Source organism: Polaribacter staleyi, assembly GCF_038024045.1.
GTDB classification, from domain to species: Bacteria; Bacteroidota; Bacteroidia; order Flavobacteriales; family Flavobacteriaceae; genus Polaribacter; species Polaribacter butkevichii.
The window spans coordinates 2,710,562-2,768,232 of sequence record NZ_CP150665.1 but is presented as its reverse complement, the minus strand read 5'-3'; the positions used below and the strand labels follow the sequence as shown (position 1 = coordinate 2,768,232).

At 31.7% G+C, this 57,671-nt stretch carries 40 protein-coding genes (2 of these 40 running past the window's edge); 10 read left to right on the top strand and 30 right to left on the bottom strand.

The window, feature by feature from the left end:
* The 8 genes from WHD07_RS11870 to WHD07_RS11835 all read right to left on the bottom strand — a co-directional run.
* Positions 1-712, bottom strand: the start of a protein-coding gene (locus tag WHD07_RS11870) for a glycoside hydrolase family 2 TIM barrel-domain containing protein (protein WP_343328565.1). The gene continues 1,790 nt to the left of window position 1, outside the view; 712 of the gene's 2,502 nt are visible here — the first part of the coding sequence; it begins with the start codon at positions 710-712; the stop codon falls past the left edge of the window.
* 46 nt (positions 713-758) lie between these two features.
* On the bottom strand, positions 759-2,042 hold the full coding sequence (locus WHD07_RS11865; RefSeq protein ID WP_343328564.1) for a beta-porphyranase D: 1,284 nt from the start codon (positions 2,040-2,042) through the stop codon (positions 759-761).
* A gap of 252 nt (positions 2,043-2,294) precedes the next feature.
* On the bottom strand, positions 2,295-3,857 hold the full coding sequence (locus WHD07_RS11860) for an alpha-L-fucosidase (protein WP_343328563.1): 1,563 nt from the start codon (positions 3,855-3,857) through the stop codon (positions 2,295-2,297).
* A gap of 152 nt (positions 3,858-4,009) precedes the next feature.
* A complete protein-coding gene (locus tag WHD07_RS11855) occupies positions 4,010-5,305 on the bottom strand; it encodes a glycoside hydrolase family 117 protein (RefSeq protein ID WP_422897638.1) in 1,296 nt (431 codons plus the stop codon).
* A gap of 385 nt (positions 5,306-5,690) precedes the next feature.
* On the bottom strand, positions 5,691-7,226 hold the full coding sequence (locus tag WHD07_RS11850; protein ID WP_343328562.1) for a glycoside hydrolase family 28 protein: 1,536 nt from the start codon (positions 7,224-7,226) through the stop codon (positions 5,691-5,693).
* A gap of 104 nt (positions 7,227-7,330) precedes the next feature.
* A complete protein-coding gene (locus WHD07_RS11845; protein WP_343328561.1) occupies positions 7,331-7,879 on the bottom strand; it encodes a family 16 glycosylhydrolase in 549 nt (182 codons plus the stop codon).
* A 66-nt stretch (positions 7,880-7,945) separates the two neighbouring features.
* On the bottom strand, positions 7,946-8,914 hold the full coding sequence (locus WHD07_RS11840) for an IS110 family transposase (RefSeq protein ID WP_343328560.1): 969 nt from the start codon (positions 8,912-8,914) through the stop codon (positions 7,946-7,948).
* Between the two features lie 212 nt (positions 8,915-9,126).
* Entirely contained in the window at positions 9,127-9,504 is a 378-nt protein-coding gene (locus WHD07_RS11835; RefSeq protein WP_343328559.1) for a hypothetical protein, read from the bottom strand.
* Between the two features lie 467 nt (positions 9,505-9,971).
* Between WHD07_RS11835 and WHD07_RS11830 the strand changes: the two genes are divergently transcribed.
* The 8 genes from WHD07_RS11830 to WHD07_RS11795 all read left to right on the top strand — a co-directional run bounded on the left by WHD07_RS11830 (position 9,972) and on the right by WHD07_RS11795 (position 23,889).
* Complete coding sequence (locus WHD07_RS11830) at positions 9,972-11,273, top strand: sulfatase-like hydrolase/transferase (protein WP_343328558.1); 1,302 nt, start codon at positions 9,972-9,974, stop codon at positions 11,271-11,273.
* 3 nt (positions 11,274-11,276) lie between these two features.
* Positions 11,277-12,662 carry a glycoside hydrolase family 28 protein gene (locus WHD07_RS11825; protein ID WP_343328557.1) on the top strand — a complete coding sequence of 462 codons (1,386 nt, stop codon included), beginning with the start codon at positions 11,277-11,279 and terminating at the stop codon, positions 12,660-12,662.
* An 11-nt stretch (positions 12,663-12,673) separates the two neighbouring features.
* Positions 12,674-14,509, top strand: coding sequence for a sulfatase (locus WHD07_RS11820; protein WP_343328556.1), 1,836 nt, complete (start codon positions 12,674-12,676; stop codon positions 14,507-14,509).
* A gap of 400 nt (positions 14,510-14,909) precedes the next feature.
* Positions 14,910-18,056, top strand: coding sequence for a TonB-dependent receptor (locus tag WHD07_RS11815; RefSeq protein WP_343328555.1), 3,147 nt, complete (start codon positions 14,910-14,912; stop codon positions 18,054-18,056).
* A gap of 17 nt (positions 18,057-18,073) precedes the next feature.
* The gene (locus WHD07_RS11810; protein WP_343328554.1) at positions 18,074-19,852 is read left to right on the top strand and encodes a RagB/SusD family nutrient uptake outer membrane protein; all 1,779 of its coding nucleotides are present in this window, start codon (positions 18,074-18,076) and stop codon (positions 19,850-19,852) included.
* Positions 19,853-20,223: 371 nt separating this feature from the next.
* A complete protein-coding gene (locus tag WHD07_RS11805; protein ID WP_343328553.1) occupies positions 20,224-21,096 on the top strand; it encodes a family 16 glycosylhydrolase in 873 nt (290 codons plus the stop codon).
* 7 nt (positions 21,097-21,103) lie between these two features.
* Positions 21,104-22,471: a glycoside hydrolase family 28 protein gene (locus WHD07_RS11800; RefSeq protein ID WP_343328552.1), complete on the top strand. Its 1,368-nt coding sequence runs from the start codon at positions 21,104-21,106 to the stop codon at positions 22,469-22,471.
* A 206-nt stretch (positions 22,472-22,677) separates the two neighbouring features.
* The gene (locus tag WHD07_RS11795; protein ID WP_343328551.1) at positions 22,678-23,889 is read left to right on the top strand and encodes a carboxypeptidase-like regulatory domain-containing protein; all 1,212 of its coding nucleotides are present in this window, start codon (positions 22,678-22,680) and stop codon (positions 23,887-23,889) included.
* Positions 23,890-24,136: 247 nt separating this feature from the next.
* Here the strand turns inward: WHD07_RS11795 and WHD07_RS11790 are convergent, their stop codons facing one another.
* The 11 genes from WHD07_RS11790 to WHD07_RS11740 form a co-directional block, all read right to left on the bottom strand.
* Complete coding sequence (locus WHD07_RS11790; protein ID WP_343328550.1) at positions 24,137-25,573, bottom strand: sulfatase family protein; 1,437 nt, start codon at positions 25,571-25,573, stop codon at positions 24,137-24,139.
* Positions 25,574-25,631: 58 nt separating this feature from the next.
* Positions 25,632-25,988, bottom strand: coding sequence for a hypothetical protein (locus WHD07_RS11785; protein WP_343328549.1), 357 nt, complete (start codon positions 25,986-25,988; stop codon positions 25,632-25,634).
* A 160-nt stretch (positions 25,989-26,148) separates the two neighbouring features.
* Positions 26,149-27,732, bottom strand: coding sequence for a sulfatase (locus WHD07_RS11780; RefSeq protein WP_343328548.1), 1,584 nt, complete (start codon positions 27,730-27,732; stop codon positions 26,149-26,151).
* A gap of 67 nt (positions 27,733-27,799) precedes the next feature.
* The gene (locus tag WHD07_RS11775) at positions 27,800-29,365 is read right to left on the bottom strand and encodes an alpha-L-fucosidase (RefSeq protein ID WP_343328547.1); all 1,566 of its coding nucleotides are present in this window, start codon (positions 29,363-29,365) and stop codon (positions 27,800-27,802) included.
* Between the two features lie 5 nt (positions 29,366-29,370).
* On the bottom strand, positions 29,371-29,814 hold the full coding sequence (locus tag WHD07_RS11770) for a MaoC family dehydratase (RefSeq protein ID WP_343328546.1): 444 nt from the start codon (positions 29,812-29,814) through the stop codon (positions 29,371-29,373).
* 11 nt (positions 29,815-29,825) lie between these two features.
* Positions 29,826-30,896, bottom strand: coding sequence for a Gfo/Idh/MocA family oxidoreductase (locus WHD07_RS11765; protein WP_343328545.1), 1,071 nt, complete (start codon positions 30,894-30,896; stop codon positions 29,826-29,828).
* Positions 30,897-30,898: 2 nt separating this feature from the next.
* Positions 30,899-32,134, bottom strand: a complete 1,236-nt coding sequence (locus WHD07_RS11760; RefSeq protein WP_343328544.1) for a sugar ABC transporter substrate-binding protein — start codon at positions 32,132-32,134, stop codon at positions 30,899-30,901.
* A gap of 1 nt (position 32,135) precedes the next feature.
* Positions 32,136-33,281: a CaiB/BaiF CoA-transferase family protein gene (locus WHD07_RS11755; protein ID WP_343328543.1), complete on the bottom strand. Its 1,146-nt coding sequence runs from the start codon at positions 33,279-33,281 to the stop codon at positions 32,136-32,138.
* Positions 33,282-33,299: 18 nt separating this feature from the next.
* Positions 33,300-34,442 carry a CoA transferase gene (locus tag WHD07_RS11750; protein WP_343328542.1) on the bottom strand — a complete coding sequence of 381 codons (1,143 nt, stop codon included), beginning with the start codon at positions 34,440-34,442 and terminating at the stop codon, positions 33,300-33,302.
* A 5-nt stretch (positions 34,443-34,447) separates the two neighbouring features.
* Positions 34,448-35,602 (bottom strand): ABC transporter substrate-binding protein, encoded by a 1,155-nt coding sequence (locus WHD07_RS11745; protein WP_343328541.1) that lies wholly within the window; start codon positions 35,600-35,602, stop codon positions 34,448-34,450.
* Between the two features lie 34 nt (positions 35,603-35,636).
* Complete coding sequence (locus tag WHD07_RS11740) at positions 35,637-36,707, bottom strand: L-rhamnose/proton symporter RhaT (protein ID WP_343328540.1); 1,071 nt, start codon at positions 36,705-36,707, stop codon at positions 35,637-35,639.
* 112 nt (positions 36,708-36,819) lie between these two features.
* Between WHD07_RS11740 and WHD07_RS11735 the strand changes: the two genes are divergently transcribed.
* Together WHD07_RS11735 and WHD07_RS11730 are read left to right on the top strand one after the other, a co-directional pair.
* Positions 36,820-37,584, top strand: coding sequence for an IclR family transcriptional regulator (locus WHD07_RS11735; RefSeq protein WP_343328539.1), 765 nt, complete (start codon positions 36,820-36,822; stop codon positions 37,582-37,584).
* Positions 37,585-37,795: 211 nt separating this feature from the next.
* On the top strand, positions 37,796-39,955 hold the full coding sequence (locus WHD07_RS11730; protein WP_343328538.1) for a T9SS type A sorting domain-containing protein: 2,160 nt from the start codon (positions 37,796-37,798) through the stop codon (positions 39,953-39,955).
* A gap of 191 nt (positions 39,956-40,146) precedes the next feature.
* On the opposite strand, the gene WHD07_RS11725 is transcribed toward WHD07_RS11730, so the two are convergent.
* The 11 genes from WHD07_RS11725 to WHD07_RS11675 form a co-directional block, all read right to left on the bottom strand.
* A complete protein-coding gene (locus WHD07_RS11725; protein ID WP_343328537.1) occupies positions 40,147-41,661 on the bottom strand; it encodes an arylsulfatase in 1,515 nt (504 codons plus the stop codon).
* 54 nt (positions 41,662-41,715) lie between these two features.
* Positions 41,716-43,365 carry a glycoside hydrolase family 43 protein gene (locus tag WHD07_RS11720; protein ID WP_343328536.1) on the bottom strand — a complete coding sequence of 550 codons (1,650 nt, stop codon included), beginning with the start codon at positions 43,363-43,365 and terminating at the stop codon, positions 41,716-41,718.
* A 62-nt stretch (positions 43,366-43,427) separates the two neighbouring features.
* Entirely contained in the window at positions 43,428-44,774 is a 1,347-nt protein-coding gene (locus WHD07_RS11715) for a family 43 glycosylhydrolase (protein WP_343328535.1), read from the bottom strand.
* 4 nt (positions 44,775-44,778) lie between these two features.
* Positions 44,779-47,091 carry a glycoside hydrolase family 3 N-terminal domain-containing protein gene (locus tag WHD07_RS11710; RefSeq protein WP_343328534.1) on the bottom strand — a complete coding sequence of 771 codons (2,313 nt, stop codon included), beginning with the start codon at positions 47,089-47,091 and terminating at the stop codon, positions 44,779-44,781.
* Between the two features lie 139 nt (positions 47,092-47,230).
* Complete coding sequence (locus tag WHD07_RS11705; RefSeq protein WP_343328533.1) at positions 47,231-48,838, bottom strand: ThuA domain-containing protein; 1,608 nt, start codon at positions 48,836-48,838, stop codon at positions 47,231-47,233.
* A 144-nt stretch (positions 48,839-48,982) separates the two neighbouring features.
* Positions 48,983-50,530, bottom strand: coding sequence for an alpha-L-fucosidase (locus WHD07_RS11700; RefSeq protein ID WP_343328532.1), 1,548 nt, complete (start codon positions 50,528-50,530; stop codon positions 48,983-48,985).
* A gap of 122 nt (positions 50,531-50,652) precedes the next feature.
* Complete coding sequence (locus tag WHD07_RS11695) at positions 50,653-52,272, bottom strand: DUF5060 domain-containing protein (protein WP_343328531.1); 1,620 nt, start codon at positions 52,270-52,272, stop codon at positions 50,653-50,655.
* 12 nt (positions 52,273-52,284) lie between these two features.
* Positions 52,285-53,955 (bottom strand): sulfatase, encoded by a 1,671-nt coding sequence (locus tag WHD07_RS11690; RefSeq protein ID WP_343328530.1) that lies wholly within the window; start codon positions 53,953-53,955, stop codon positions 52,285-52,287.
* Between the two features lie 189 nt (positions 53,956-54,144).
* Entirely contained in the window at positions 54,145-55,746 is a 1,602-nt protein-coding gene (locus WHD07_RS11685; protein WP_343328529.1) for a hypothetical protein, read from the bottom strand.
* Positions 55,747-55,802: 56 nt separating this feature from the next.
* Positions 55,803-57,581: a RagB/SusD family nutrient uptake outer membrane protein gene (locus tag WHD07_RS11680; protein ID WP_343328528.1), complete on the bottom strand. Its 1,779-nt coding sequence runs from the start codon at positions 57,579-57,581 to the stop codon at positions 55,803-55,805.
* Between the two features lie 57 nt (positions 57,582-57,638).
* Positions 57,639-57,671 carry the 3' portion of a TonB-dependent receptor gene (locus WHD07_RS11675; RefSeq protein WP_343328527.1) on the bottom strand. It continues 3,102 nt past the right edge of the window, so 33 of the gene's 3,135 nt are visible here — the last part of the coding sequence; its start codon lies beyond the right edge, outside the window — the gene reads right to left on this strand; the stop codon is at positions 57,639-57,641.

Genomic DNA, 57,671 nt, shown 5'->3' with positions numbered 1-57,671 from the left:
TTTTTGATTCTGATATGCTTGCAACTTGATTCCCTTCTGAATCTATAATTGTTGTTGTCAAATCAAAATACATTGTTTTTTTATATTGATTTTCTATCGTCAATTCAATGTTAGTAGTTGCTTTTTCTTTTGTAATAACTGGTGTTGTTACAAAACTACCCCAAATAGGAATGTGTAATTTATCTACGGTAATTACTTTTACATTTCTGTAAATTCCACTTCCAGAATACCAACGACTGTCTATATAACGTGAGTGATCTACATGCACTGTAATAATATTATCTGAACCATCCGTTTTTAATTTGTTGGTCATATCAAAATACGTTGGCGAATATCCGTAAGGGTTTTCTCCTAATAATTTTCCGTTTAAGAAAAAAGTAGCGTTGTTATAAACTCCATCAAAAAGTATAAAACTACTCTTTAATTTTGGGTTGATAGCTGTTTTAAAGTGTTTCTGATAAATACCTACTCCACCAGGTAAATAACCTGTAGCACCATCCATTTTCTCATCAAAGGGAGCTTCTATACTCCAATCATGTGGTAATCTAATTGCTTTCCAATCGGTATCTTTTAAAGGAATTTCTGATGGAATTTTAGTTTCTTTTACTAAGGTAAATTTCCAATCAAAATTAAAATCAGTTTCTCTATTTTGAGCAGTCGTTACCTGAGCAATTATTAATAATAAAAAGAGGTTAAAAAATTTTCTATTCATTGTATTTATTTTAGTAGTATTTAATATTGATAGTTAATCGTTTAATTTAAAATTCGATAAACATGGTACTAACATCTATTGCTTCTTGTGGGTTGTTATTGCCATTTACATCTCTTAATATAACTTCTACTTTATAAGAATTATTTTTAGTAATATATTTTTCTAAATTTAAAACATGTTCCATTTTTCCATAACCAGGTTGCACATCTACAGTAATTTCCGCAACCTTTTTATCCCATTTTATTTTCATTCCATCTTTAATTTCAGAAACCCTAAAACAGATTGTTCTTTTTGCATTTGCCTTATAACTTAATGGTATTTTTATTGATTTAGGAGTATCCGCAGTAATAGTTAGTATTGGTAGAATGACACTTTCTTGATAAAGCTTTAAAGTAGATTCGTGCTTTTGGCTAATGCTTGTATCATTTAAATCGACCAATTGATAACCTCTTACCCAATCATAATACACGGTATTTTTGGTTGGATTTGCTAGTTCTTCATCTGTTGGTAACTCTATCCAAGGAAAAGGATATGTTTCTGATACCAAACGCATACGCATAGGTTGATTAAAAGGTTTTGGAAGAATTTTATCGTAGAACTTAATTTGTTTTGGCGCTCTTTTATCGTAATAAGAAATTGCTGTATTTTCATCTTTCCACCAACCTCCATACACATGAAAATCTTTAGAAGCAACCTCTTTATTTGTAAACTTTACACTTGGCGCTCTTAAATCGTGCTTTTTACCATCGCAATCGGTATACCAAAAATGTCCGTTAGAATTCATTCCGTTTGCAAAGAAGTTTCCTTTAAAATCACCACCTCTTCCTATAGATTCATGAATATCCCACTCCAAACCATAACTATCACATCCGTTAGGTCCTTTTGTAGAACTTACTGTAGAAAACCAAAATGTAGTAGACATTGTTGTAGCAGCAGCTTTTGCACGCGTTTCATAATATCCTAAAAAAGCTAATTTTTTTGAAATTACAGCACCACCTGCAATGTTAAATTTTAACTCTCTTTTATATCTATTAACAATAGTATCTTTTTTTAACTTTTCTCCTTTTATCTGAAGAAAACCATCTTTAACAGATATTTGAGAAGGTAAAAATATACCGGGTTCTCTACCCGACCATTTAGGATGATGATCTAACCATTTATCAGAATCTAATGTGGTTCCATTAAATTCATCAGAAAAATCTTCATTTAAAATCCATCTTTGTCCCACAGGAGGTTCTGGTGGTCCATAAGTTACTTGTGCAATTAATTTATTAAAAGTACCTGCACAACAAAGTAGTATTAAAAGGAATATATGGTTGTATTTTTTCATTTCATTGATTTTTTAATTAACAAAAACTATAGTTTAACCAATATCCATAATGGTCGCTATGATTGTAAGATTGATCTCTAACAAAAAATAACATCTCTGGTTTTAGTTTTTTTAAGTCACTTAAAATATCACCATGACTGCTATTTTTTTTAAGGATTATCATCGTAAGATTCTTTTTCCTTTAAAAAATCATTGTTGTCTCAAAAAAAAGCTTTTATGAAACAACAATGATTAATTTAAAATGATAATATTTTAGTCTTCGTGAGCATTCACATCTCCACCAATATTATTTTCTGTATAACCTTCTAAGACTATTTTAAAAGCATGTGCGTACTCTGTAGGAAATGTTTTAGGAGACTGAATAACAAGTCCTCTTTCATTTCTTTCCCATTTAATAATTTCTTTACTACCTAGTAATTCAACTTTTAAAATTTTAGAATTTAAAGCACCTATTTGTGTACTTAAAGATTTTATTACAAGCTCATTTTCTGGTGTATCCATTACAATAGCAAAAAATTCTTTGTCTGATTTTTTTGTAAATCGGATGTCTGTATTTTTATATTCAATTTTTACTTTCTCTTCTACTTTATGTCCACCTTCTGGTAAACGTGTTGGACCTTCTCCAAAAACAACCCAAGGTCTTGTACCATAAATAGCCTCTCCGTTTACATTTAACCAAGCCCCAATATTTATAAGTAAATCTTCCATAACCTTAGGAATAGAACCATCTGGATTTGGTGGTACATTTAACAACATTAAGCCATTTTTAGAAACAATATCTACCAATACATCTACTAACTCATTTGGAGTTTTAAACTGAGCTCCAGGACGATAAAACCAAGCTCCAGGAGACGTATCTGTTAACCAAGGATTTGCTTTAGGTTGGTTTGGACGTCCACGTTCGTAATCTTTTATAGCTGTAGCTTCTGTAAACGTAGTTTCTTTATAACACACAGCAACATCCTTATTCCACTCTAAACCTTTGTTATAATAATACGTTAAGAATTTTAAACGAGCTTCTTCTGTCATATTTTCTAACCACCAATCAAACCAAATTAAATCTGGCTGATAAACATCTATAAACTCTTTTAATTTTGCCCACCAATCTTTATAAAATTGTTTATCCGGAGTATCAGAATCTAGCGAATGTGGGTTTGTGTATAAATCATAATCTTTGGGGTTAATACCACCATGCGCATGTGCAGGCGCAAAGTATTTCCAAGTAAAAGCATGATGAAAAGAACCCATAAACTTTAAGCCTTTAGCTTCAATTTCTTTTTTAAGAGCTGCAGAAGGATCAATGCCTCCGTAGTTCATAGAATTCCATCGTGTTACTTTACTGTCCCACATAGCAAAATTATCATGATGCATGGCTACTGGACCTGCAAATTTAGCGCCTGACTTTGCAAATAAATCTGCCCATTTCTTAGCATCAAAACCAGTTGTTTTAAATTGCTCTATAATGTATTTATAACCAAACTCTTTTGGATCTCCATATTTATCTACATGCATTACATAGTTACTAGAAGGTTTTCCGTTTGGTGTAGGTACAATTTTTCCATCAACATACATTTTCATTCCATGCCAACCTGCATACCATTTTGTTGGGTCTGTACCTTCAAAAGCAGACGATACAGGTCCCCAATGTGCATAAATTCCAAATTTAGCATCTTGAAACCAATCTGGTGCTGGATTTACATTTTCTATTGATTTCCAATTTTCTTTAAAACGTTTTTTATTCTGACTATTTATGTTCTTTGATATAAAGAAGACTAGAATAAATAAAAATGAGGAAGATACCTTAATGAGTCTCATGTATTTAATTTAAGATTATAACTAATTTTTGTAATGACAAATATTGTAAGAAACTACTTTTTTTATTTGTACAATTGTATCATAGACCACAACAAATGACCAATTTTATAATCTTTTTATAAAATACAGTTATTAACAAGTCTAATTAAAAATTACTTATTCAATTTTTGGTTTTCTGCAGCAATTCTTTCTTTTTGAGCTTTACTTAAACCTTGTTTATAATAATGCTCTGGCTTATAATAAATATGATTCTTTTTCATTCCTGGATCATTTACATCCTGACTTAAATCACAATCAAAACGTGCCAATACTGCATGATTAGTAGACCAACCATTTACTGCGGTAAAATGAGAAATTCCCCAAGTGATACCTCTACCATCTTTTGTATCAGTAAAAGCATCTGGTATAAATGGTCCTCCTGCATTTGGTAGCATATTACTAATAGCAGCAATGTCAAAATTCTTTCCATCTTCTGCAAATTGTATGGTATTGTGTTCGTTACCATCACGAATAACCAAAGCTGCTATCCCGTTTTTAAATGGAAACATAGTCGTTTCATGTCCAGAATTCATAATTGGGTTTAAAGGATACTTTGTAAAAGGACCTAAAGGATTGTCTGCCGTTGCCAACCCTTGCATTCTAATTAAATTTGGTTGTCCGTTAAAGTCTGATTTATAGTATAAATAAATTTTACCTTTATACACAAGTGGATACGGATCGTGAATAGAAAATTGATCCCATTCTCCTTCTCCTCCATTAGGTATTACAACTTTATTATATGCCGTCCACGGACCATCTGGTGAATCTGCATAAGAAACTGCCACAGGACAATCATCTCCACGCTTACCACTAACTTCCATAAAACCTTGATAATACAAGTAGTATTTTCCTTTCCATTCTAAAATATCTGTAGTTGTTACAGAACGCCAACCAACATTTGGTTTTGGTGGTCTTGGCACTGCAACCCCTTCCTCTTTCCATGTAAAACCATCTTTAGAAGTAGCATACCAAATTTCTGATAAATCCCAATCTGCAGATGGAATAACATCTGTTGCTTTATCTGCATTAGCAGTACCAACTGGTGCTGTTTTTGTATTTCTATAAGTATACCAAACATAATATTTTCCATCATGAAAGATTACTTTTGATGGGTCTCTTCTAGAAATTGTTCCATCATGATTATTATAATCAAAACCTTTTAACTCTGTATATTTAAATTGCGAATACAGTTCGTTATCTTGAGGTGTTGCTCCCATATAAGCATCGTAATTTCTTTCTAATGCTTTACTTAATGGAATATTTGGTTTCGTTTTTGGAAGTTTAAAAGGAAACTTTGAGTTTTGTGAAACTTTCGTTGAAACGTCTGTTGAAACCTCAACTTCTTTTTTACACCCCATAAATAGTACTCCATTTAAAAGTAGTACTAATGCTATTTTTTTTAAAGTCATTTTTATAAATTAATCAGATTAAGTTGCTTTTTATACAAAAAAATAAAACTAATTTAATTCACGTTTTTTAAAGAGCAATTATGGTTTTATTTCAAGAACAAATCGTTATTTAATAATTTATTTTTATTCTAACCCACTTTGTTTAAAGCACGTATAACAAGCATAGAAAAGATTTTTAAAAGAGTAAAATATAGTTCTTAATCAGAAAATTAGAAATAAGCTGACTTTAATTTTAATTGTTCTATCTCTATCTCAAAGGATCATTTTTGTTGCAGAAGCCTCTTAAAGGACAATTACCATAACCCTTTAATTTTTGAAACATAACCTAAAAATAAAGGGGTAATTTTGTACTTATAATTTTATAAAGAAGTAAAAGGTACTTTTATCAATTCTTATTTACTTTAATAGCTTTCTTACCGATTTTATCAGAATTAAAAGACTTAAAAGAACGCTCTAATTCCTTGTTCATATCTGTAGTAACATTCTTAAATGTCATGTTCTTTACATCATTAAAATAAAATGGAGGTCGAGCATCATTTCCTCTAAAAGTTACGTTTACATTTTTCATGAATAACCCTTTAATATGTCTTAAAAAAAATGCAGAAGATGGTAATTCATTAAAAAAATGTTGTTCTGGATATACTGCTTCAGCTTCTGGTACTTCTTTATCTAAAAAAGCAGTCATATTATCAACTCCGGCAAAAGACAGGTCAATATTTTCTAATCTTATGTTTTCTATATAATGCCCTGGAATCCCTGTAATCATTACAGCATCTTGATCTCGTTCAAGCGAGTTCATTTCTGCTTTTATATCATGAATATATATATTTTTAATACTCCCTACTGGGGCACCTTCTGGCTTACTTTTATCGGTATATGTTTGAGGTATAGATTTATCATAAAAACGCCCTCTGTTTCCTAATCTTATAAAAATAGGTCCAGTACATTGATACATTTGTATATGGGAAATTTCCACATCCTCCATAATACCACCATCTACAATCATTAATTTTATTGCACCATCCTTATTACCAAAAAACTGGCTATTAGAAATCTTGATATCTTTGAACCCAACAGCAGAAGATGTACCTAATTTAAATGCAGCACCTGCCATACTACTTACCACGCAATTAGTTACTCGTACTTTTTCGCATATTCTGCCTGAAGTACTTTTTAGGCAAATAGAATCATCAATAGTTTGAAAATTACAAGAATCTACTTCAACATTATAACAGCCATCAAAATCTACACCATCATTGTTTCCGTTTGCGTAATTGTAGATAGAAACATATTTTAAACTAACGTTTTCACAACCGCTAAATGTTGTACACCATGAGCCCGAATTCTTTATAATAATTGAATGAACAGTTACGTTTTTACAATTTTCAATTCTAATTATCTTTGGACGACGCCATTTATAAGAAAAATTAAACCCTCTACCATTTATAAAGGCATTTCTTCCCCCTCCTATAATTGCTACATTTTCTGCTCCATCTGCATAAATTAAACACTCAGAAAAATGTGGTTCTTCTAAACTCTCAGGCAATTTTTTATAATCTTTAATATTATCACTCCCTTCTAAAGCAGACATTTCATCTACATATAAGGTAACGTTATCTTTCAGTACAATAGTTCCAATAACAAATCTACCTGGTGGCACCAAAACGGTGCCTCCGCCATCTGCACTACATTTATCAATGGCATTTTGAATACCTTTTGTACTTAATTTTGAATCGTCTGATTTCTTTCCACGACCTGCATCTACAGCACCAAAATCTAAAATATTATAAATTTTAGATTTATTTCTTGCTTTATCATTTACCTCTGTATAATAGGTAGAATCAAATAAATGTTTCTTTTTTTTCTGAGCAAAACTAACTATTGAACATAGTAGCAATATTATAACTATACTTTTTTTCATCATTTTTTGTTTATCCTTATGGTTTAAAAATTCACTTTATTACTTTATTTAAATCTTAGTATTTTACTATTTCATATACAAAGATTAGTCTACACTTCCTTTACCTATTTCTTTTTCCAAACCCTTACATAATCAATATTGTAAGTTTCATCAAGCCTTTTATCATCAGGAAAAGCCAATAACCACTTATTAGATTCGCTATTAAAATTAATATACAAATCTTGATGCCAATATAAATTTGGTGATTCTCTAAAAAGAACTCCATCAATATACCATCTAATAAAATCTTTGTCCCACTCTAGTCCCCAAACATGGTACTCTTTTTGAAGCTCAAAAGGGATATAATACTTCTTTCCAAAAGAAACTAATTTCTTGATATCTCCTTTATCTACTGGGGCTGAAAAAACATGAAGATTCGATGTTAAATCGTGTCGATTTTCATAAGCTCCAGGATTGTTCTCGCAAATATCTATTTCTGTTCTCCAATTATCTTTGTACCACCAATTATACAACCAAAAGCAACTTACCCAAGGAGCATCCATAAGTTTTGCGCGCATTTCTAAATATCCATAGGTTAAAGATTTTTTACTAATTACCCATCCAACAAAGAACTGAGCTAAAAAACAACTCTTTTCTTCATTAAATTTACGCACTATTATTTTAGGCTCATAATGCTATGAATTCGTATTTTGAGCTTTTATTTTTTATGTAAATACTACTTATTTTGATAAAACAGAAACGTACGTTTCGTCATATGGTAAACCTGATTTTGCAATAGCAAAACTCTGTTTTATCAGTTTATTTGAAACCGCTATTAAAGCCAATTTCTTACTCTTACCCTTGTTAACAATTCGCTCATAAATCTCGCGACATCCTTTATTATGCTTGCAAGCTGTAAAAGCACAGAGAAACAAGAGGTTGCGTAACTTCCTATTTCCAACCTTACTTATTCTACTTCTTCCACGTACACTACTCCCAGATACTCTTATCGTTGGAGTAATTCCTACATAACTACATAATTGTGAAGCTGTTTCAAATTTCTTAAATCCATCAGTAATTACAATTAAAAACAATGCCGTTTTCAATCCTATTCCTGGAATACTAGTTAGCAATGTTAACTGTGCTTGTTGGTCTTGTTTTACTAATGATAGTACTTTTGTTTCGATTCCTAAAATCTCTTTGTCTAAATGTTTTTTAGTCCGTTTTAATGAACCATAAACCCACTTAGAGGGAATCCCTAAAACTTCTTCTCCGTGGATTTTATTCTTAACCGCTGTGCGTTTTTTAATATCACTATCTAATAACCTAAACAACTGTAAACACTCACTCTGAACATTAGTAAGAGCCGTATACAATGGAACTTCATTGATACTTCCATATTCACAGATAGCCTTTGCATCACTTTTATCCGTCTTTACTTTAGATAATTTCATTTGGATAAAACGCTTTACAGACAAAGGATTTACCACCGATACAAAAATGCTTTGTTTGTATAAAAACTGAGCTAATCTGTAATGGTAATAACCTGTTGCTTCCATAATAACTAATGAGTTTTTAGGTAAACTTTTTAAAAAGGTTTTAAACCCTAATTCATCATTTTTAAATTGATCATGACCATTTGTACTTCCATAAACATCAAAAACGTCTTTACTGATGTCAACTCCAAAAATTTCCTTATATTTATTCATAAGAACTGATTTATGAAAGAATAACCTACTTTTACTCACAACAACTTGAAATCGAGATCTAGGTCTCACAGAACTGAACGTGATTGTTAGTAGAAAAGAGAGAGGATTATCAATGTTGTCGAAGTCTTGGCTTCACCGTGTATATTAACCTTAATTCTCTCTTTTATTCTTTCTGATTTATATACTTAAATTTAGTCTTTTATTATAAAATGCTAACTTAAGCTGTGGGTATACCCTTCTTTGAAGGTTATGTCTTTTGCTTGATTGATTGCTAAAACCAATTCTCCTTTTTCTAAAGAAACATTATCTGGATGTGCCATAGATGGTTTACGCCCCAACCATTTAGGATGTGTGCCATACCACTTATTAGTATCTAATTTTTCGGCATTAAATTCATCTGAAAAATCCTTTTGAAACAACCAACTTTTATCTTTCTGATGTGAAAGAGGGAGTATATTATTAACTCTTTTTGGGGCAGAATTTAAATTTAAAGTATCCGTATAATAATTAGTAGGTTTTGTAGAGTCTTGTGCGTAAGAAAATAGTGTACTTAATAAAATAAGCATCTTCATAAAAAGGAGCTCGTTCATATCTTTTTTAGATTTAAACCAAAAGTCTTCTATTTTAGATGCAAAAAATATAAATCTTGTCTTAATAAACAGAACAAATGTTTAAACCCCTCATTTAATTCATTATTAACACACTACTTGACTAGAATCCACATCAAAAAAAGAAATAAAACAGCTTTTACTACACTTTAATCGATAACACATTTACTACCTTATACTGAATTTAAACTTACATATTAATAACATGTATCTCTAAGTATATTTTTAAGAATAAAGGTTAATAAAACAAACTAAAATATAATAAGGCATTAGGTTGCTGAAAACAAAGCTATTACTAGTTTCAATACAATTACTATAGTAAAATTATAGTCTAAAAAGTCTTCAATAAAATCATTTAAGATAGCATTTAAGCTATTTATTGCCTTAGAATACTATTTACTTAAATACTTTTATTTTTCATAGTAAAATTGAGTTTTAGCATCTTAAACATGGGTAAAAAAATAATATTGTTCGTATTAAGTTTTGGGTACATTATCACTACTTTTTCGCAAACAAACATCTTATTTATAGAATCTGACGACCAAAGCAATCAAGCTTTAAAAGCTTACGGAAACAAAGCAATGATTACCCCTAATATAGACAAATTAGCTTCCGAAGGTGTTTCCTTTACATCTGCTTATAATATGGGGTGTTGGTCTCCTGCAGTATGTGTACCCAGTAGAACAATGCTGATATATGGTAAGTATTTATGGGATTCTAAAAAAATAACCAAAAAAAACGCTCCAAAATCATTGCCAGAAAAATTACACGATAATGGTTATTATACCTTTATGACTGGTAAATGGCATGCAATGGGCAATACAGCACAACAAATTTTTGATGAAACTGGCAGCATACAACCAGGGCAATTAAAAACTTATAATTCACCTGCAGGTCATATTACTGATATTACAGGAAAAGAAGCCGTAAATTTTATAAAAACCTACAACAAAGAAAAACCTTTTTTTGCATATGTAGCTTTTAATGCTCCTCATGTACCTAGGCAAACTGAACAAAAATATTACGATTTGTACCCCTATCAACAAATAGAATTACCGCCAAGTTTTTCTGATAAAATGCCTTTAAATAAAAATGTAAAATATCAATATGCACCAGATCCATTAAGTAAACAAACCATGCAAAAACGTGTGCAGCAAAACAATGCAATGGTGACACATATGGACGCAAGAATTGGCGATATTATAAATGCATTAAAAGAAAAAGGATTGTATGAAAACACATTAATTGTTTTTACGTCTGACCACGGAATCAATTTTGGCGAAAATGGTGTGGCAGGAAAAGTTTGTTTGTATGAACCGAGTGTTACAGCTCCTTTAATTATAAAGAGTGTTAACATAAAAGCAAACAGTAAAATTAACGAGCGTATTTACTTACAAGACATTACGCCTACTTTATTTGATCTCTTAAATATAAAAACAAAACAAGTTACAGATTTTAAAAGCTTACTGCCTTTAATCACTAAAAAAGGGCAAGCAAGAAAATCTATTTACTTGGCAATGTTTGATGATCAAAGAGGTATTATTTCTGAGGATAAAAAACTAATAATTTACCCAAAAACAGGTGTTTTAGAATTGTACGATTTAGAAAAAGACCCTTGGGAAACTCAAAATATTCTATCAAAGAAGAAGTCAAAATCTACCCTTAAAAAATTATTGAAAGAATTAAAGCTTTGGCAAGAAAAAACAGGCGATGCAACCAATTTATCAACCATCTACAAACAATATATTTAGACTATGAAATCATTTGTATTATTTTTATTTTTAAGTATTTCTACTCAAATTAGTGCCACAACCTATAATGTACTCGATTTTGGTGCAAAAGGAGATGGTGTTACTTTAGATACCAAAGCGGTGCAACAAGCCATTGATATGTGCTCTTTAAAAGGTGGTGGAAAAGTGATTATTCCTTCAGGAAAAACAGTACTTATTGGCACCATTTATTTAAAAGACTTTGTAACCCTACATATAGAAAATAATGCCGTTTTATTAGGTAGCCCAAACTATACAGATTACACCACAGATACCCACAAAAACACCTATAAAAACGAACCTCATATGGATCGTTGTCTCATTTTTGCAAAAGACGCAAAATCTATAGCTATAGAGGGTTTAGGTACTATTAATGGTAATGGACATCCAAAGAACTTTACAAAGAAAAAAGGTGGACGCCCAATGTTAATGCGTTTTTTAAACTCTAATGACATCCATCTGAAAGATGTAACACTATTAAACCCGGCTGCTTGGACATCTGCTTGGTTGTATTGTAATGAAATTGTGGTAGATGGTATTAAAATAATCAGTCGTGTAAATCATAATGGAGATGGATTAGATTTTGATGGATGTACAAACGTACGTGTAGCAAATTCTTCATTTGATACGAGTGATGATTCTATCTGTTTACAAACCTCTAGACCAGACAAACCTTGTAAAGATATTGTTATAACCAACTGTGTATTTACTAGTAAATGGGCGGCCATGAGAATTGGTTTAGCCTCTAGAGGAGATTTTGAATCGATAACGGTAAGCAATTGTACTTTTCATGACATACAAGATTCTGGATTAAAAATTCAGATGAATGAAGGTGGAGAAATGAAGAACATGGTTTTCTCTAATATTGTGATGAAAAATGTACCAAGACCCATTTTTATGACCTTTTGCCAACAAAGAGCAGGTGTAGATTCTCCTGAAGAAATGTTGCCAATGAAAGCAATGCATCATTTTATTTTTGATAATTTTATTATTGACAACCAAGAGTTGGATAAGAATTCTGTTATTTTTCTTACAGGAATGCCAAACCACTACATAACGGATATTCAGCTAAATAATATTCAAATGACAGTTTCTGGAGGAGGCACAAATGAAGACGCTACAAAAACTGCAATTAAAGAATATACCTTAGAAACTTTAGGAAATTGGTGGCCAGAGTTTAGCAAAGTTGGCACCTTACCTGCATCGGGTATTTTTGCAAGACACATAAATGGGCTATATATTTCTAACTTTCATTTAAAAACTATAAATGATGATAAAAGAGCCGCTATCGTTTTTGATGATGTGTTAAATTCTAACCTAAAAAGCACTTATTTGAATCGTAAAGAAATAAGTAGTAAAATTTTAAAATAAAATTAAATACAATGAAATTTAAATCAATTTATACAATTCTATTCCTTTGCCTTTTTTCTTCTTTAAAAGCACAACAACCCAATATTGTTTGGGTGGTTTCGGAAGATAATTCTACCCATTACCTTCAATTATTTGACAAACATGGTATAGAAACACCTAACATAGAAAAGTTATCAGAAAAAGGAATTCAATTTAACAAAGCCTTTTCTAACGCTGCCGTATGTAGTGCAGCAAGATCAACTCTTATTACGGGTGTTTATGGTCCTAAATTAGGTACGCATTATCACAGGTCTGAACAAAAAGTAACATTGCCAACCAATATAAAAATGTTTCCTGAATATCTAAAAAACGCAGGATATTACACCACCAACAACGCAAAAGAAGATTATAATATTTATAAAGATAAAAATGTCTGGGACGATTCTTCTAGAAAAGCAACTTGGAGAAACAGAAAAAAAGGACAACCCTTTTTTCATGTGTACAACATGCAAACAACACATGAAGGCAGTTTACATTTTACCAAAGAAGAAATGGAAACAAACCCAACAAAAACCTCAACAGAAGGAATATTTGTAGAACCTAATCACCCAAATACAAAAACTTTTAGATACACAAATGCATTTTATAGAGATCGTATTCAAAAAATGGATGCTCAGGTTGGTAACTTAGTAAAAGAATTAAAAAAAGATGGCTTGTTAGAAAACACCATCATATTTTATTACGGTGATCATGGTGGCGTTTTACCAAATAGTAAAGGCTACTTAAAAGAAACTGGTTTACACGTTCCTTTAGTAGTATATGTACCTCAACAGTTTAAAAATTTATCGCCATTTCCTATTGGTTCATCAACAGAAAAATTTGTGAGTTTTGTAGATTTTAGTGCTACAGTTCTAAATTTAGCAGGAATTAAAGTTCCTAAAACGATGGATGGAAAACCTTTTTTAGGAAAAAATACATCTAATTCAATTTCTAAAGACAATGTAACTTTTGGTTATGCAGATAGATTTGATGAGAAATATGATATGGTTAGAAGTGTAAGAAAAGGGAATCTAAAATACATTAGAAACTTTCAGCCTTTTAATATTGATGGTTTAATGAATATTTACAGATACAAACAACTTGCCTATAAAGAATGGAAACAACTATTTGATGATAAGAAGTTAAACCCAATACAGTCTCGCTTTTTTGAAACTAAACTCCCTGAAGAATTGTATGACCTTGAAAAAGATCCTTATGAAACGAATAACCTTGCAAACAACCCTGCATTTTTAAAAGAACTAAAACACTTAAGAAAACAATTGTATTCTTGGATGAAAAAAATGCCTGACCTCTCTTTTTACCCAGAACATTATTTAATTGATAATGCTTTTAAAACTCCAATAGAGATTGGTAAATCTCATAAAAAAGATTTGGTACATTATCTAAAAATAGCCAACCTTCAAGTAATTCCTTTTTCTAAAGCAAAACCTAAATTAGCAAAACTTTTAAAATCTTCTGATGAAATAACACGCTATTGGGCATTAATTGTTTGTACTACTTTTGGTAAAAAAGCAGCTGTTTTTTCTGATGAAATTCAACAAATATTAACTACAGATTCTTATTTAGCAAATAAAATGAGGGCTGCAGAATTTTTAGAACTAACAGGAATTAAAAACACCTCTAAAAACATGGTTGACTTATTATATCAATCTAAAAATGACACAGAAGCACTCCTTATTTTAAACAGTATTACGTTACTAAAAGATTTTTATCAAAAAAACTCATTTATAATAGATACGTCTAAATTAGATAAAAAAGTAAGAGAAAACAAACATGTTATAGACCGCCTAAACTATTTAAATTTATAAACTTATTCCAATATATAATAACTCAAACAGTATACCCGGTATATCAATTTGAAAAAGAAAAAAGATCAAAATAAACCAAAAATTATTTTACATCTGTCTTTATGTTTTGTAATTAATAAAACTTAAAAAGTTCAACCATATTAAAAAAGGAAAATTCTAAAATTATTACATAAATTGTTTTAAGAACCTATAAATCAACTGCTATTTTTATTGACACAATAAAAGATTCAGTGACTTAAATATGCGTCTAATAGATTGTAACACTTTTTATTAGGATAACATAACTGTTATAGATAAAACCATATGTTATACTAAACTCTTAGTTAAGATTTGATATTTGTGTAAGGTCTTACTCAATATTGCAAGACTCAATTAAATAATCATTCAAACTAAACAATTTATGAAAAATGAACAATTAACTTTATTTAAAAAAAGAAGCATATTATTGCTACTTTTTGCAATTTATGCAATTCCGCAATTTTATGCCCAAAACATTAATGTAAAGGGTATTATTAAAGATGAAAAAGGTATAACAATTCCTACCGCGAACATTCTTGTAAAAGGAACAACAATAGGTACTCTTTCTGATTTTGATGGAAATTTTACTATTGAAGCAGATACCAATGCAACTTTAGTTATTAGTTTTTTAGGGTATAAAACCCAAGAAATCCCCATTAATGGACGAACAAGTATTACCGTAATTTTAGCTGAAGACACAAGTGCTTTAGACGAAATAGTTATTGTAGGGTATGGCTCACAAAAAAAAGCAAGCATTACAGGTTCAATATCAACTGTTAAATCAAAAGACCTTGTAAAAATACCAACAACTAACGCAACGGCTGCCCTTGCAGGAAGATTACCTGGTCTAGTAGTAACTCAAAATAATGGTCAACCTGGTGGAGATCAAGCAAGTGTAAGTATTAGAGGATTTGGAAGCGCTTTGGTAATTGTTGATGGAGTTCCACGAGATTATCAACAATTAGATCCTAATGAAATAGAATCAATTTCTATTTTAAAAGATGCATCAGCAGCTGTATACGGAGCTAGAGGTGGTAACGGAGTAATATTGGTAACGACCAAAAGAGGAGTTGTAGGAGCACCAAAAATAAATTATTCAGGAAGCTATACATTACAACAACCTTCATTTTTACCCAAAATAGCCGATGCTGCAGGCTATGCTAAATACCAACAACAAGCAGAATTGTTAGAAGGTGTGGCTATTGCAGACTTAAAATATTCAGATGAAGATATTGCAAAATACCAAGAAGGTACTCAACAAGGGTATAGAGGAACAAATTGGCAAGATGTTGTTCTAAAAGACTGGTCTACAACCACACAGCATAATTTTAATATACAAGGAGGTTCCGAAAGTGTAAAATATTTTACTTCTGTAGGGAACTTGCAACAAAATTCGTTGTTAGAATCTGGAGATGGAAAATTTGAAAGATTCAATATTGGAGCTACAGTAGACGTTGCCGTAAATAAAAAATTAGATATAAGTGTAAATCTTAAATATAGAGAAGAAGAAACACAAAGACCAAGTGGGGTTTCTGGAGATAATGATAGTTATTATAGAATATTTAGATTTTTAGCATCTAGTAACCCTACCATAGAACGTAATCCCGACACTAATTTTCTTACTGCAACACATCCTTTAGGACAAAACCCTCTTGCTTTTTCTTCTAGAGATATAACGGGTGTTAATGATACCGAAAGAAAACAATTTGATGCAATTGTAAGTTTAAAATACAAGTTACCTTTTATAGAAGGATTAAATGTAAACGGTAAAATAGCTCATCAAACAGTTCATTCATTAAATAGATTAACAAGAGTGCCTTTTACAACCTATAATTACAATGCTGATACAGATGTATATACTCCAAGTTTTACTACTTCAGAAAATAATGTAAATGTAAGCAATAATGATTTGGTTCAGACAACTACTCAAATAGGTTTAGATTATAAAACTACTTTTAACGATGTGCACAATGTATCTGCAACAGTTGTTTTAGAAAACAGATATGTAGATAGAGAATTTTTTACAGCTAGTAGAACCGATTTATTGTCTCCAGATGTACCTTATCTGTTTGGAGCTACAGGAGTACAAACAAATGATGATTTTTTGGTAAACCTAAATAATGGCAATCCAATCCCTCTTCAAGAAGGACGTCAAGGTTATATAGGACGTTTAAATTATGATTACAAAGGAAAGTATTTGGTAGAAGCCTTATTTAGAGCCGATGCTAATATTCAATTCCCTAAAGAGTCAAGATGGGGATATTTTCCAGGATTATCTGTAGGTTGGGTAGCGTCTAAAGAAAATTTTCTAAAAGAATTCAAAGCAATTGATTTCTTAAAATTTAGATCTTCTATTGCAAGTCTTGGATATGATGCGACTTCTAATTTTGATTACATCAATGGATATGGATTAGAAAACAGTCAAGGTAGTTTGTATGCTTATGGTTCAACACCATACAATTCAACACTACAAACAGTAGGAATCGCAAACCCAACAATTACATGGGAAACCTTAAAAACTTATAATTTTGGTGTAGATGCTAGATTATGGAATAGTAAATTAGGTGTTGAGTTTGATGTTTTTTACAGAGAACGTTCAGGTCTATTAAGAGATCGTGAAGACCAAGTTCCAGATACATTTGGAGCAGATTTACCTCAAGAAAATCTAGGAGTAGATAGTAATAGAGGTTTTGAATTGGTATTGACACATAGAAACAAAATTGGAGAAGTAAATTTGAATATTAGCGGAAACGTAACTTGGACAAGATCTAAAATTATAGATAATGTTGAGAGAGAATTTGATTCTAATGAACCAGATGATGCAAGAATAAATCAAAGAAATGGGCAATGGGCAAACCGTAGGTTTGGATATAGAACAAATGGTTTTTATGATACACAAGAAGAAATAGATAATGATGGTATTGTCTATGATCCTGATCTTGAAGAACCTTTGATAGGTGACGTAAAATACGTGGATAAGAATGGAGATGGAACTATCGATTGGAGAGATCAAGAAGTAATTGGTAGAGGACAAACCCCTGAATTGTTCTATGGGTTAAGTGTAAATGCAGATTATAAAGGTTTTGATTTATCAATGTTATTACAAGGTGCTAGTAATTTTGATGTCTTGGCAGGTGCAGGAGAACGTGCAGCAAATACTAGTATTGGTCAAGTACCATTTAAATATCAAGTAGACAATTCATGGAATGCAAGCAATCCATCTGCTGCAAAATTACCAGCCCCAAATACAGCTGGTTTAAATCCTCATAATAATCAACCATTAGATATTTATTTGAGAAACGGAGCTTATTTAAGATTAAAATCTATTGCTTTAGGATATAGTATTCCTAAAACAACTTTAAGCAAAGTTGGGTTAAAGAGCGCTAGAGTATATGTAGCAGGTTACAATTTACTTACTTTAAGAAGTTCAAGTATTTTTGATTTAGATCCTGAAGCAAGAGGAGATGATGGAGTCGCTACATATCCAGTTCAAAAGAATATTAGTTTAGGGATAAATATTGGGTTATAATTTAAAATTTTATACTAATGAAGAATAAATATATATATATAGGGATTTTTACAATTATAAGCATTTTGTTTTCTTGTGAAAACCCTTTAGAAAGAACAGCATTAGGTATCTTTTCTGAAGAAAATGTATGGGCTGATGAAACACTAACAGACCTGTATATTGCGAATGTTTTTGCAAGAACAAATTTTCTTCCTGGAGGAGGAAATGGAGATGTTGGACAATTGGTTGTAGATGCTTGCGCTGGAGGATACGCTAGAACCTATGGAGGATGGCCTACAGGTTATCAATTTACAAGAGGAGCCTTTTCTAGTCAAGGAACAGGAAACGCTTCTAATGAATATTGGAAATGGGATTTGGTACGTGATATTAATACAGGTATAGAAGAATTAAGTAATCCTGAAAGTACTTTATCTGAAGAATATAGAAACATTCGTTTAGGAGAATTACACTTTTTAAGAGCATGGGTATACCTTCAAAAAGTGAAACGTTATGGAGGTGTTCCAATTATACGCAAAGCACAATCCGTAGAAGACTCTTTCGAAAAAATTTCTGTACCTAGAAATTCAGAACAAGAAGTATATGATTTTATTGCTGAAGAATGTGATCTAGCAAAAACGCTTTTAGAAGGAAAAACACTTGAGTATGGAAGAGCAACTTCATGGGCGGCTTTGGCTTTAAAAAGTCGTGCAATGCTATATGCAGGTAGTATTGGAGAATTTGGGTCGATACAAATGAATGGTTTATTAGGAATTGATAATGCAGACAAATATTGGCAAATGTCATATGATGCATCTAAAAAACTGATAGCAGAAGGAGGTTTTTCATTATATGGAGCTGGAGCGGCTACTTATGAAGAGGCAGAGAAATCTTATTACGAACTCTTTACCAAGGCAGAACAAAATAGTGAAACTATCTTTGCTGAAGTTTTTGTAGGTGATGGTTCTAAATCTGAAGATTGGGAAAGATGGAATGCTCCGTCTATAGTGAACGGGACAACTTTTTTAAATACCTATCTAGAAACTTTTGAAATGTATGAATATATCGATGGTACTTCAGGAAAATTAGACAGATCTACTCTAGTTGAAGGAGTTTTTCATAATATGGCAGATTTTATAGGTAAAAAAGACCCAAGATGTAGAGCTAATATCTTTTTGCCAGAATCTACTTACGGAGGAGAGACCGTTTGGATGCATGAAGGTTTATATGTTGGTGGCGTTTTAAAAACAGATAATGTTACAGGTATAGATATACCAGCTAAAGGCCCTTCGCGTGATATTCAACGCACAGGTTTTTTTAATAAAAAAAGATCAAATGAAGAGTATTTAGTAGGAGATGGATTTGGATTAGGTGGAACTGATTATATGGTTTTTAGATTAGGAGAAATTTATTTAAACTTGGCTGAAGCAGCATTTGCTTTGGGTAAAGATGCTGAAGCTTTAGAAGCTCTAAATACTGTCCGAAGACGTGTTTTAATGCCAGATAAACCAGCTATAACTTGGGAAGTTATTCAAAATGAAAGAGGTGTTGAATTAGCATTTGAGCAACATCGTTATTGGGATTTAAGAAGATGGAGAATAGCTGAAACTGAATTAGACCGTAGAGGAAATAAATATTCTGGTGTTCGTTGGAGAAAAGATTATGACAATCCAGGTATGTATGAAATTATTCTAACAACTACAGGTACAGCAACTGATAGTTGGGATAGAATATTTGAAGAAAATCACTATTATTTCCCAATAGGTTTAGATAGAAGACAAAGAAGCCCTGCCTTAGTAGAAAACCCTGGGTATGAATAAAATAATTTAATCGTTTAATTAAAAAAAGAACTCATTGGAATTTTCAATGAGTTCTTTCTTTTTACAATGTTCTTTTCATAATAGAAAATTATAAAAAAATGAAAGCAATACGCCAAATAATAATTCTTACTAGTATAATTTTATAATTCTTTAATTAAAAGACTTTCAGGTATATAATTACTTCAAAATAAACATATGTCTTAGAATTAAATATGTTTGTAGTATTATTTGATTATTCTGAATGGATTGAACAATTTTTAAAAAATTAAATTTGTTAGGTACTATATACTTTTATCAAACAAGAAAAATAACAAATTAATATTCAAAAAAGTTTCGAATACTAACAAAAATTTAAACCTATAAACTTACCAATGAAAATAAGAATAAAATTAACAGTTTTAATTGCACTATTACTATCAAGTACCCTTCTTGCACAAAAAGCGCCAACTTTTAAAGATGGTGAAGATCCAAAACCGGCAGATAAAAAATGGAAATTGATAAAAAATATGTCTGACGAGTTTAAAGGCAAAAAAATTGATGAAAAAAAATGGCAAATTTCTGGACAAGGTTGGATTGGGCGTGCACCAGGATTGTTTATGAAAGAAAATATTAAAGTTGAAGACGGAAGTTTAAAAATAACAACTACAAAATTGCCAAAACCAATTATTAAAAACAACCAAGAGTATACGTATGGTGGTGGTTATGTGGGCTCTAGAAAAGGTATGACGTACGGTTATTATGAAACTGAAATGAAAGCGAATAAAACATTTATGTCTTCTACCTTTTGGTTGATTAACGAAGGTAAAGGTAGAGAAGGTTGCGATAAAAGAACCACAGAATTAGACATTCAAGAATGTGTTGGGCAAATTACAAATTCTGCTGAATGGATGAAAAATTTTGATCAAGCTATGAATTCCAATACCCACAGTAGAAATATACCAGAAGGTTGTGATTATATTAAAGGAACGGCAAAAGGTAGCGCAAAAACAAGCGGAAAAGTATATAACGATTTTCACGTATATGGTGTTTGGTGGAAATCTAAAGACGAAATTTTATTCTTTTTAGATGGTAAGTTTCAGTCTAAAGTTAAGCCAACTGCAGATTTTGATATTGAAATGTTTTTACGCTTAGTTGTTGAAACTTATAATTGGAATAAAGCCCCCGAAGATGGAGGTATGTCTGGTTCTATAGAAGATAGAACTACTACATATAATTGGGTGCGTTCTTGGAAACTGACAAATTAAGGTGAAAATGAAAAATAGGATTAGAATATTTTTATTTATATGTATTGCAGGGTTATTATTTTCTTTTTCAAAAAGAGAAAAAACCTATCATGTAACAAGTTTCGGAGCAAAGGGAGATAGCATTACTATTAACACAAAAGCAATTCAAAAAGCAATTGACAAGTGTTCTAAAAAAGGTGGTGGAACCGTAATTATAGACAAGGGTGTTTTTATTAGCGGAACGATTCTCTTAAAAGACAACGTAACACTTTTGGTAAAAGAAAATGCAAAATTAGTAGGGAGCTCTAATCCACAAGACTATCAAAGTATAGATACCTTTACAGATGCTGTTGGACAACAAAGAGGTACTTGTTTAGTTGGTGCAATTAATGCTAAAAACATAGCAATTACAGGCAAGGGAATCATAGATGGAAATGGTGCTGCGTTCTTAGCCAAAAACTTAAAATTGAGAAAGAAAGAATTAGGTGTTACCGATGATCAAAATTTTGGAAGAAACAGACCTTTTTTATTACGTTTTGTAAAATCTAACCAAATTACAATTACCAATATACATCTAAGAGAAGCGGCTGCTTGGGCTTGTCATTTTTTTCAATCGAGCGATATTCTTGTAGATAATATTACAATATATAATCATGCAAACAAAAACAATGATGGCATCGATCTAGATTCTAGTCACGATGTAGTTATAAAAAACTGTAACATAAACTCTGGAGATGATGCCATTTGTATAAAAGCAACAAGTCCGTTACCTACTTATAATGTAAAAGCATATAACTGTACTTTAAAAAGTAATTGGGGAGCCATAAAATTTGGAACAGAATCTATGGGAGATTTTTACAATATAAACATTAAAGATTGTAAAATTTATGATACAAAAGGAGGTGGTATAAAATTATTAAGTGTAGATGGGGCTAACATTTATAACATAAACATAGAAAACATTGAAATGACCAATGTAGATATGCCTATTTTTGTAAGACTAGGAGAACGTTTAAGAACTTATAGAAATGCACAAAAACGTAAAGTGGGTTCTATTGATAATGTTAAAATTCATAATATTAAAGCAACTACAAGAAGTTTAGAAAACTCAAGAGTTTCTCCTCCATCAGGAATTTTAATTACCGGAACTCCAAAACATAATATAACATCTATTCACTTAGAAAATATAGCAATTACACTACCTGGAGGTGGTATAAAAGAAAATAGAAATATAACGGTTCCAGAAGATGAAACTCGTTATCCAGAATTTAGTTTCTTTAAAGTAGTCCCTGCATACGGAATGTACGCAAGACATATAAAGAATTTAAAGACCAAAAACATCACCTTTAAAACACTTTTACCAGAAGAAAGATTTGAAACTCTTATTGTAAAATAAACAGTATTAATTTTACGTATTTTTTTTGATATTGATACAACAATAACAGTGTTATAGTAACATATTAAATAGTTTTCACTAATTAAGAAATAATTATTTTCAGATTAGTGAAAACTATTTGTGGTAAATAACGAATCATATATGGTATCGCTTACCTAAGCTTCCTTATATATTTACCAAAACCATTTTTTTCTAAAAAATTATTTATGTTATTAAACACAATTTCTTTAAAGAATACTGTATTTTCTTTTAATTCAAAAAAAATAACAGACCATTTACACGTCTTCTTATTCTTATCTGTTTTTTTATGTTCATTCGTTACGCAATCTCAAAAGATTAAAGTCGATGGTATTATTTTAGACGAAACTAATACTCCTATTCCATTTGCTGCAGTAGGAATTGTAAACAAAAACATAGGGACATCTAGTACCCAAGATGGTGAATTTTCTATGTTATTATCCAAAAGTAACCTGCAGGATAGTCTTTCAATTTCTTGTTTAGGATACAATACTTTTAAAATAAAAATACAAGATTATTTAAAACAAAAAGAAAAGAAAATTCTATTATTTGAAAGTGTATTTGAAATGAGTGAAATAACACTTATAAAGCCTTCACATTATATTTTTAGTGCTGTTAAAAAACTTAAAGAAAACACAATAAGCACATATCATTTAAAAGAATTACTCTTTAGAAGAGCCGCTACAGAAGGTGGTAAATCTAAATTTTTTGTAGAAAATTACATAAAAATTAAAGGGCGTGGACCCGCCTACTCTTTAGGTACCGTGAGGGTTACAGAAGCTAGAAAATCTGCTGATTACAGAATATGGAAGCGCACACAATGGACGCATTCTATTAATTATATGGCTAGTGGAAATCCATTATCACCATCAGAAAAAAAACCTAACCTTAAAAAATATACTTGGAAAATTATAGGAGACTCATCATACGAAGGGGAAGAAATTGTTATTGTTGAAGGTACTAATAAAAAAAAGAAATGGGATAAGATGAAATTTTATATTGGAGTTGATACCTATGGGGTTTACAGAATAGAACGTCAAAAATCATTGTATGTTTATAAAAAACACAAAAATGGTAAATTGTATTTGAGTTATTATTCCAACGAATGGGGACTTAACAGAGGTATGATTCCTGAAAAATACTGGAATACGGAAGCAGAAAAAATGAGTTATCGTTTAGAGGCTTTTGTTTTAAATATTGAAGCCGACAAGAAAAAGATTAGATTAACAAGTTTTGGAGACGAAATAGATATGGGATCACAAAAATTACCTTATCACCCTAATTTTTGGAATGACTTAAGCATGCCTCCTGATACTAAATTTTATAAAAAAATTAAAAGTGAACTCGAAGGAAATTATGGAGTTTCTTTAGAAAAACAGTTTGAATTAGTTAATAAATAGAGTTGTTTTTTATTGCAATAAACCTTCATTTACAATAATAAAAAATAAATCACATTGTTGTTGTATATGAAGGCTTATCCTAACGAATACAATTATTATCACCTACATTTTTTATAGTCATCTATAAAATATCCGATTTTTTAGGTATTAGTACTCAAAGTAAGTATTAAAAATAAAAGCAACCAATAAAAGTTGCTTTTATATATTTAATCTAAAATAGATTTTAATGCATTATTTATTGTGGTATTTAATTTTTACGGTTTTCTCCTGCACTTGTTTTTAAAATTACTCTTTCTCGTTCTTTTCTTGTTTTTAATACATTAGGAATATGTTTGTCAGGCCAAATATTTGTAACATTTATTTTATCCCATTGCTCATATTCAGCTTGTAACTCTTTTACTTTCTGAGGGAATATCTCTCTTAAATTATCATGTTCATAGGGATCTTTTTTTATATTAAACAAAAATAGTTCATTACGTACAAGCTCTTTTATCAACTTATAATCACCTTTTCGAACTGCATAACCTTCTCCATCACTATAGCGCCAGAAAATGGTTTTGTGCAAAACTTCATGAGCCTTTTCCTCTTTTACAAAAGGAAGCAAATTGACACCTTCTAATAACTTTTGTTTTTTACTAGTTATATTGGCGGCTTTTAGAATGGTTGGAAAAATATCATAACCAACTATAGGTTCATTATACTGAATACCTCCTTTAAAACCTGCAGGCCATGACATTAAAAACGGAACTCTAATACCTCCTTCAAATAGCATCCCTTTTTGTCCTCGATAAGGTGCTTGTGACGAGCCCTTTCCGTGTCCTCCATTATCACTGTAAAAGAAAATCAATGTATTTTCATACTCACCAGTTTGTTTTAGTTTTTCAATTACTTTTCCAATACCCACATCCATCCCCGCAACCATTGCTCCATAAGCAGCTCTATCTCCTTGCTCAATATGATCTGTTAGCTTAAGGTATTCTGTTGTAGCTTGAATAGGTGCATGAGGTGCGTTATAAGCAAGATACATAAAAAATGGATTGTCTGATTTGCTGTATCCATCTATATACTCTACTGCTGCTTTTGTAAAATCATCTGTTAGATAGCTCAAGTTTTCTAGAGGTTCTGGTTTTCCATTACGCATAATTTGGTACCAGTCTACAACATTTTTATTCCATGATTTATCCATCAATTTACCCCAATAATTTCTAGATCCACCCGCAAAACCAAACCAATCATCAAACCCTCTATTGTTTGGCCAAAACGCTGAGGTATTACCCAAATGCCATTTACCTATAGCACAGGTTCTATATCCATTTTCTTTTAAAACTTCTGAAATTAGCGTTTCACTTAACGGAAGTCCTGCTTCAGGGCCATCAAAATCAGAACCTATATTGTTCTCGCAACCAAATCGTTGCTGAGATCTTCCTGCCAAAAGACCTGCACGACTAGGTCCACAATAAGGATGAGTAGCGTATCCTGCAGTAAAAATTACTCCATTTTTTGCCAGAGCATCTAGCTGTGGTGTAGGAATATCGGTAGCGCCGTTAAAACCAACGTCTCCCCATCCCAAATCATCAGCTAGAATAATAATTACATTAGGTTTTTTGTTTTTTTTTGATTGCGAAATAACGTTAAAGCTCTGTAATGCTACTAAAATTAATAAGATTAAGGTTTTATTTTTCATCTTTAGTTTATTTTTTCATGTATTTTTATTAAAAATACATCATTTAAACAATTATAATCTAATTTACTTTTGGAATAATTTCTACAGGAATATTTAGTTTTTTATCATCAGAGCCACCTGCAAAATCACTAATATTATAACTATTAGATTTAGACCAATCACACTCTACACAACCATCTCCTAGAACAATATTGCCTAGTTTATTTCGAAACCAATCTGCTAATTTTATATATTTGGCATCATCGGCTACATTCAATTTTTCATCAGGTTCGTTACGCAAATCATATAAAACCATATTCGCTTTAGGACGATCACACGTCAAAGCCCAAGTAACATTATCATTTAAAAAAGGGGCTTGTGAGTCATCCCATTTATCTCTAGAACGCATTGAAAAAGCAAAATTATCCGAATGCATATATGCCCGTTGACCACAGACCACAGTTAATTCTCCGATAGCATAGTCTCTTTTTTTTGCTTTCTATGCATTCACTTGTGTAAAATTTCCTAAAAGTAATATTATTATAGCCACAAAAAAATGATTTTTAATTCCCTTTTTCATTCTCTTCTAAATTAAATCAATCGTTCCAATGTTTGTCAATCACTTTTTGAATTTCAGGATAATTTTTATCCGTTTCATTTAATTCTTCTCGTTGCTTCAAAATTTCTACTTTTAAAGAATCAATAATTGGTTTGTATTTTAAATCATTGTAACGATTATGAAGCTCTTCTGGGTCATTTTTTAAATCATAAAACTCCCATGCTACAGGTGTATTCCACCCAATACTTTTCATTTCTTTTACCCAGTAAAACTTATCCCAGTCTGACTCTGGAAGATAATGTTTTGAATAGAAAAATATCAATTTGTATTGTTTAGTTCGTACACCAAAATGTGCCGGAACCCAATGATGAATATTATGCATCCAATAGCGGTAATAAGTTGCTTTACGCCAGTTTTTTTCTTCTTTACCTTGTAAAGTATTAATAAAACTCATTCCCTGCATATAGCTTGGTTTTTTACCTTTAGCCAATTCAATCATAGTAGGTGCAAAATCGGTATTATTTATTAATAAATCCGTTTTAGAACCTGCTTTTATCATTTTAGGATAATGCACAATAAAAGGCATATGCATAGATTCTTCATACATCCATCGTTTGTCAATCATGTCATGCTCTCCTAACATCATACCTTGATCTGCTGTATAAATAATAATAGTATTATCCCAAAGTCCTTCTTTTTTTAAGTAATCAAAAAGTCGTCCTAGATTATCATCTACCCCTTTTACACAACGTAAATATCTTTTTAGGTACTCTTGGTATGCTAGATGTGTTGCAACTTGTCCTGAAACAGTGTCTTTCAAAATCATATTAACATAATTACGTTTTAAATGTTTTTCAGACACAGAGGAACCAACCAATTCTCTCATTTTCCCATTTCTCCCCATTGTCGCTTCAGAACCAAAGTTTGGTTGAAAATACAAACTAGCAGGTTCTGGAATTTCTACATCTGCCAAATAATCTTTATATCGGGGCGCAAACTCAAACATATCATGCGGAGCTTTGTAATGATGCATAATAAAAAATGGTTTCGATTTATCTCTCTGCTTTAGGTAATCTATAGTTAGATCTGTAATCACATCCGAAGAGTGCCCAATAGTTTTTACTTTATTTTTAGGCCAAACACCTTTTCCTTTCTCTAAAAATTGAGGATTAAAATATTTTCCCTGGCCATCTAACACCTTATAAAAATCAAAAGATGAAGGTTCATTTTTAAGATGCCATTTCCCTATCATTGCGGTAGTGTATCCTAACTTTTTCATCTCCATAGGAAGGTATTCTTTTGCGGTATCAATTTTTCCATCCAGATCTAACACACCATTAGTTTGTGAATATTGACCTGTTAAAACGCAAGCCCTACTTGGTGTACATATTGAATTGGATACAAAAGCATTCTTAAATAACATTCCATCATTTGCAAAAGCATCAATATTAGGTGTTGGATTTAATTTGGCTAATCTACTCCCGTAAACACCAATGGCTTGTGAAGCATGATCATCTGCCATGATGTAAATAATATTCGGCTTGCTTTTTAATGACTGACCGATGGCCAATTGACCTAATAAAACCAATAATATGGTAATCTTATTATTTAAATTTTTCATTCCATGAATCTGTTTTTGTAAAAAAAACACTTCTAACGACTAGAGAAAGAAGTGCTTTTTTTAAGCTTTATTTTTTAGGTGTAATTTTAAAAGCAAAAGCATAATCCCCTACTTTTTCTTTTGGTAACTGAATATGCAATCCATCATTCTTAATCGAATATTTCATCATTTTTTTATTAGCCAAAAATTCTATAGATTCAATTCCTTTAGTCAAATAAGAACCTCCTTTTTTTAGTGAATGAATTACTAATTCATTTGTTGAAGGCCAATCTAAAACAGTGGCATAAATAATATCTCCTTTGGTAGTAAAACGAATGTCTTTAGCAGTATTATCTCCGTTTTTGTCTTCACTCAAATGACCTTCTTTCACTTCAAAATCTCCTTCTCCATAAATATCAAAAGTTCGAGTTCCATAAATAGATTCTCCATTAGTTTTTAACCATTCTCCCATTTGCAACAAACGTTCTTTAACTGGTTCAGGAATTTCACCATTTGCTTTAGGTGTAATATTTAATAATACTGCTCCATTTTTACTCACCACATCAACTAAAAAATCAATCAAACGATTGGTTGTTTTATAGTTAGGATCACTAATATCACACCAAGCTTTCCAATCTATAGAATCGTCTGTCAACCACGGAAAAGGTTGTTTCTCTTTCATTCTAGATCGCTCTAGATCCAGCACTGCTGTACCTTTAGCAAAATCATAAAATTTATAAGTTGAAACTACTTCTTGATTGTTTTTCTCTGCATGGTTGTAATAATATTCTAAGAATTCTTTACGATAATCTTCACCAATAACATCCATTTTATTATCAAACCAAACCAAATCTGGATTATATTTAGTTACAATTTCTTTCAAACGATCTAACCATTCTTTATTAAATTGCTCTCCTGCCAAAGGATAAAATCGCTTGGAATTGGCATCCATTTCTTTTGGGCTTTTTGGGTATTGAAAATCGCCTTTATTTACTTTAGGACCATACAAACCTGCGTATTTGGGATTAGATGCATCTGTTGTTTTATCCCAAGTTGGGTACCAAGCATATAACCACTGACGGTGAAAAGTAGCAATAAATTTCATATCTCTTTTACGAATTTCTTTTGCTAGTTCTCCCATAATATCACGTTTAGGTCCCATGTCTTTAACATCCCAAGTTGTCAAATCACTATCCCACATAGCAAAACCATCTGCATGCTCAGATACGGGGCCTGCAAATTTTGCTCCCGATTTTTCAAATAAATCTGCCCATTCTACAGGATCAAATTTCTCTGCTGTAAACATCGGAATAAAATCTTTATATCCAAATTTATCTACAGAGCCATAAGTTTTGGTATGATGCTCATAGAATTCACTAGCTTTTCCATTTTTTGCTTCAGGATTGTCTTTGTTTACATACATCCAATGTGAATACCACTCATTTTTATAAGCAGGAATAGAATACGGTCCCCAATGACAATAGATTCCGAATTTTGCATCCAAAAACCATTCTGGTGTTTGGTGTTGTTTTAAAGACTCCCAATCGGCTTTGTACTCAATTTTATTTTCTGTTACTCTTTGCTTTATTTCTTTTTGTTGGGTATTGCAAGACACTAAAGCTAAACTTACTAATCCTATAATGGTGCTTTTCATCTATTTTATATTTTATATTTTGCTAACAAAATATGGTCACAAACCAATACTAATTCTTCACGTTGATTAAAAATTTCAACATGCTCTGTAACATGACCTAATCCTGGTTTATTCGATTCTTTTTTTTCATTAATGGTAACTACTACTCGAATAGTATCTCCAATATACACAGGTTTTACAAAGCGTAAACGGTCGTATCCTTTTGAAAATGCTTCTGGGTTTATTTCTGTTGCAGTCATTCCAATACCTACAGCAAAAGTTAAAGTTCCATGAGCAATACGTTGTTTAAATGGTTGTGTTTTGCACCATTCCGCATCCATATGATGTGGAAAATAATCACCTGTATGTCCTGCGTGTACTACAAAATCTGTTTCTGTAATGGTACGTCCTAAAGTTTCTCTTTTACTACCCAATTGATAGTCTTCGTAAAATCGTGATACTATATACATGTTATAACTATTTAAATATTATAATTAGGGACAATTCCCCCTTTGTCATTAGATTCATAAGCTGCCTCAACAATTGCCATAGAATGTGCCACGTCTTCAACACTAGTAGGCAGTTCTTTAGTAGTACCTTCAATATAACGCATCAACGATGCCATGGTTCCTACAAAAGCATCTGGAAACCAAGACCCTTCCAAATCAACCTCAATCCATTTTGGCTCTTCTCCTTCTTTTAGAATACAATATTGAAACAAATCTGGTTTTCCGTTTGGGTAATCTAATAATAATCCTATTCTTGCTTTAATTGCCCCTTTTGTTCCTTCCCATTTTACAAAACTTTCCTGATTTTTTTCTCCAAAATTATGATCATGATTGGTATTGATGATAGCACGCATTTCATCACTATAGTCCATAATAGTTGTAGTACGTGTAGACGACATTGGTTTCCCAGGGTTTCGTAGCGTTTTGGAATATACTTTCTTTGGGTTTCCTAAAAACGAGTGAATCAAATCAATGTAATGAATACTATGTTGCTGTATTTCTAACCGAGGATGATTTACCACATTTGGAAAATATTCCCAAGGTGTATATATGGTTAAACGAACTTCAAAATCGTACAATTCACCTATTAAACCTTGTTCTATTAAATATTTTGCAGCCATTACATATGGTGCATATCTCATTTGACAATTAATAGCTGCTTTTAATTTTTTTCTTCTACAAACCTCTAAAATTTCCAATGTTTGCTCGTAATTATCTCCCATTGGTTTTTGAATTAATACCGCTGCTTCATCTGGCAATAATTCTAATGTTTCTACAAATTGATTTGGCATTAAAGTCAAATCAAAAACTGCATTTTCAGGTGCTGCTTCAACCATTTTTTCAACAGTATCATATACACTTGGGATATTAAATTCTGATGCTAAATCTATAGCACGTTGCTTTGTTCTGTTTACAATTCCTTCAACAACAAAACCTGCATTCTTATAAGCTGGTAAATGTGCATCACGAACGATTCCTCCTGCTCCAATAATATAAATCGGATGTTTTTCTTTTGGTAATTTTGGTTTATAACTAATTTCCATATTTAATTATTTTCTATTTTATCGATTTGATTTTGAGCCAAATCTAAAATTGTTTTAATATTTTTTGATGAATTTATCACCTCCAAAACCACTTGATCTATCACATCTGCAATTACAGACCAATTGCTTTTTCTAGGTAAAGAGCGGGTATTTTTATGTAATTCTTCTAATTTATAATAATAAGGTACAATCTCGTTTACCTCAGTATCGTTCCAAGTAGATTTTCGACAACCAATTGCCCCTTCTAGGGTTAATAGTTTATCGTTTTTAGCATTTACTGCAAATTTGATAAACTCATATGCCAGTTCCTTATTTTTACTACCATTTCCAATTACATACATCCAGTAAGCATTTAAAGAAAGTTCTTTTCCGTTTAAACCTGCAGGTACATTAGTTACATCAACTTTTCCTTTTACTTTTGAAGTTTCCATCACTTCACACATAGAAGCAAAACCAAACCAATTTACCATCATCGCTAAATTACCGTTGGCAAAAGCCAATCCAGATTTTACAGAATCAAAATCTCGAGAATTTGGATGAATTGCATTGGTATTTTGGAGTGCTTTTCGGTAAAAATCCATCCCTTCAACCGCTATTTCAGAGTTTAATTTTATTTTTTTGTTTTCATCAAACAAATCACCACCTCGTGTCCATAATTGTAAACAAAAATCAAAAACGGTATTATGTCCATCAGGAAATGCAGCAAAAGTAGTTCCGTATAAATTTTGCTCTGGTCTGTTAAAAAATTCAGCAACTTCTATTAAGGCATCCCATGTTTTTGGTATTTCTAAAGGTTTACCATAATCTCTATAAAAAGCAATACCTTCTTCAACAGATTCAAATAAATCTTTTCTATAAATTAAACATTCTGGTCCATCATGAAAAGGCAATCCAATAGTTTTACCTTCAAATTCTTGTTTATAAAGCAAAGATCTTGACCAACCATTTGGAAAATCTTCTGGTGGATTATTCTTAATAAAACCTGTTAAATCTACTACAGAATTTGAGGTATAAGCCTCTGTAATCCAATCGGTATTAATTAAAGAAACATCCCAAGTTCCATCGGATAACCCCTTATTTTTTAATATTGTATCGTATAACGGATGTAAATCAAAAGGAACCGCTTCTAACTCTAAGTTACATCCCGTTTTTTCACAAAAGGATTTCCAAATTTTAGCTAGAGCTGATTCAAAAGCATCAAATTTTCGTACCGCTATTCTAAATTTTGTCTGTTCCATTTTATTCTTCTATTAGTTCTTTTATAATTGCAGTAGTATGCTCCCCTAGAGCAGGAGAACCGAGTGTTGATGTTAAATGTACTCCATCAATTTTAATAGGGCAACGTGTAGTTTCATACTCAAAACCATCTCCCATTTTCACCTTTTGAATCATATCTAACACTTTAAATCCATCGTGCTCAAACAATTCATCCCAATCCATTACTTTTGCACACCAAATGTCTGCTGGTTCTAAAATTGACAACCATTTTTCTACTGTATCTGTAGCTAAATGATTGGCCAATATTTGTTTAATTTCATCTCGTTTTGTAAACCAACTTTCTCTTTCTGTATAATTTAATAGGTCTTTACAACTTAATAATTCACCTAAAAAAGGAATTGCTCCCATAGCCAATGCCAAATAACCATTTGTTGTTTTATAAACACCGTATGGCGCCCCCAAATATGCGTGTGCACTGTTACTTGCCGGACGAATGGTTGGAGCTCCTCCATCATGATAAAAAGTGGTAATAGACTCAAATTGAAAATCCATAATTGATTCCATCATACTAATAGAAACCTTTGAACCCAATCCTGTTTTAGATCTTTTTAACAATGCTGCTAAAATACCTTGAACCAAATGGCCTCCTGATAAAATATCAACAATTGCCAATCCAACAGGTACCGGACCATCACTTACTTTACCATTAATCCAAGTTAATCCAGATAGAGATTGTACTAATAAATCTTGCCCTGGTTTTGCTTTCCAAGGACCTTCTGAACCATACCCAGAAATATCACCATAAACAATTGATGGATTAATTTTTTTAATAGTCTCATAATCAAAACCTAAACGCTCAATAACTCCTGGTCTAAAATTGTGAACTACTACATCTGCTTTTTCAATTAATTTTAAAACGCGTACTTTATCTATAGTGTCTTTTAAATCTGCTTGAAAACTTTCTTTATTTCTATTAATAGCTCTAAACACCGAAGATTCTCCGTTTAAAATTACATTTGAAACATATAATTGACGGCAAATATCACCAGTTTCTGGTCGCTCTACTTTTATAACTCTAGCACCTAAATCTGCCAAACGTAATGTTGCAGAAGGCGCTGATAAAAACTGACTTAAATCTATAATTAATATATCTTTTAATGGTTTCATCTTTAAAATTATTTTGACTTATAGATTAAATTCCTTTATAATATCCTCGGTATGTTGCCCTACTCTTGGAGCTGGTTTTGAAGCATATAATCGCTCATCATTTATACGAATTGGGCAACGTAATGTATGAACCTCCTCTCCAGAAAGTAACTGCAGTTTTTGATCCATTCCTAACACTTTATAACCTTCATGACTTAATAAATCTTTATAGTTAAAAACATCAGAACACCAAATTCCTGCTGGTTCTAAAATATTCAACCAATCCTGCGTGTTTTTATTGATGAGATATCCTCTTAAAATATCCATGATTTCGTCACGTTTTGTAAACCAAGAATTTGACTCTTTATAAACTAGTAACGCATTACATTCTAAAACTTCAGCGAGTTTAATTAAAGACCCCATTGCTAAAGACAAATAACCATTTTTAGTTTTATATACCCCATAAGGAGCACTTAAATAAGGGTTTGCAGATCCTTCTTTGGCTCTTTTAGGTTTTTGATTTCCATCATTCAAATATGTTGTAATTAATTCAAACTGAAAATCTAAAGTAGATTCTAATAAACTTACCTCAATCCAAGCACCTTTATTTGTTTTTTCACGACGTAGTAAACCCGCTAAAATTCCTTGTGCCAAATGTGTACCTGTAATAATATCTGAAACTGCTGCACCAACTGGCACAGGATCATCATTTAAATTACCTGTTAAATTAGCAAATCCAGACATAGATTGCACTAACAAATCTTGTCCTGGTTTTGCAACCCAAGCTCCTGTTGTACCATAACCAGTAACTGAGCCATAAATAATTTTTGAATTTATTTCTTTAACCTTATCATAGTCTAACCCTATTTTTTCCATTACTCCCGGTCTAAAATTATGCGTCATCACATCAGCCTGCGCAATTAATTTTTTAACTCGTTCTAAGTCTTCAGGGTTTTTTAAATCTGCTGCATATGAATCTTTATTTCTGTTTGCTGTATGAAAAACCAAACTACTTCCATCTAAAAATAAGTTCTTCAATGCTATTTGACGACCTGCTTCTCCTCGAATCGGACGTTCTATTTTTATAACACGTGCACCTAAATCTGCCATTTTAAGTCCTGCTGAAGGACCTGCCATAAACTGTGCAAATTCTAATACCGTAATTCCTTCTAATGGTTTCATTTTATCTAGATATCAAGTGATTTAATATACAATTCATTTAATTCTTTTAGCAATGCTTTTTCACAACCACCATTCATTAAATAATTTCTGATAGGTGCACCTGCTCTATCTTGAAAATACATATGACCATTGTAACGAGGACGTAAAAACGCACGTTCTAAACTTGGTAACGTATTCTTAAAGTAATTTACAGTTAAGCTATTGGTGTATTCATCTGTCCAAGCTTTTTTGTGCCCCGGTTGTCCACCTCCATCAAAAAAAAGTGTTTTCTGGATAGCTTCAGACCCCACATATTCAACATATTTCATAATCGCTTCTAATTCAGTAGATTTTGCAGAAACAGCCAAACCTGTACCACCTAAAGTAGAAATTGCTTTTCCTGTTCCGTTAATATCTACCATGTCATGAAAATGCAATAGTTTACGAGCATAACCAACTTTACTGTAATTAGAATAGCCATAAGCCCAAGGGCAATACACATATTTATCGGTTAAAGTCATGGCTTCATATATCTTAATTGGATTCCAATCAAAAATTTGAGGATCCATTTCAACAGCTAAAGCACGCAACATTTTTAAAGCTTCAATACCTATCTTTTCACTTACAACATGTTCTTTTGAAGAACAAACATTCTCTCCTAAATTACAACACATCATATAAAAATTCATCAAGGTATCTTGAGGAATCCCTGGCATAATTACCAATCCTTTTTTTGCTAATATTAATAAATCATCATAGGTTTCAGGCAGTTTTAAACCCTTTTCTTGCAACAAATCTGGTCTACTTGATGCTATAGGAGTTGCTGCATCAATAGCTAATGCATATTGATGACCGTTTGAACTATAACTCTCATGCGAACGTCCCACTGAATTTTCAGCTAAATTGGCTAAAAATGCTTTTGGTAAGTATTCATCTAAAGGTAAAATAACATTTGTTTTTCCTGCAAAACCAGCCCAAGGATGATCAATTACCAATAAATCATAACGTTCTGCCAACTTATCAATAGGTTCATCTGCAAATGCCTGTAATGATCGTTTTTCCCAAGTAATTTCTACCCCTGGATTTAATTCTGAAAATCGCTGTGCCGTAGCAACCATCGATGTAAAACCTCTACTATGATTCCAGGTGATTCCTTTTAATTGAATTATTTTTGTACTCATTTTAAAATGTATTGTATTTTCTTTAACTTTTTTTTTAATGTACTAATTCAGTTTCCGACCCCAACATACTTCCGTAGGTCATTACCACAAACGAAATAATTAATATTACCAAGGCAACTAACAGCGTGCTATAAGTTCTTTTTGAAACCTGCACCCACTCTTTCATAACTAATCCAACGATATAACTAAAGAAAATTAGCATTGACATATGAATTACCCAACTTGCAAATTTGAAAGCCCCCATTTGCACATGCCCAATTCCGTAGAAAAAAAACTGTCCATACCAAAGTGCTCCACTTAGAATAGACATTCCAAAATTTAATATGAAATTTTTACGACCGATGCTTTTTACATCTATCAATTCTTTTAGTGTTCCTTTTTTTAACCCAGAGATTGAAAACCATATAAAATTAGTAATAAACGCCCCCCCTGTTGACAAAATTAAATTGGCATTTCCTTCAAAATTACCCGCACCATATTTTGCTGCAATTTCTGCCACTGGAGCACCAACTTCTAATGAAATTCCAAATACAGCTGATAATATACCGGCTACAATAGTAAGTGTGAGCCCTTTTTTCATATTAAAAGTCAAAGGTTCTCCTCCATCTGCACTCATTAACTTTAAATCTTTCTCTTTTCTATACCCTGCAACACCACAAACAATAATACCAATCAAAGCCAAAAACATCCCTAAAAAAATAACACCTCCTCCCGGACCATTAAATTTTTGCATAAATGTTCCGTGCATTAACAATGGCACAATTGTTCCTAAAATTGCCGAAATTCCAATAGAAATAGTGTAAGTTAATGAATAACCAATATGCTTAATTGCAAAACCAAAACACATTCCTCCAAAACCATAAATAGCGCCTAGTAAAGTAGCATTTATCAACACCTCAAAAGAAGCGTCACTAAATACACTCATTAAATTTGGAACGGTTAAAAAACCTATTAAAAAAGGAAAAATAAACCAAGCAAAAGAGGCTTGCACAAGCCAATAAGAATCCCAAGACCATTTTTTAACTTTTTGATAAGGAACATAACAAGTAGAAGCAGAAATGCCTCCAACTGCATGAATTAAGGTACCTAATAATGGATTTGCCATTTTTTTAATGTATTTTATTAATTAATTTATTTCATATACAAATTTAGATTTTATATATGAATTAACCAAAAATAAAAATAGATTTGTTAAATTTGTATTTTAAAAACAACAAATGGCCGATTTAACACCAACTAAATACAATGCACCAGCGCTAGACAAAGGCTTAGATATTCTAGAATACTTATCGGCAGAAGGAATCCCTTTAACACAGGCTGAAATTGCTCTTGGTATCCAAAAAACACCAAGTGAAATATACCGAATGCTGGTTTGTTTAGAAGAAAGAGGCTATGTAATTAGGGGGTCTAATGCTGGAAAATATCGCTTATCATTAAAGATGTATAGTCTTTCTCACAGGCATACACCTTTTGATGAGTTAAAAAGGGTAGCACATTACCCAATGCAATCTTTATCTGAAATTACAAGACAATCTTGTCATTTAAGTATTATGAACAATGATCAATTACTAATTATTTCTCAAAAAAGGAGCCCAAATGCCGTTTCTCTTTCTATAGAAGAAGGTACACATTTTCCATTATCGATGACAACTTCAGGAAGAGTATTGCTATCTATGTTTTCTGAAGATCTGAGAAAAGAAATATTATCAAGAGATGTACATTATAAAAAATGGAGCAAACAAGAAAAACAAGACTTTCTACAAACTATAGAACAAGTAAAAACGGATGGTTATCGTCATTCAAATAGTAAACTTACTAGTGGAATTACAGATTTAGCCATTCCAATTGGCTTGGATAATTCTGATTTAAGAGCAGTTTTGGCTGTTTCTGTATTTACTTCTAGTTTACAGAATGAGCTAAACATAGAGTCTATTTTAAAAGCATTAAAAAACACCCAACAAGAAATAAATAAATTAATTTAAAAGGCATTCTTTAAAAATCAGCGATTAACAAAAGCCACAGATACACATCTTAATCTAATTATAATGTTACTTACTAGAGATATTAAAATTCTATAAAAAAACTTATCTCAGTAATTTTTATAGCACTATTATCCATTTGTTACTGTAAAAAACAGATTAGTCATATTTATAAGAAATCAACTTATCTAAATTTGACTAAAAAACAATTCACATGCTTAAAATTACTCAATTTATATGCCTCACAGCAATTCTTTTATTCACTTCGCTAGTCTCTGCTAAAGATGTCTACGTAGCAACTAATGGAAATGATGTAAATGGAAATGGAACCATAAGTAATCCTTATAAAACTTTTAATAAAGCGGTATCTATAATGTCTGCAGGAGACGTTTGTATTATTAGAGGTGGTGTCTACGAAGAAGAACTTATTATTAACAAAAACGGAACATCTAGTAATTATTTAACCTTTAAAGCTGCCGATGGTGAGGATGTTGAGATTAGAGCTACCAATAAAATAAGTGGTTGGCAAACACATAGCGGAAACATATACAAAGCAACCGTTAACATGTCTATAGAAAGTCGTTTTAGAGCCGTATATCACAACAATGAATATATGGATTTAGCTCGATGGCCAAATAATACAGACAACAATCGTTGGACAGTAGATTCGACTCCTGTAACAGGTGGAGATGGATCTTATTTTCTTACAGACGGCATACCTAATATAGATTGGACAGGTGGTTTGGTTTATTATTTGGGTGCACATTCTGGTGCTAGTTGGACCCGAACCATAACAAGTAATACTACCACTAGAATTAACCATACAGGTGTTGATATTAACAAATGGCCTTTTACGCCTCATAACCCTACTGTTTGGAGAAATAACCCAAACAATAACAGAGGACAATTATATTTATTTAATAAATTAGAAGCATTAGATTATGCTAATGAATGGTTTTATGACACTACAAGCAACACACTTTATCTTCAAACCGCTGATGGAAATATACCTACTGATGACACTGTTGAATATGCAACTTCTAAATTTGCTGCAGAATTAAAAGGAGATTATATAAAACTTGAAGGCTTAAACTTTTTTGGAGGAAGTGTAAAAATTCACAATAATGCAGACAATAATCAAATGATTAATTGCTCTATAATTCATGGTAGTGAAGGTCATGATTCTCTAACAAATACTTCTGCTCAAGTTGGTGAAGCGGCTCTAGAAGTTCTTGGAGATAACACGGTAATTAAAGGTTGTACTATAAACCATAGTTCTGTAAGTGGAATTGTTGTTTCTGGATGGGCAGCCTCAGATTGTATTATCGAAGGCAATTATATTAGTAATATCGATTATATCGGTATTCATGCCTCACCTATAAGAACGAGTGGTAATAATATGAAAGTGCTTAAAAATACAATTATTAATGCAGGTAGAGATGGTATGTATGTAGCTGGTTCTAATTCTGAAATTGCTTATAATGATGTTTCTGCTTCCCAAAAAATAAATAGTGATTCTGGCGTATTTTATACTGTTGGTAATACTACTTTAAAAAACAATGAAATACATCATAACTGGTTTCATGATGCTACAGCACCAGCTTATTCTCATTCTGTTGGAGATCCTGGTAAAGCTGCAGGAATCTATTTAGATAACAATAGTAAAGGCTACACGGTACATCACAATGTAATTTGGAATGTATCTTGGAGTGCTTACCAAGTAAACTGGAATAATACTGATTTAGATTTTTATCATAACACCATCTGGAATGCAGAACGCGCTATGGATTCTTGGGTAAATGGTTACCATCAAGAAAATAATAAAATCTATAACAATTTTGCAAATACAGGTAATTGGTTTACTCAAACCTCAACAGATTTTGATATAAAAGACAATCTAATAGCAAGTACATCACCTTTTGAGGATGTTAACAATCAAAATTTTATGCCTACTACTAATAGTGCCGTAGTTGATAAAGGTAGAATTATCGCTGGTTTTACAAATCCGTATAAAGGAAACTCTCCAGATATTGGTGCTTATGAATTTGGTGGTACAGCTTGGACTGCTGGTGTAAATGCAATAGAAGACACTGGGAATTCATTAAACACTTCTAAAACTCTTTTATCTAAAATTAAAATGTTTCCAAACCCTGCAAACAAGCATATATCGATTGTTTTACCAACCGATTTAAGCGATAGTAAGCCATTTATTGAAATTTACTCACTTTTAGGACGTGCTATTCATACAACTCCTATTATAAATAACAATAAATCTGTAACGGTACCTATTGATAATTTAGCTTCTGGAACTTACTTTTTAAGGATTTTATCTAATAATGGAGAAACGTATAAATCAACATTTATAAAAAACTAAAGCAGGAGTATTATTAATTTATTTTACACACAAAAAAGACTTCTAACGAAGTCTTTTTTTATGATGAATAAGTAAGGATACATTCAATTGAAACACCCTTAAACACTACCCTATTTTATAAAACACATTAGGTCTATATGAACCTTTCGTTGAAATTGATAGCATCTTACTTACAAATAAAACAATTTTGTTTATATTTTTGTAGAAACACCACTTTTTCTTGTGGTATTATAAGCTGTAAAAAGAGCTTTAATTTTTAATGCATATTTAGGATTATGAACTAAATTTTGTTGTTCATTTTCTTCTACATTCTCATTTAAATTAAAAAGCGCCTTAGGTGTTCTGGTAGCTCCTGTTTTGTCCTTTTTATCAAAAGAAATAATTAGTTTCCAACCATCCTTTATAATAATACCTTCTTTACCTGTACCCGATTGCGTCATTAAAAAAGGATGCACATCGGCATTATTCTCTCCTAATAAAATTGGCAATAAACTTGCAGAATCATTTGCTTGGTTTTCTTCTATTTTTTGATTTGTAATAGCTGCCAATGTACCTAAAACATCCAAAGCTACAATTGGAGTTTTAGAAACCGTTTTTGCTTTTATTTTTCCTGGCCAAGAAGCAATAAAAGGCACTCTGTGTCCGCCTTCATAAGGTTGATTTTTTCCTCCTCTATAAATATCGTTGGATTTATGACCCGATTTTATCGTTTCTGACTTTAACAACCCACCATTATCAGAAGTAAAAATAATAAGTGTATTCTCATAAACACCTTTCTTTTTTAAAGCTTCAACCATCATATTCATTTGAACATCTAATTCTTTTACCATATCTAAATGACTAGAAGGCGTTGTACCTGCTATTTTAACACCATTTAATTCTTTTGATGGTGTATGCGGTAAATGCACTGCTTGTGAGCAGTAATACATAAAAAAAGGTTCTTTATCTGAAGCGCTGTTAATAAAATCTACCGCTTTATTAACTAATAATGAACCAGAATTATATGGATTCCAATAACTATCACCTAAGCCTTCTTTTTTATCTAGTTTAACATTTATTTTACTCATATTTTTCTGAGTAATTAAAACGATTTCTGATTTTTCATTTAAAGGCATCATCACTCCGTTTTCATAAACAGCATAAGGTTCTGCCTGAATTCCTGCAGGGTACATAAAACTATAATCAAAACCATTTTGCACAGGACCTTTATCTATTACCTTAGAAATATCAACATCCATTTCATGTTCCTTTCTAGCCGATCTATACACTTTACTTGAATCATCTTTTCTTGCGAAATCCATTCCAAATCCCCACTTACCAAAGAAAGAGGTTTGATATCCTGCCTTTTTCATCAGTTTACCCAATGTAAGTTGATCTGATTTTATAGGCGAAGGTTGGTAAGAACCCCAAACACCCCAAGGAGCATAACTTCTATAACAATTATTCCCTGTCATCATTGCATAACGAGATGGTGCACATAATGCTGCAGGTGAATGTGCATCAGTAAAAATCATCCCTTCTTCTGCCAACATATCTATTGCAGGAGTTTTAAGGATTATATTTTTTGAATGCTTTTCTCTGTAATAAGAAATATCTCCAACGCCAATATCATCCGCTAAAACAACAATAACGTTTGGTTTATCTTGAGAAAATGAACTACTTGCAAATAGCAGTATAAAGCATAGACATAAAATATTTTTAATCATTATTATTTTGAAATTATTTATTTATTTATTTATTTATAGCAGGGTTTCGTTTTATTAATTTACCTCTTTACTTTTATCATATGAAAACCAATCAAATTTAGCTTTGTTGTTACTAATCCTTCCTAATGAAGTAGCATACATCCCTATGTAAACACCATTAAATCTTTTGGCAATTTCATCAGAAATTAAGGTATAATCTTGTACTTCACCAATCTTTTTTAAATCACCTTCACTTTCACCATAAAAAAACTGAACGTTTATTCCCTTTACTTTTACAGCTAAAACAACCTCCTGCTTTTTAAATGGAACTGTTACAATTGTAGTGGGTGTAAAATTCCCTTTATTATCCTTTTGATAAGCTTTAATTAAAGAAATGCCATTTTTATTTTTTAACAACTGATAATTATTACCATAACGTCTATAAATTACCAAACCTGCTTTTTCATTTTCTTTTTTAGTTTTAAACGATATTTTTGTTGACGCATTAAAACTAAAGTGCTTGGTACGTTTTCCTATAAAAGAAGGATTTACGAGTTCTGTAATTGTTTCTGGACGTAATTTAATTTCTAAATTATCATCATTTAGTTCATACCATTTGGTATTAGGTGTTAATAAGAAATTCCACTCTAAATCAAGATTCTTACCCGTAAAACCATCACGCGTTTTTAATTTAGGAACTGGAGTAAAAGGCAAATCTGGTCTTTTTTGCTCAACTTGCAAAAGTCCTATTCCAGGATTAAAAACTGGAGTAATACCACTTTCTTGCTGTGTCATTTTAACTTTAGCTAAAAAAGTTTCTCTTGCTAAGGTTACAAAACCTTCATTAAGCCTTTTGGCTAATAGTACGCTCCACCAATCTCCATTTTGCGTTTGTACCAAATCTCCGTGACCAGTTTGTCCAATAGGATACGTTTTTTCTAAATGACGATGTGTTAAAACAGGGTTTGCGTGATTGGGAATATATGGTCCCCACAATTTTTTGCTATTAAATACAGTAATTGCATGATATTCTCCTGTACCTCCTTCTCCAATCACTAATAAATATTCCCCATTAATTTTATATAAATGTGGCCCTTCTGCCCACCGTGCGTTTGAAGCGTGACCATAAGTTAATTGTTTTTTATCACCTAATAAAACACCTTTATCAGGATCAATTTCTTGCATCCAAATGCCATTTTTACCTTGCCATTCTTTCTTAGAACCATCAATAACTGCTGCTCCTGTATAATAACATTTACCATCTTCATCCCAAAAAAGAGAAGGATCTATACCTGGTGCATCTTTAATATAAATTGGATCACTCCAAGGACCTTCAGGTTTTTTAGCTGTGATGATAAAATTCCCTTTTTGCCCAACCATCGTTGTAATAATGTAAAACGTTCCATTATGATATCTAATTGTAGGCGCAAAGATTCCGTTTGAATTATCTAAACCTGATTTGTACACAATTTGTGTTGTACGATGTAATCCGTGTCCTATTTTTTCCCAATTTACCAAATCTTTACTTTTATGAATAGGTAAACCAGGAAACCATTCAAAACTAGAATTAACCATATAATAAGTATCTCCTACTCTACAAATAGATGGATCTGGATAAAACCCTGATAAAATAGGATTTTGAAATTTTTCTGGAGCATTTTGTCCAAAAAAATTAGTCGAAATTATGAGTATACTAAGTATTAATAATTCTTTTAGGTTTAACATATTTTCTTTAGTTAACAATGTAAATCAGTAAAATGCTAAAAAAACACTTTTTTTTAAACATATTACTTTAATAACAACCAGTTTAAATTTACAATTTTAGTAGCTCCCCAATCAGATTTAAAAACAACAACAATATCTTGTAAGCCTGTTACTTTCTCAGTTAATTCCGTTTCTATTGTTGTCCAAGAGTTCCATCCGCCAGTATATTTTACAGGAAAAGTTGCTATTAATTTCCCTTTTGGGTGTTTTAAGTGAATTTCGAAACTACCAATACGTTGTCCGCTAGCAATTCTTGCTTGCATTTTTGTTGCAGTACCATTGCCAAAATCAACACCGTTAAATTTAACAGAACTCATCATAGGCGTTTCGCAAACCATCCATCCATCAGGTTCGTCACCTCCTACAAAAGCTGTTTTAGCTCCACCACTAATTTCATTATATCTATCTACCTGAATTAGTTCTCCAATTGTTGGGTTTCCAATTCCTCTTTTAGTTCGCTTCACTTTTTTAATGGTACCATCTTTTTTAAATTCCATATAATCAGCACACATAGATCGTAGTTTACTAAAACCACTTAAATCCCAGTGATGATAAAACAGTATCCATTTTCCATTGTATTTTACTATGGAATGATGATTTGTACCATTATTAATATTATCCATAATTTTACCAGCATACACAAAAGGACCCATTGGGTTTTTACTAGTTGCATAACCAATTGTATAGCCTTCATCTGGAAAAACGTGTGCAAAAGTTAAGTAATACGTATCGTTACGTTTAAATGTAAATGGACCTTCAACATAACCTGCAGGAATCCCTTGAACTTTAATAGGTTCTCCTTGAATTTCTTTCATATTATCTTTTAATCTTGCAGCCTTTATCGTTTTGTCTCCTGCAAAATAGATATATCCTTTACCATCATCATCTAAAAATAATCCTGGATCAATTCCACTAATACCTTTTATGTAGTTTTTTTCCCATTTAAATGGTCCAGTCGGATTTTTTGAAGTTCCCACACCAATTCTTCTGAATGAAGAGCCATCTTTTGGTTTTGCAGGATAATAGTAATAGTAAGTATCCCCTTTTTTAATACAATCTGGAGCCCACATTGCAAAAGTATCTTTGTCTCCCCAAGGCACATCATTCTCTTTTAATATCCATCCGTGATCTTTCCATGTAGATCCTTTTTCTAAAGAAAAAGCGTGATAACCAGGCATACAAAAACGCGGAAACTCTTTTTCTCTCCCAGCAGGAGGATAAGTATCGCTTGAAGGAAATACATATAGTTTGCCGTCAAATACGCGTGCAGTAGGATCTGCAGTAAACATATGAGTTACCAATGGGTTTTGACTAGATAACTCTAAAAAAAAGAGACAAGCCATAAAAAAACACGTGCGTTTCATCATCATTATTTTATTTGATACTATTTATTGTAAAAAACACTTCTCTACCGTTGTTAAGAATTAAATCTTCCCCTTTTAATTCAATTTTACCTTGTAGACGAATATCTGTAGAAGAAGCACCAATTTTAAAGAGGTAATCATCTGCTTCTACAATCCATTTTTGATTTTTATATTGTACCAATTGTTGTGGAGACACTTTAAAAGTTACTTTTTTAGTTTCACCCGCTTTCAATGAAACTCTTTGAAAGCCTTTTAATTGAATTGGTTTTATTGTTGATTTTTCACTTACTGGAGAAACATATAATTGCACAATTTCTGTTCCGTCTTTTTTACCTGTATTTTCTAAATTAAATGAAATTGAAAATCGGTCATCTGTCAATTTTGCTGACTTTCTTATTTTAAAATTACTGTACTTATAATTCGTGTAAGACAATCCATACCCAAATGAATAGAGCGGTTTATTTGCTGTATTGTATCCATTTTGATAATTAACTTCTTCCTTTACTTGAGAGTTAGGATACGTAACACATAACTTCCCAGAAGGATTTACTTTACCTGTTAACACATCTGCAATAGCATTACCTCCTTCTTCACCAGGAAACCAAACATTTACAATAGCGGCACATCTTCCTTCTAATTTATCTATTACTTGTTGTCTACCACCAAATAATACTAAAATTACTGGTTTTCCTGTAGCTAACATTGCTTCTACAAAAGCTTCTTGTTCACCTGGTAATCCTATTCCGTTTCTAAATCTTCCTTCACCATTTAAAGAAATATTTTCTCCCATTGCAGCAATAATTACATCGCTTTCTTTGGCTATTGTGATTGCATTTTGCAAATCTGGTTGTGGCAGTCCTTTTACAGTTAATAGTTTTAACCTACCTATTCTATCATCACCAAATCCTTCTTTATCAATTTTAGCTTCTAATGGCGCACTCCAATCGCAACCACGTTCATGTGCTATCTGAACTGTATTTTCTAATGCATTTTCTAAACCTTCTTTTAAAGTGACTAACTTTGGGTTTAAAGGATCGTATGCTGCACTTTTCCAAAAAGAACGCATTGCCTGGTATGTATAATCTCCTAATAAACCTTGTGTTGTAGCTGCATTTGGACCTACTAATGCTATTTTTTTTACCTCGTTTTTTAATGGTAAAACTCCATTGTTTTTTAATAAAACGACTGATTGTGAAGCTGCTTCATAGGCTAGTTTTCTAAATTCTGGTGGATCAAAATCCAATACTCCATCTTTTCCTATTTGCGGATTTTCATCTAACAAGCCTAATTTAGCTTTCATTATTAAAGACCTTTTTACTGATGTATTAATTACTTCTTCTGTAACTAATCCTTTTTTAATGGCTTCTTTTAAAAGTGGGTATGTTTTTGGTGATGATAACTCTATATCTATTCCCGCATTTAAAGCCATAGCACCTGCCGTCATTTCATCTGGCGCTTGTTTGTACTTTTTATACACCATATTAATTGCGCCATAATCACTTACCACCAAACCATCAAAACCAATTTCTCTTCGTAACATTCTATCTAACATAGTAGGGTTTACAGATATTGGTAAGGATTTATAAGTACCATAAGAAGGCATTACACTTTTTGCCCCTGCTATTTTTATAACAGCTTCATGTGGCATTAAATACTCTTCATATAAAGTTTTCTCATCATTATTCTTTGTACCATAACCTGCAAAATGTTTTACAGTTGCTGCAACACCGGTTTTAAAATCGTCTCCTTGTAAACCTTTTACAAAAGCAACCCCCATTTTAGATGTTAAATAAGCATCTTCTCCATAACTTTCTTGATGACGATTCCAATGTGCAGTTCTACTTAAATCTAACATTGGAGACAGTGCAAAAGTGGCACCTGCAGCTCTCATGTTTTTTCTTGTTGATATTGTATTTCTTTCTACCAACTCCGGATTCCAAGTACAACCAATACCAATTTGTTGCGGAAACGTGGTGGCTCCTAAAGTTGCAAAACCAGTAATGGCTTCTTCATGAAAAATAGCAGGAATTTTAAGTCGTGTTTCCGTCATTAAAAAATGTTGAATTTGACGTACTAAATCTCTTAATTCTTCTGGTTCTAAAGATTGACCAGTAGAAAACTGGCAAAAATGTCCAATACCATTTATAATATGTTCTCTACACTTTTCTAAAGATAGTTTACCATCAACCATTAACTCTCTAATTCGAGTACCTGTTATTTGAGCTATTTTTTCGTCCATTGTCATTTTAGACATTATGGCATCTACTTTTGCATCTATTTCTGGAGTAGAAAAAGGTTTATTTACCTGACCTTTAATTTGCACACTGTTAAACAGGATAAATAGTGAACAAAAAACGATTAATACTACGCTGCTTTTTTTACCAAACATAAATGCTACTTTTTTGTGGATATTTTTGTTTTATAATTATACTTTCAAAATTAATTCCTAAAAAAACGAGTTCTTAAAGGTTTTTAAATTTCGATGGAAATTTTGTAATCGGACTGATTTTTATATTTTTATAATATACTTCTGCGGCTTCAGATTGTATTTGTATTTTTCCTTTAGTTATGGTTTTTGTTTTACCATCAATATCATAACGTGTATTCTTAACTCTATTTACAACATGACCATTCACTAAATGAATACTTTCATTATCTAAACAATAAATTTCTAACGTATTCCATTCTCCATTTGGTTTTTCATATAAGCTAGATTTGCTCGCTTGACCTGAATCATATTTTTGCCATTTTAAAGGAACCAATTCTCCTTTAGAGTCATACTCGTAATACGTTTTACCATTTGCTCTTGTTTTTTTCTTTGCAGGCACATCTCCATAAACGTCACCTAGCGCAATAAAATCTCCACAATCACCTTCTTGTACCTGAAACTCTAAACTAGCCATCCAAACATTCCAAAAAGCGCCATGTTTCCCTGTTGCATGATATAGAATACCGCTATCTCGTTTGTCTTTAAGACGTGGTTGCCATTTCTTTTCTCCCCATTTAAACTGCGTTGTAAAATGATAATTAGAATATTCGTTTTTACTCGTTAAACCTCCATAAATTTCACCTGTAATTTTTAAAACAGGCTCTTCGTTTTCTTTTATTACAGAAAACACTTTTTTAGGATCATTATTTAATCCCATTGGTTTTCCTTTTCTAACATCTTCTGATTTTTCAAAATCAATGTCTACTGATGGATGTACAGCCCCCATCCAAACATCCCATTTAGAAAGGTTTTCATCTAACAAATTCTCTCCATTTGCTTTTATAGAAACTTCAGACTCATTTAAAGCCCACTTCATTCCTTCTTCTAGATGTTTTACAAATAATGGATTGGTGTACGTTTTATTGGTGTGTCCCATGGCAGTATAAAAAACACGAGCTCCTTCGTACGTATGATACCAAGAAATTGGATGTTTTGTTCCCATTTGCTTTCCTTTATAACTAGACTCATCAATGTCAATTAAAACATTGATGTGAGATGCCATTGGTTTTTTAAAATTATACCATTCATCAAATTTTTCAAAAGTTGGAGCAAAATGAGCAATTGCAGGATGATTTTTATGATTATGAACATTTAATTTTGCCTGTTGCTGTTTAGGGTGACTTTCGAACTGAGCACCAATCATTTCTGCATAAAATGGCCAATTTGGTTCTGTATCTGTAGCCGAATGAATCCCTACAAAACTACCTCCATTATGAATAAATTTTTTAAAACTTTTTTCTTCTTCAGAACCTAAAATATTGCCCGTTGTGTTTAAAAACACAAGCATTTTATATTTTGATAAATTTTTAGAATTGAAAACTAAAGAGTCTTCAGAAAAATCCATTTGCCAATTATTTTCAACACCTAATTTCTTTAAAGCTAAAATTCCTGATGGAATAGATTTATGGCGCCAACCATTCGTTTTAGAAAACACCAATATATTTGATGGTGTTTTTTCTTCAATATTTTTTTGATTCTTCTTAAAGGATGTTGTTTTATTAACAGCGTTACAACTGTACAAAAACACCAAAAAGCCTAAAACTATAAAACCTAGTAAATATGTTTTTAAATTACTTTTCATATCAAAAATTTATGTATTATTTTTTTTATGGAATCGTTACTAGATCCAAATTTTACTATTAGTTGGTATATACTGACTTGTTTTAAACCAAAAAAGCACATTTAAATTAAAAAATGTGCTTTTATATTTTCTCAAAAAAATCGTTTAAATATCAAGAGCAATTACATAGGCAAAATCACATGGTTTTACTTTTGGCATCGTTACAATTAAACCCTCGTTGGTTTGAGACCATTTAATTTTGTCTGAACTACCTAAAACACTTATATCTGCTATTTTTATATCTTTTGCATATTTAGCTCCTTTTGCTAAAGTTGTAATATTAACTTTACCATCTTTTGGCCAATCTAAAACAATGGCATATAACTTATTTCCTTTGCTTGTAAATCTTATATCTTTTGATGATAATCCTTTATTATTACCTTCAGAATGGTGTCCTTTTTTAACTTCTGTTGGTCCTTCTCCAAACGTTTCCCAATATTTAGTATCATAAATAGCTTCTCCATTTGTTTTTAACCAACCTCCTATTTGAAGTAAAATTTCTTTTTGATCTTCTGGAATTGTACCATCAGATTTTGGACCAACATTTAATAATAAATTTCCGTTCTTACTTACAATATCTACCAAGTCGTCTACAATTTCATTAGCCGTTTTAGACTCCCAATTAGTTACATAACTCCAAGAGTTTTTACCTATTGATGTATCTGTTTGCCAAGGTAATTTTCTAATTCCTGGTAATTTTCCTCTTTCTAAATCGTAAATTACAGTTCCTTCTGGAAAAGCTTCGTGAGAGAAGTTTTTATCTTGCAACACCACTTCTTTTCCCCATTCAATTCCTTTATTATAATAGTATGCAGCTAACTTTGGTCTTTGATCTGCATAATCTGGAATATCTAAATAAAAATCAAACCATAATATATCTGGTTGATAATTATCAATTAAATCTTTAGTTCTTGCCCACCAACGTTCTTTAAATTTTTCTGAAACAGGTTCTGTTAAATCTTTTCCTTTTGATGAATATAAATCTGCATATTGAGGATCTGTAGTATCAAAATGATCTTTTTTATTATAGAAAGACCAGTTAAAAGCAAAATGTGACGATGCCCCCATAATCATTCCTTTACTTCTACCTACTTTAAAAAGTTCTCCTAAAACATCTCTTTTAGGTCCCATATCGTAAGCATTCCATCTTGTAGTATTCGATTTATACATAGCAAATCCATCGTGATGGTCTGCAACAGGTATTACATATCTTGCACCGGCTTCTTTAAATAAATCGATCCATTGATTGGCATCAAATTTTTCACCTTTAAACATCGGTATAAAATCCTTATATCCAAATTCTTTTTGCTTTCCCCATCTTTTTTTGTGATGTAAGTATTCTTTAGAAGGCCCCATTTTACCGGTATTTAATTGGGCATTAAAGTTAGCTGTATCCATATACATTTGTCTTGGATACCATTCTGAGCCATATGCAGGCACAGAGTAAGCACCCCAGTGAATAAAAATTCCAAATTTTTGTTTATTAAACCATTCTGGATCTTTGTAGTTTGCTTTTATAGATTCCCAATTTGCCTCATAAAGTGGCTTTTTAGCTCCTGCTATTTCTTTTTTCTGGCTTTTTGGGTCTGCACAAGACAATACAACCAAGCAAAATGCTAAAAAACTTAATATTGTATACTTACTTATCTTCATTTTAAATAATTATTAAAAATTGGTATTCAAACTTTATCAATGCTAAATTCTAATTATCAACGCAAAAGCAACAAAACGTATGGCTTTAATACTAGACCAAATGTTTAAAATGCTAATTATTACTATTTAAGTCTTGAAATTATTATAGAATCTGCATCACCTTGCCAAGGTGAGATAAATTTTCCGTTTTTGGCAACTGGTAAAATTGGACTAAATTCCCCTGTTAAGGTATTAAACCATTGCATGGTTCTGTCCTTACTTTGTTTTCTTAAAAAGGCTGCATCAATACCATAGTTTTCTTTATGAATATACAGCAAAACCGTTTCATTCTCATCTGTTAGATTGTAAGCACTTCCATTTTTCCAAGGAGTTGGTTTCATTTTACTAAAATCAAATAAAGAAAACAGTTTTTTCATATGTTTAAAATACTCAAACTTTGGTTTGATAAAATCTGCAGACTGTTCAAACGGATTGTAAATTATAGCATTCCAAGACGCTCCTTGCCAATAATAGGTGCTATAAACACCTGCAAAAAGACACATGTAATTTCTACGTAAACAAATTTCTGCATTGGTATAATCACCTGTAAACACTTTATACGGAGATTCTTCATAACCACCATGTTCTATATTAAAAATAGGCTTTCCTTTAAATTTATTTCTAGCATCTAACATTTTATCATAAATGTTATGAGACCAGTTTTGTGTAGAAATAAAATCTACTTTTTCTGGAAAACGAGAACAATATTTAAAATCATGAACAGACACTAATCTTTTAAATGCGTCATTTTTTCTTAGTCGTTCAATTCTCCCGTGTATATAAGCTTCATCTGCCCTACCATAAAACAAGGCTTCTTTAGAAATATCCCAAACTATGTTTGGAAATGCCTGATAACGTTTTATGATATAATCAAAATACATATTATCTGCATCTGTATTCATATCTGGCCATGCAACAAGTTTATTCCACACATAAATCATTAAATGAGATACTATTCTTTTATCATGCATTAAACTAATTGTTCTGTCAAACTTTTTAAAAAAAGCTGGATTTAATGCTGAATAATCTGGATTTTCGTTGTTACCAAGAAATGGAAATATATCTTTTGGACCACCAAATTCATGCTCTGGATGCTCTTTTAATTTATCATCTTTTTTCCAGCTTACATCATAAGAAAACACATTCATTACAATTTGATTGAATCCGTTTTCATCAATTAGATTTAATAAATGATCTGTTTTAGGTAATTCTTTATCATTATGATAATCTAAAGCATATAACCAATCGCATTCAAATGCTAATAAAAAATATGGAGTTCCATCTTCATAATAAAAATGCTCTGGTTTGTTTTTATTAACTGTAATTGCTCCATGATTGTCTTTTTTAGCTTCTACAACTTTTACTTTTCCTTTTTTACCACTTAATTTATTAGAATCTGCTTTGGTTACAAAACTCCAATTACCTGTTAATGAACTTGAAAAACGTATAATCCATTCGTTATTACCATTATAAAACCCAGGCACCTCTTGTACAACACCACTTTCGTGTGTAAAAATGGCTATAAAATTAGCCGTAAACGGAGATTTTAAATTGGTTTTACGAGTAACAGAGATATCTAAAACCTCCCATTTTGGTATTTGGTAGGTTTTAGATGATTTATAGGTTTCTACTTTTAATTGACTAAAACCATTAATTGAAAAGAGGACAAAATAAAGGAATCCTATTTTAAAAAAATATTTCATATTTTTTATTTTTTAATCATTCCAGTGTTCATCAATTACCTTTTGAATATGAGGATATTTTTCACCATCCTCTTCATTCAATTCTTTACGTTTTTTAATCATTTGCTCCTTTAAATCTGCAATAATATCTTTGTATTTAGCATCTTTATAAGCGTTGTTCATTTCTTTTGGATCTACTGATAAATCGTAAAATTCCCAAGCGGCAGGAGTATCTAAATCGAATCTGTTACCCCAGCTCTTTTTATTCCAACTAGCATTAGGATCTTTTGTATCTACCCAATATTTACCATAGAAAAACATTAATTTATATTGTTTTGTTCTAATACCAAAATGCGCTGGATTTGCATGTGCATGTGCCATGTGCATCCAATATCTATAATAAGTAGATTGTTGCCAGTCTTTAGGCTCTTTGCCTGTTTCTAAAATAGATTTAAAGCTATTACCTTGCATTTGTTTTGGTGGTGTTCCTCCAGCCAATTCAATTAATGTAGGTGCAAAATCTGTGTTATTGATAATTGCATCTGTACGTGTTCCTGCTTTTATTTTTTCTGGATAACGTACAAAAAATGGCATTCTCATAGACTCTTCATACATCCATCGTTTGTCTATATAATCATGTTCTCCAAGCATAAAACCCTGATCTCCTGTGTAAACAATAATTGTATTTTCATACAACCCTTCGGCTTTTAAAAACTTAATTAATCGCGCCACGTTATCATCTACACCTTTTACACAACGTAGATATCTTTTTAAGTATTCTTGATACGTTGCATGTGTATACTCTTTATCACTTAATCCTTCTACTTGCGTAGGATCAAAATCTGGATTATTATTTCTAGTATATTGCTTACTCCAAATACGCATCCCCATATTTCTAATGGTATTTCTTTTAGAAACAGAAGAACCTATTACATGAATTAATGAATCATTTTTTCCACGTGTTCCCTCAGAACCATTATTTTGATTATCATACAAGCTTGCTGGTTCTGGAATCTCAGTATCTTTAAGATAATCTAAATAACGAGGTGCAAATTCAAAATCATCATGAGGTGCTTTATATTGATGAAACAGTATAAAAGGTTTTGATTTGTCTCTTTTATTTTTTAACCAATCAATAGAAATATCTGTAACGATATCTGTACTGTGCCCTTTGTATTGTTTACCTTCATAAGCAGGGTCTTTTTCTTCTGCAAAATTCATTCCTGTTTCAGTTAAATAAGGATCAAAATAAGAACCTTGCTGACCGTGTTTTGTAAACACATTAAAGTAATCGAAATTAGGTTGTGCTTTTAAATGCCATTTACCAACCATTGCTGTTTGATACCCTAATTTTTTCATTTCCATAGGCAAATACTGATGATCCATAGGTAAAGTACCCTCTAAATCTAATACGCCGTTTGCTTGACTGTATTGCCCAGATAAAATAGCGGCTCTACTTGGTGTACAAATAGAATTATTGGTAAAACAGTTGTTAAAAATAATACCTTCATTGGCAATTTTATCAAGTGTTGGTGTAGGGTTTAAACCCGCCAATCTACTTCCATAAATACCAAATGCTTGAGTTGTATGATCATCTGACATAATATAGATGATATTTGGTTTTTTAGCTATTGCCTTTTTTTGTTCTTGTTTGCAAGAGGTAAAAAAAACAGTAAGGAAACAAAGTGTAAGTATTTTATTCATTTTCTTTTTTTTATAGTGTAAATATTAAAAATTTAAGTAGTAATGAATACTACATATGGTCTTAATATCATAAAATATGGTTCATATAAATATAAATTTCCTCTTTTGTACGATTGTAAAACTTATTCATCAAAAAAAAGCCCATTTGAATATTTTCAAATGGGCTTTTCATTAAAAAATTAAAATGAATTATGGTCTAACTTCTTTTTCTACTAAATAGAAGTTATCATAATAAACTATTGCATTACTATTATTAGCTTGAGAACTAAAACGTAAATAGAGTTTTGTAAATGCTGCACTAGATTTATAATCTATTTCCTTTGTTACCCATTTACCTGTTGGATGTAAAGTTTCATTTTTATAATCCATCCAGAATTGCCATCCCCAATTGGTAATTAAAAACATACCACCAACATTTGGACGAACCGTAGTTGACTCATCTATATACATATCATACTTTAATGTATATGTTTTAGTACCATCTAATGCAATTGCATTTGGCAAAATTGCTTGAGCTTCTGACCAAGCCATACCCGGTGTTATTGTCATTTTTAGACTATAATCACCCGATGCCGATTTTTCATTTGATCTTTCTGGTGTTCCATTACTCGCATTCCATACAGACCATCCCATACCAGTGTCTAAAGTTGCAATGTCTGAAGGAATTAAATTTACATCATGCATTTTAACAACTTCATCTACAAATGCAACTGGCGTTCTAGTATCAGTAGATTCCAATCCACTTCCATCTAATAAACTTACTTTAATAACATCTGGTCTATAAATTTTTTCTTCTAAAACTAGGTCTAAAATTGTACTATCATCTGGGTTAATAGTAACTGACGCTACTTTAAAATCAACATCATTCACAGAAACTTTAAAGAAACTTTCTTTATTTAAAAAAGGTGAAAACTCACCATTAAACGGAACTTGAATCGTTTCATCTTCTTTTTCGATTATTGTTCCAGAAATTACAAATGGTTGAGATGATGGAATTACCTTAAATGGCGATACTAAATCATAAGTATCAGAATCTCCAGGAACGTTTTGTCCTGTTCTATTCGCTGTAATTCTAGCAGTAAAATGTCCTAGTTTTTTAAAGACAATATCAGCCACTTCTGCACTGCTAGAAGCAACTACTTCTTGTGTTCCTCCTTTTGCTCTAATAGACCAAAATCTTCCTGTTGGTTCACCAATTGTAGTTTTATCTATAAATTGAACCTTATCTCCGGCTTCTACATAAATAGTATCTTTACTTGTATAGTCAACCAAAGCACCAAATTGCTTCACTTCTATTTGAGGAATAATAGTATCAAATACTTTTACAACAAATGTAGTATCAATTACCCAAGAATTACCTTCTTTTACTGATGCCATTATGTAATCTCCTCTTTCTTGACTAAACCCTCTAAAAGCAACAGAATCTTTAAAAACATTACGTAATCTAACTTTCTGTAAGCCTGATTTGTTAAATAACACATGTGCCGATTTTTCTTTTGTTACAGTATCTCCAGCATTTACCACATATTTCTCAAAAGATTTTTCAGTACTCTTAATAGGTCCTTTTAAAAAGTTATTACCTTCTTCGATGGTCCAACTATGTTCTGTATATCCTTGTGATAAATCTAAAAAGGACATGTAGTCAAAAATATTTAGTTGTATTATACTATTTTGACCCGCTCCAGTATAAAACCCAACATCAGAAAATGAATTTGGAGCTTCATATTCTTCCTCTGTACAGGATGTAAAAAGCAAACTAATGAATGCAATTAAAATTAATGTATTTTTCATGTTTTTCGTATTATTTAATTATAAAATTGAATTAAAATAAATCTATTTAAAGATTTTTATTCATCACCAAGTACTGGGTTTGTAATAGTTTCTCCATTTGGTAATTTCCAATAGCCATTTTCATCTTCATTATAATTAACAGCTGCTTCTTGAAATTCATTCCAAGCTGGATCTACTGTATCATCATCAGGACTAACTTCAACTATAACAGATCCCCAACGTGTTGGACCTGCCGTACCATCTTCTTTCGTCCATTCATAATTTTCTCCTTTATATCTCTTTGCAGCAAGCTCAACAAAACGTTGTCCTTTAACACCCCATCGTCTTAAATCTACATTTCTTGTTCCACCATGTCCTTCACAAGATAATTCTAAAGGATATTCTTTAAATCTTAAATGTTTCATTAAACTAGTTGCATCATAAGCAACATTGTCATGATCATTTAAAGGAAACTCTCCCGTACCATTAAGGCCTAATAATTGAACCCCAGAACGTCTTCTAACTTTATTAATATACATCATAGCTCCATCAACATCTCCCAATTCAATCAAACATTCTGAATACTGTAAATATATTTCGGCAAGTCTTATTAATCTTTCATTAATACCACTTCTTACTTTTCCTGGAGATCTAGCAGCTTCACTTTCAAATCCTAAATCCCAATTGGTATGTTTTCTCCAATAACAAGACATTTTATTTTGAAAATGATGCGCCTCTGCCGTTGTAGGGCTTCCATAATACTCCAATGCTGGGTCATCTACAAGTGCCACAGACCAAGAAGTTCTTAAACTAAATTTTCTAAAACTTTCTGAGCCATCTTCTGCAATAATTTTGTTTCTTGGATCTGCATAATCTAAAGCTTCATTTTTATATTCTAAAATTAACCAGTTAGCAACCACACCACCATTCCATCCACCAATAGGTGTTAATCTTTGTTGAAGTGATGAAGCACCTGTATCTCTCCAGTCCCATTGATTTAACTCTCCTTTAAAATCAGTTGAACGTACAATCTCTAAAATAGATTCTTCATTTAACTCATCCATTGTAGTAAAATTACTTCCAATATTAGACGTTAAAGCATACCCATAATTCTCTATTACATTTTTAAAATATACTGCTGCTTTAGAAAAATCATTTTCAGCTAAATAAGACTGCCCTAAAACTGCTTCTGCTGCACCTGCTGTAATTCTTCCCTTTTCTCTTTCATCTTCCCATTTAATTGGCAAAGTTTCTTTAGCATACTCTAAATCTGCTCTATAAAAATCTTTAATTTCTTGTGCACTACTTACACTACGGTAAAAACCATTCTCTCCACCAGGTACTACATCCCACAAAACAACCTTTCCTTCATTAAAAGTAGTACTTAAAATAAAATATGAGAACCCTCTTATAAATGTTGCTTGAGCCTTTACAACTTCTGCTTCTGCTTCTTCCGTTTCACTATTTAAAGTTCCTTTAAGTCTATCTGCAGCTTCTATAACTTGGTTTGCTCTAAAAATGGTAGTGTACAATTGAGACCATTTATCTTGCCCTTGTTTTGAAGCTTCATTATACGTTTGAAGGTAAAGATCATTTACATTAAAAGGTCTTTGCCACCCAGTACCCCATGCAAGATCACTTCTTACCAACTCGTCTAGTAACATGTAATTATTATCGCTACTAAAAGATTTGTATGTGGCAACTAACCCTACATTTAAATCATCTACTGTTTTCCAAAAACTATCTGTGGATAGTTGATTAGGATTTGTTTGTTCTAGAAAATCATCTGAGCAACTAACCAATGTTACAAGAAATAACATTATTAAGGTTAGCTTGCTTATTCTTATATTTTTCATTTTGAAATGTTTTTTGTGAATTTTTATATCTACTACTTTCATATTTCTCCTTATAGATTAAAATCCTAGTTGAATACCTGCTCTTACTTG

Excerpts from the sequence above, each read along its gene's own strand:
- WHD07_RS11865 (WP_343328564.1), bottom strand. The coding sequence starts at position 2,042 with ATGAAAAAATACAACCATATATTCCTTTTAATACTACTTTGTTGTGCA.
- WHD07_RS11860 (WP_343328563.1), bottom strand. The coding sequence starts at position 3,857 with ATGAGACTCATTAAGGTATCTTCCTCATTTTTATTTATTCTAGTCTTC.
- WHD07_RS11855 (WP_422897638.1), bottom strand. The coding sequence starts at position 5,305 with ATGACTTTAAAAAAAATAGCATTAGTACTACTTTTAAATGGAGTACTA.
- WHD07_RS11850 (WP_343328562.1), bottom strand. The coding sequence starts at position 7,226 with ATGAAAAAAAGTATAGTTATAATATTGCTACTATGTTCAATAGTTAGT.
- WHD07_RS11840 (WP_343328560.1), bottom strand. The coding sequence starts at position 8,914 with ATGAATAAATATAAGGAAATTTTTGGAGTTGACATCAGTAAAGACGTT.
- WHD07_RS11835 (WP_343328559.1), bottom strand. The coding sequence starts at position 9,504 with ATGAACGAGCTCCTTTTTATGAAGATGCTTATTTTATTAAGTACACTA.
- WHD07_RS11830 (WP_343328558.1), top strand. The coding sequence starts at position 9,972 with ATGGGTAAAAAAATAATATTGTTCGTATTAAGTTTTGGGTACATTATC.
- WHD07_RS11825 (WP_343328557.1), top strand. The coding sequence starts at position 11,277 with ATGAAATCATTTGTATTATTTTTATTTTTAAGTATTTCTACTCAAATT.
- WHD07_RS11820 (WP_343328556.1), top strand. The coding sequence starts at position 12,674 with ATGAAATTTAAATCAATTTATACAATTCTATTCCTTTGCCTTTTTTCT.
- WHD07_RS11815 (WP_343328555.1), top strand. The coding sequence starts at position 14,910 with ATGAAAAATGAACAATTAACTTTATTTAAAAAAAGAAGCATATTATTG.
- WHD07_RS11810 (WP_343328554.1), top strand. The coding sequence starts at position 18,074 with ATGAAGAATAAATATATATATATAGGGATTTTTACAATTATAAGCATT.
- WHD07_RS11805 (WP_343328553.1), top strand. The coding sequence starts at position 20,224 with ATGAAAATAAGAATAAAATTAACAGTTTTAATTGCACTATTACTATCA.
- WHD07_RS11800 (WP_343328552.1), top strand. The coding sequence starts at position 21,104 with ATGAAAAATAGGATTAGAATATTTTTATTTATATGTATTGCAGGGTTA.
- WHD07_RS11795 (WP_343328551.1), top strand. The coding sequence starts at position 22,678 with ATGTTATTAAACACAATTTCTTTAAAGAATACTGTATTTTCTTTTAAT.
- WHD07_RS11790 (WP_343328550.1), bottom strand. The coding sequence starts at position 25,573 with ATGAAAAATAAAACCTTAATCTTATTAATTTTAGTAGCATTACAGAGC.
- WHD07_RS11785 (WP_343328549.1), bottom strand. The coding sequence starts at position 25,988 with ATGCATTCGGATAATTTTGCTTTTTCAATGCGTTCTAGAGATAAATGG.
- WHD07_RS11780 (WP_343328548.1), bottom strand. The coding sequence starts at position 27,732 with ATGAAAAATTTAAATAATAAGATTACCATATTATTGGTTTTATTAGGT.
- WHD07_RS11775 (WP_343328547.1), bottom strand. The coding sequence starts at position 29,365 with ATGAAAAGCACCATTATAGGATTAGTAAGTTTAGCTTTAGTGTCTTGC.
- WHD07_RS11770 (WP_343328546.1), bottom strand. The coding sequence starts at position 29,814 with ATGTATATAGTATCACGATTTTACGAAGACTATCAATTGGGTAGTAAA.
- WHD07_RS11765 (WP_343328545.1), bottom strand. The coding sequence starts at position 30,896 with ATGGAAATTAGTTATAAACCAAAATTACCAAAAGAAAAACATCCGATT.
- WHD07_RS11760 (WP_343328544.1), bottom strand. The coding sequence starts at position 32,134 with ATGGAACAGACAAAATTTAGAATAGCGGTACGAAAATTTGATGCTTTT.
- WHD07_RS11755 (WP_343328543.1), bottom strand. The coding sequence starts at position 33,281 with ATGAAACCATTAAAAGATATATTAATTATAGATTTAAGTCAGTTTTTA.
- WHD07_RS11750 (WP_343328542.1), bottom strand. The coding sequence starts at position 34,442 with ATGAAACCATTAGAAGGAATTACGGTATTAGAATTTGCACAGTTTATG.
- WHD07_RS11745 (WP_343328541.1), bottom strand. The coding sequence starts at position 35,602 with ATGAGTACAAAAATAATTCAATTAAAAGGAATCACCTGGAATCATAGT.
- WHD07_RS11740 (WP_343328540.1), bottom strand. The coding sequence starts at position 36,707 with ATGGCAAATCCATTATTAGGTACCTTAATTCATGCAGTTGGAGGCATT.
- WHD07_RS11735 (WP_343328539.1), top strand. The coding sequence starts at position 36,820 with ATGGCCGATTTAACACCAACTAAATACAATGCACCAGCGCTAGACAAA.
- WHD07_RS11730 (WP_343328538.1), top strand. The coding sequence starts at position 37,796 with ATGCTTAAAATTACTCAATTTATATGCCTCACAGCAATTCTTTTATTC.
- WHD07_RS11725 (WP_343328537.1), bottom strand. The coding sequence starts at position 41,661 with ATGATTAAAAATATTTTATGTCTATGCTTTATACTGCTATTTGCAAGT.
- WHD07_RS11720 (WP_343328536.1), bottom strand. The coding sequence starts at position 43,365 with ATGTTAAACCTAAAAGAATTATTAATACTTAGTATACTCATAATTTCG.
- WHD07_RS11715 (WP_343328535.1), bottom strand. The coding sequence starts at position 44,774 with ATGATGATGAAACGCACGTGTTTTTTTATGGCTTGTCTCTTTTTTTTA.
- WHD07_RS11705 (WP_343328533.1), bottom strand. The coding sequence starts at position 48,838 with ATGAAAAGTAATTTAAAAACATATTTACTAGGTTTTATAGTTTTAGGC.
- WHD07_RS11700 (WP_343328532.1), bottom strand. The coding sequence starts at position 50,530 with ATGAAGATAAGTAAGTATACAATATTAAGTTTTTTAGCATTTTGCTTG.
- WHD07_RS11695 (WP_343328531.1), bottom strand. The coding sequence starts at position 52,272 with ATGAAATATTTTTTTAAAATAGGATTCCTTTATTTTGTCCTCTTTTCA.
- WHD07_RS11690 (WP_343328530.1), bottom strand. The coding sequence starts at position 53,955 with ATGAATAAAATACTTACACTTTGTTTCCTTACTGTTTTTTTTACCTCT.
- WHD07_RS11685 (WP_343328529.1), bottom strand. The coding sequence starts at position 55,746 with ATGAAAAATACATTAATTTTAATTGCATTCATTAGTTTGCTTTTTACA.
- WHD07_RS11680 (WP_343328528.1), bottom strand. The coding sequence starts at position 57,581 with ATGAAAAATATAAGAATAAGCAAGCTAACCTTAATAATGTTATTTCTT.